The sequence below is a fragment of the Paenibacillus sp. 102 genome (genome assembly GCF_039549175.1).
Taxonomy (GTDB): domain Bacteria; phylum Bacillota; class Bacilli; order Bacillales; family Bacillaceae_G; genus Bacillus_A.
Window position 1 is genome coordinate 1 of the sequence record NZ_JBCGHT010000026.1, and the last position, 49,145, is coordinate 49,145.

A 49,145-nucleotide genomic window follows, 5' to 3' on the forward strand; every position below is an offset into this window, starting at 1 on the left:
TCAATAGTTTGGTGATGATGGCAGAGAGGTCACACCCGTTCCCATACCGAACACGGAAGTTAAGCTCTCTAGCGCCGATGGTAGTTGGGACCTTGTCCCTGTGAGAGTAGGACGTCGCCAAGCAATTAAAGCACGAGTCAATTGACTCGTGCTTTTTTATTTTTAGGTGAAAAAGTATTGTGAAGGAAAGTTTAATTTCAGTCTATGGATGACAAACACATTGCCCAAATGTGATTCATATTATATAACAAAACAATGTATATTTTTCGGAAAAGTGTCAAGGAATAGGAGTAAGTATATATTAATTCAAAATAGAAGGGGGGAATATCCTACATCGTTTTATTTACAGGAAAATGATGAGGATAAAGATATGGAAACAAAACATGAGGTTTGCATTGTATGTGAGAATAGGAAAGATGATGGGATACATGTACACACAAGTTTTATATGCGATGCTTGTGAACGAGACATGGTAGAAACTGAAACAAATGACCCTAAATATATACACTATTTAAAACAACTGCGAAAAATTCAAATATCATATTCTTAAATAGGCACATATGCCTATTATTTTTTTTGCTCTTATATATCTGTATAATAGGTATAGAATGAAAAGTAAGGAAGAGATGAATATGAATCAAAATCGAATACCGTTATATGAGGCGTTAATTCAGTTTAAAGATAAAAAGCCTCTATCTTTACACGTTCCAGGACATAAAAATGGTTTGAATTTTCCGGAGCAGGCACAATCCGGCTTTAGTGATGTACTTTCTATCGATGTAACAGAATTAACAGGATTAGATGATTTACATAGTCCGTTTGAATGTATAGATGAAGCACAGCAATTACTGGCCGATGTATATGGTGTGAAAAAGAGTTGTTTTTTAATTAATGGTTCTACAGTCGGAAATTTGGCAATGATTTTATCATGTTGCAAGGAGGATGATATTGTTCTTGTACAAAGAAATTGCCACAAATCTATTATCAATGGCTTGAAGTTAGCTGGAGTGAATCCAGTATTTTTAGAGCCTTGGATTGATGAATTGTATGGCGTGCCAGTGGGCGTTCAACATGAGGTCATTAAAAGAGCTATTGAACGATATCCAGAAGCCAGGGCATTGATTTTAACACATCCTAACTATTACGGTATGGGGATTGATTTAAAAGAAAGTATTATGTGTGCACACGCACATAAAATTCCTGTTTTAGTAGATGAGGCACATGGGGCCCATTTTTGTATAGGAGAGCCATTTCCTAAGTCAGCATTAGAATACGGTGCTGATATAGTTGTACACTCAGCGCATAAGACATTGCCTGCTATGACTATGGGTTCTTATTTACATATCAATAGTAATTTAGTGAATGCTGAGAAAGTTTCTTTCTATTTAAATATGTTACAATCTAGCAGCCCATCTTATCCAATTATGGCTTCATTAGATGTAGCGCGTTTTGCATTAGCGAATATGAAGAAGAAGGGCTGCCATGAAATTGTGGAGTTTGCGAGAGGATTTAGGGAAGAATTGCAGCGTATTCCACAAATCGCTGTTTTACAGTATCCTTTGCAGGATGAGCTCAAAGTTACGGTACAAACGCGCTGTGAGCTTTCTGGATACGAATTACAATCGATATTTGAAAAGATAGGTATATACGCAGAAATGGCAGATCCATTTAATGTTTTATTCATTTTACCATTGCAAGTAAATAAGCAGTATATAAAAGTAATAGAAGTAATACGTTCAGCATTACGTAATTATACGGTAACAGACAAGAAACCATCTATTCGGTATACTTACAAGGGGAACTCTTCTTCATTACCGTGTACTTATAAGCAATTAGAAAAGTATAAGAAAAAAGTTGTACCTTTAAAAGAAGCTGCTGGGATGATTGCAGCGGATATGGTTATTCCATATCCACCAGGCATTCCCTTACTTATGTACGGAGAGGAAATTACTACAGAACATATCGAACAAATTTCTTATTTAGAAGAAACGGGTGCTCGTTTTCAAGGAAATATAGAATATATGAATGTGTATGATATAGAAAGAAAGTAGGTTTTAGGATGAAGGGATTATTTGTAACAATTGAAGGGCCAGAGGGTTCAGGTAAATCGACATTAATTAAAAAGTTATTACCGTACTTTGAAAAGAAAGAACAAAAAGTAATAGCAACAAGAGAACCAGGTGGTATCGCAATTTCAGAAGAGATCCGAGAAATCTTACATAAACAAGAGTATACGATGATGGAGGCGCGTACAGAGGCATTGTTATATGCTGCAGCACGTAGACAGCATTTGGTAGAAAAAGTTATGCCAGCTTTGGAGAGAAACTACCTTGTATTATGTGATCGTTTTATTGATAGCTCACTTGCTTATCAAGGTTATGCAAGAGGTCTAGGTATTGATAAAATATTTGAAATTAATCGATTTGCAACAGAAGACTGTATGCCTAGTTTGACAATTTATCTAGATATTGAACCCGAGGTGGGCTTAGCACGCATTGAAAAGGATGCTAATCGTGAAGTGAATCGTTTAGATATGGAAAGTATGAAATTTCATGAGCGCGTTCGTGAGGGGTACTTACAGCTTGTAGATCGCTTTTCAAATCGCATAGTTGTTGTGAATGCAGATCAACCAATAGAAAAGATTATGGAAGAAGTTATTCAGCTTATAGAAGATAAATTGTTATAATAAAAGGAAAGTATAAAACAAGTGAGGTATGCATTATGACGAGGACGTGGGAGCAGCTTTCTGCTATACAACCCATTGGTGTAAAGATGTTGATGAATAGTATTGCAAAAGGGCGTATATCCCACGCTTATTTGTTAGAAGGCGCAAAAGGAACTGGAAAATATGAAACGGCAATTCAAATGGCAAAAAGTTTTCTTTGTTTACAAAGAAAAGGTGTAGAACCGTGTCATATATGTACGAACTGCCGGCGGATTGATTCAGGCAATCATCCGAATTTACACGTTGTAAAACCAGATGGGTTATCTATAAAAAAACAACAAATTCATGACTTGCAGGAAGAGTTTTCTAAAACGGGTTTAGAGGCAAATAAAAAGGTGTATATTATTGAGCATGCAGATCGAATGACGGCAAATGCTGCTAATACCTTATTGAAATTTTTAGAAGAACCAAGTAGTGATACAACGGCTATTTTACTTACTGAACAAAGTCATAAAATTTTAAATACGATTTTATCTCGTTGTCAGGTTGTAACATTTAGACCCCTCGCTGCAGAAGCCTTAATTGAGAGGTTACAAGCGGATGGAGTTGCAGTTTCTTTATCCACTCTCGCCGCACAACTTACCAATAGTTTTGAGGAAGCGTTATTGCTATGCAATGATGAATGGTTTGCACAAGCACGAACTTTAGTGATAAAATTATGTGAAGCGCTCGAAAAAGATACAACCTCTCTTTTTTTTGTACAAGAAAAGTGGGGAAAACACTTTGGAGAGAAGGAACAATTACAACAAGGTTTAGATATGCTACTCCTTATTTATAAGGATTTATTATATGTTCAACTAGGAGAGGAAAATCGTCTTGTCTTTCAAGATCAAAAGGAGATGTTTCATTCTTTCTCCTACGCTCAGAAGCGCATTGTATCAGCTCTTTTTAATATATTAGAAGCAAAAAATAGAATCAACGCTAATGTAAATGCGCAGCTTGTGTTCGAACAGTTAGTGTTGCGGTTGCAGGAGGGATGACCGTTTTGTATGATGTAGTAGGTGTTCGCTTTAAGAAGGCCGGAAAAGTGTATTACTTTGACCCGAATCAATTCGATATCTCAGAAAATGAATTTGTGATCGTGGAAACTGTACGAGGTATTGAATATGGGAAAGTAGTTATTACAAAAAAGCAAGTTGATGAAAACGATGTTGTACTACCGCTAAAGAAAGTTATTCGCATTGCGAATGAAAATGATCGGACAATTGTTGAAGAGAACAAACATGCTGCAAAAGAAGCATATCAAGTTTGTCAACAAAAGGTAGGGGAACACAAGCTTGATATGAAACTTGTAGATGTAGAATATACGTTTGATCGTAATAAGATCATTTTTTATTTTACAGCGGACGGTCGTATTGACTTCCGTGAGCTTGTAAAAGACTTAGCTGCAATTTTCCGGACAAGAATTGAGCTAAGACAAATTGGTGTTCGCGATGAAGCAAAAATGCTTGGTGGTATTGGCCCATGTGGTCGCATGCTTTGTTGTTCTACATTTTTAGGTGATTTTGAACCTGTATCCATTAAAATGGCGAAGGATCAAAATTTATCATTAAATCCTGCAAAAATTTCTGGCTTATGTGGCCGATTAATGTGTTGCTTAAAATATGAGAATGACGAATATGAAGCGGCAAAAGAGCAACTTCCTGATTTAGATCAACGTATACAAACACCGCATGGTCTTGGACGCGTCATCGGATTAAATATTTTAGAAAGATTAATTCAAGTGGAACTAGTAGACAAGGAACGGATAGTAGAATATACGTTAGATGAATTAATTAATGAAGGGGTCGTTTCGAGTCAAACCACAGATTAATGAGGTGGGTGCTTGTGGAGAAAAAGGATATTTTTGCAGCGGTTTCCAGTATGGAAGAGCAAATTGGCCATTTATATAAGCAGTTGGGAGAATTAAAGCAACATCTTGCAGAGTTACTTGAAGAAAACCAACATATTAAAATGGAAAATGAAAATTTGCGACGTCGTTTTGAAGAAATACAGGATAAGGAAAAGAAAAAAACTCAAAAACGAAAAGAAATGAAACCCAAAACGGATATTGGTGAAGGGTATGATAACTTAGCCCGTCTATATCAAGAAGGTTTCCATATCTGTAATTTACATTATGGAAGTGTACGTAAAGAAGGAGATTGTTTATTCTGTCTGTCATTTTTAAATAAAAAATGAAATTACCTTTCCAATATACTTGGAAAGGTAATTTTTTATACATGAGAATAAAGATAAGATGGAATAGTTTTTGCTTTTACGTAAATAGGGTAGGTTAAGTATAAGAAAGGGAATAGTATATGCACTTATATGAAGATGAACGTTTAGATTATTTACTAGCGGAAGAAATGAAAATTATTCAAAGTCCATCTGTGTTTAATTTCTCTTTAGATGCAGTGTTACTTGCAAATTTCGCGTGGGTTCCGATTCAAAAGGGGAATTTACTTGATTTATGTACAGGAAATGCTGTTATTCCGCTTTTATTAAGTACAAGAACAAAAGGTACGATTACAGGTGTAGAAATTCAAGAGCGTTTACATGATATGGGAATTAGAAGCGTTCAGTATAACAATCTGGAAGAAAGAATTCATTTAATACATGGAGATTTAAAAGATATGCCGGAAAGGCTGGGGCGTCATCAATATGATGTTGTAACATGTAACCCTCCCTACTTCCAAACACCAACAGCATCTGAGAAAAATATGAATGAACATTTAGCCATAGCTCGTCATGAAATTATGTGTACATTAGAAGATGTCGTATATGCTAGTAGTCAGCTTGTAAAGCAAGGTGGTAAGGTGGCGTTTGTTCATCGTCCGGGTCGATTACTGGATATTGTAACATTGATGAGAAAGTATAAGATTGAACCAAAGCGTGTGCAGTTTGTATATCCAAAGGCAGGGAAAGAAGCAAATACGCTACTAATAGAAGGAATTAAAGATGGAAATGCAGATTTGAAAATTTTACCGCCTCTTTTTGTATATGAGGAAGATAATGAGTATACAAAGGAGCTTCGTTCGATCTTATATGGAGAAAAATAAACATTATTTTTACGTAGTGGAATGCTCAGATAAGAGTTATTATGCAGGGTATACAAATAATTTAGAGAAACGAATTCAAACTCATAATAACGGGAAGGGAGCGCGTTACACTCGTGCTAGGCTTCCTGTCGTTTTAAAATATGTAGAGGTTCATGAAGAGAAAACGACAGCTATGCAAGCTGAATATCACTTTAAACAGTTAAAGCGAAAAGAAAAAGAAGCATATATGCAAAAAGGAGAACGTTATGTGGCAACAAAAAAGCTTTCAAGCAAATGAAAAGGGAGTCTTATATTTAGTTCCAACACCGATTGGTAATTTAGAAGATATGACGTTTCGCTCAATTCGGATATTGAAAGAGGCTGATATTATTGCAGCTGAAGATACGCGGCAGACGAAAAAGCTTTGTAACTATTTTGAAATTGAAACACCAGTTATGAGTTATCATGAGCATAATAAGGAAGTAAGTGGACAAAAAATTTTAGATAAGCTAGAAGATGGAAAAACAGTAGCGCTTGTAAGTGATGCTGGTATGCCTTGTATTTCTGATCCAGGCTACGACATTGTTGTAGAAGCCGTAGAGAATCAATATCATGTTATCCCACTTCCAGGGGCAAATGCTGCGCTTACGGCGTTGATTGCATCAGGGTTAGAAACGAGACATTTCTACTTTTATGGATTTTTGCAAAGAAATAAAAAAGAACGTAAGGCAGAATTAGAAAAACTTCGTTATGTTCCAACTACAATGATGTTCTATGAAGCGCCGCATCGGTTAGATGATACATTAATTTCTATGAGAGAAGTATTTGGAAATAGAGAGATTGTATTGTGCCGAGAGTTAACGAAAAAATTTGAGGAATTTATTCGTGGCTCGATAGAAGAAGCCATCGAATGGACAAAACAAAATGAAGTTCGTGGTGAATTTTGTATATTGGTATCTGGGTCAAAAGAGGAAGCTGCTCCAGAGGAACAATGGTGGGAATCTATATCAGTATACGACCATATTGAACATTATATAAACGAGCAAGGAATGTCTTCAAAGGATGCAATTAAAAAAGTTGCAAAAGAACGAGATTTGTCGAAACGAGACGTCTATCAAATATATCATGTCGATAAAAAATAAGCTTCTCATAATTGAGAAGCTTATTTTGCTGCTTGAATATATTGTTGAAGTTCGTTTAAGACTTGTTCAGCGCCTTCTTTGCTTAAAATAATTTTACCTTCAGCTAAAGAAAGGTTACCATCAGATACTTCACCAGTTACTTGGCAAGTCATGTTTGGCTTATATTTTTTTAGGATGATTTTTTCGTCATCAACGTAAATTTCAAGAGCATCCTTTTCAGCAATTCCTAATGTACGACGTAATTCAATCGGAATTACAACACGGCCTAATTCATCAACTTTACGAACGATACCAGTAGATTTCATATTCGTTATCCTCCTCATATTCTGTAAGTTTGCGAGTCTATATATTAATTCGTCATTTTTCGACAAAATACCCTATGAACATATGATACCAATCATTTACATTTCCGTCAATTCTTAAATTTTATATTTTATGAAAGAATTATAGATTTTTCTACTTCTTATATATAATAGAAAATGAAAGAATTACGCAAGTATTTTACTGTATTTTTAAATTTTATCAATAATTCAAATAAATAACTGTATATTTTTTTGAATATGAGTAATAGATGATAAAGATAATCGAGCATTAATTCGTTTTTATGCGTCAGTTTTTGATATACTATTTATAAATACATATGAGGTCATTTGGGAGGTTCAAAACAATGACAGAGGAAAATAAAACCTTTTATATTACTACTCCAATTTATTATCCAAGCGGAAAGCTTCATATTGGGCATGCTTATACAACGGTAGCAGGAGATGCAATGGCACGCTACAAGCGCATGCAAGGATATGATGTTCATTATTTAACAGGTACTGATGAGCATGGACAAAAGATTCAAAAGAAAGCAGAAGAACTACAAGTTACACCACAAGCATATGTTGATAACATTGTAGCAGGAATTAAAGAATTGTGGGAGAAAATGGACATTTCTTATGATGACTTTATTCGTACAACCGAAGATCGTCATAAGGAAGTTGTCGAAAAGATTTTTAAACAGCTTGTGGATCAAGGTGATATTTATCTTGATGAATATGAAGGATGGTACTCTGTACAGGATGAAACATTCTACACAGAACATCAACTTGTTGATCCGATTATGGAAGGCGACAAAGTAATCGGCGGAAAAAGTCCAGATAGTGGTCATGCTGTAGAACTTGTTCGCGAAGAATCTTATTTCTTTAGAATGGGTAAATATGTAGATCGACTACTCCAATTTTACGAAGAGAATCCACACTTTATCCAACCTGAATCCCGTAAAAATGAAATGATTAATAACTTCATTAAACCAGGTTTAGAAGATTTAGCAGTTTCTCGTACTTCTTTTGATTGGGGAATTCGTGTACCAGGTAATCCAAAACATGTTGTTTACGTATGGGTAGACGCATTATCTAATTACATTACAGCACTAGGATATGGAACAGATAATGAAGAGAAATATAAAAAGTATTGGCCAGCAGATGTTCATTTAGTAGGAAAAGAAATTGTTCGTTTCCATACAATTTATTGGCCAATTATTTTAATGGCACTAGATTTACCACTGCCGAAAAAGGTATTTGCTCATGGTTGGATTTTAATGAAAGATGGAAAAATGAGTAAATCAAAAGGTAATGTAGTTGACCCCGTTACGTTGATTGATCGCTATGGATTAGATGCATTGCGTTACTATTTACTTCGTGAAGTTCCATTTGGATCAGACGGTGTATTTACGCCAGAAGGTTTTGTTGAGCGAATTAACTTTGACCTTGCAAACGACTTAGGAAACTTATTAAATCGTACAGTAGCGATGATTGATAAGTATTTTAATGGAGAAATTCCTGCTTTTAAAGAAAATGTAACAGAGTTTGATGAAATATTAGTAGCGTTTGCACAAGATACATTGAAAAAAGTAGAAGAAGCAATGGAAAATATGGAGTTTTCAGTAGCATTAAGCTCCATTTGGCAATTGGTTAGCCGTACGAATAAATATATTGACGAAACAAAACCTTGGGTATTGGCAAAAGACGAGAATGATCGTAATAAACTTGCTTCTGTAATGGCACACCTTGCAGAAATGCTTCGCCAAACGGGTATTATGCTTATGCCATTCTTGACAGCAACACCAAGTAAAATCTTTGCGCAACTTGGCCTTACAGATGAAGCGTATCAATCTTGGAATAGTCTTTCTGCGATTGGTTGTATTCCAGCTGATACAAAAGTAGTCAAAGGACAGCCAATTTTCCCGCGCTTAGAGGTAGAAGTAGAGGTTGAATATATTAAAGAACAAATGAAAGGTTCTGCTCCTAAAGTGGAAGAGAAAAAGGAAGAGGAACCGAAAGCAGAAGAAATTACAATTGATGATTTCTTCAAAGTTGAATTGCGTGTGGCGGAAGTAATAGAAGCAGAACCTGTAAAAAAAGCAGATAAATTGTTAAAAATTCAACTTGATTTAGGTACAGAAAAGCGACAAGTTGTTTCTGGAATTGCTAAATTTTACACACCAGAAGAATTAAAAGGTAAAAAAGTTATTTGTGTAACGAATTTAAAACCAGTTAAATTACGTGGTGAATTATCACAAGGCATGATTTTAGCAGGTGAAGAAAACGGAGTACTTTCGTTAGCAACAATTGATCAAAATTTACCAAATGGTACAAAAATCAAGTAGTCTTGACAAAATAAGAGATGTTTCACGTGTAACATTCGTGAAGCATCTTTTTTCTTGTCAGGAATTTTTTTAAAAGTTCCCTTTTTGTATTAAGATTGTACTATTGTTGTCGTTACGTTGTTAGGGAAGATTAACTATGATAGGGTTTATTTCAAATAAAAGGAGATATTTATTATGTTGTTTGATACACATTCACATTTAAATGCAGAGCAATTTGAGGAAGATTTACAGGAAGTTATTGTAAGGATGAAAGAAGTTGGAGTTTCGTATACAGTTGTTGTTGGTTTTGATGAAGTAACAATAAAAAAAGCAATTGATCTTGCAGAAACATATGACTTTATTTATGCAGCGGTTGGTTGGCATCCTGTTGATGCAATTGATATGACAGAAGAGCATTTAGTTTGGTTAGAAGAATTAGCAACACATCCAAAAGTTGTTGCTCTTGGTGAAATGGGATTAGATTATCATTGGGACAAATCTCCGAAAGAAATACAGAAAGAAGTATTTCGTAAACAAATTCAGTTGGCAAAGAAAGTGAAGTTGCCTATTATTATACATAATCGGGATGCAACGCAAGATATCGTGGATATTCTAGAAGAAGAAAATGCAGCTGAGGTAGGAGGAATTATGCATTGCTTTAGTGGCAGTGTAGAAGTGGCCAAGCAATGTGTTGATATGAATTTCTTAATTTCATTGGGTGGGCCAGTAACCTTCAAAAATGCAAAGAAACCGAAAGAAGTTGCAATGGAAATTCCAATGGAAAAGTTATTGATAGAAACGGATTGTCCATACTTAACGCCACATCCGTTTCGTGGTAAACGAAATGAGCCAAGCTATGTGAAACTTGTGGCAGAAGAAATTGCTAACTTAAAAGGTATTTCATATGAAGAAGTCGCAAAGGTAACTACAGAAAATGCAAAAGTTTTATTTGGTATTGAATAAAAAAGGATAGGGTTCCATTCTTTTCTTTTATCTTATCTTTTTTGTATTGTCACCTTGGAATGAAAAGGATAAAAGAAGGAAAATGCAATTTAGTTAATTGGCCGATACATTTATGGGGAAGAAAACAAGTAAAGATTAAAGTGTTACAATAAGAAGAGTAGGCAGAGGATTTTTTCTCCTCTGCTTTTTAAATTGTATTAATGGGAAAATAATAATGGAAAAGTATTCGTTTTTTTGTTTTACTAAGTAGAGACGAAATGAGTGTGGAGGCAGTCATGAAAATTAAAGAGATTATCGTTGTAGAAGGTAAAGATGATACAGTTGCAATTAAGCGTGCTGTTGATGCAGATACAATTGAGACGAACGGTTCAGCAATCGGTGATCATGTCATTGAGCAAGTAAAATTGGCACAGCAAAAACGAGGCGTTATTATTTTGACAGACCCTGATTATCCAGGAGAGCGTATTCGGAAAATTATTTCGGAGAAGGTTCCGGGTTGTAAGCATGCTTTCTTACCGAAAGAAGAGGCGCTTGCAAAAAGAAAAAAAGGAGTCGGGATTGAACATGCTTCCAATGAGTCCATTCGCCGTGCTTTAGAAAATATTCACGAAGAAATGGAAGCTTATACGAGCGAAATTAGTTGGAGTGACTTAGTAGATGCTGGTTTAGTGGGTGGAGAGCAGGCAAAAAGTCGTAGAGAAAAAATGGGTAAACTATTAAAGATTGGTTATACAAATGCAAAGCAGTTACATAAACGTTTACAAATGTTTCAAGTTTCAAAAGAAGCATTTGCGGAAGCATATAAACAAGTATTACAGGAGGAAAAGAAATGAAGGATATCGCAACACCAAATCGTACGAAAGACATTGTTGAAAAGTACGGATTTTCATTCAAAAAGAGTTTGGGACAAAATTTTTTAATTGATACAAATGTATTAAATCGTATTGTCGATTATGCAGAAATCGGATCAGAGAGCGGAGCCATTGAAATTGGTCCTGGTATTGGAGCGTTAACAGAGCAATTAGCAAAACGTGCTAAAAAGGTAGTAGCCTTTGAAATTGATCAACGATTATTGCCAATTTTAGATGAGACGTTAGCTCCTTATGGTAATGTAACTGTTATTAATAAGGATATTTTAAAGGCAGATGTGCATGAGGTATTTGAAGAGCAATTTGAAGAAGGACAAGACGTAATGGTGGTAGCTAATTTACCGTATTATGTTACAACACCAATTTTATTTAAGTTGCTTGAAGAAAAGCTACCAGTTCGTGGATTTGTTGTTATGATGCAAAAGGAAGTAGGCGATCGTTTAGCAGCGAAACCAGGCACGAAAGATTATGGTTCTTTATCTATTGCAATCCAATATTATACGGAAGTAGAAACAGTGATGACTGTTCCTCGTACTGTATTTGTACCACAACCAAATGTAGATTCTGCGGTTATTCGTCTTTTAAAACGTCCAAAACCAATTGTAGAAGTGAAAGATGAGAAGTTTTTCTTTGAGGTAGTACGAGCAAGCTTTGCACAACGTCGTAAAACATTGATGAATAACTTATCAAATAATCTAAACGGTTTCCCGAAAGATAAAGAGTTATTAGAGCGTATTTTAACAGAAGTAGGCATTGATCCAAAACGACGAGGCGAAACGTTATCAATTGAAGAATTCGCAGCGCTGAGCAATGCGTTAATCTCTCATAAATAATAAAAGGACAGCTTGAATCGAGCTGTCCTTTTTGTCACCCTTTTCACTCTAAATTCATACGTTAAAAACAGAACATGGTTAGTGAGATGGCCTAATGAGTTTGGAGGTAGGATGATGGCTGTACATGTGGGAGATTTAGTGGAACGACAATCTTATAATCGAGATATTCTTTTTCGTATTACCGAAATAAAAGGTGAAATTGCAATATTGTTTGGAGAAGAAGTTAGGCTTATAGCAGATGCACCGCTTGAAGATTTAATTGTCATTGATCAGCGTGAGTATAAAAAAAGAGCAAAGCGTGAAAAGGAAACGATGGAGCAAACATATCGTCTGTTTCATCAGGACTACGTCTTGATGAAGCAACGTCACGAACACAATTCTACAGGTGGATATACGAGTGAAGTTAATTATTTTCAAATGCCAGGTAGGGTTTTGCATATAGATGGAGACCCATTATATTTACGGAAATGTTTAGATTTATATACAAAGATAGGTGTTCCAGTTCAAGGGATACATTGTAAAGAAACAGAAATGCATGAAAAGGTAGTTGATTTAATCGATCATTTTCGTCCAGATATTTTAGTAATTACAGGACATGATGCATATACAAAATCAAAAGGAGTTATGGGAGATTTAGCGGCTTACCGTCATTCTCGGCATTTTGTACAGGCTGTTCGGGAAGTAAGGAAAAAATACCCTTCTTTAGATCAACTTGTAATTTTCGCTGGGGCATGTCAGTCTCATTTTGAAGCTTTAATTCGAGCTGGTGCTAATTTTGCTAGCTCACCATCTCGTATTAATATTCATGCATTGGATCCAGTATATGTAGTGGGAAAGATTAGTTTTACTTCATTTATGGAACGCGTAAACGTATGGGATGTTGTTCGAAATACCATTACTGGGCAAAAAGGTCTCGGTGGTATTGAGACAAGAGGACTTTTACGAACAGGGTTGCCTTTTCAGTATTATGAAGAGTAAGCAAGGTATATATGTACTTTGCTTTTTTTTATGGATGAATATGTACCTTAAACAAGGATTTGTAAGTGTTTGGATAAAAAAAGATAAGAACGTACAGACTATACAATGATACTTTTACAATATAGTAATTCTTCTATCTATTCGAGCGCATTAGGTTCTTGCGAAGATATTGTCCGTTATGTATAGGAAATGATTGGGATAGATATACCATGTATTTATGTATTCACTCTAAATTACAGTGAGGTGTAGCAAAGTATATGTCAAAACGTTTAGATGAAATTAAAAGTGAATTAGATCATCATCTTGGGAAGCGCCTTATGTTAAAGGCGAATAGTGGAAGAAGAAAAACAGTGGAACAATCAGGTGTACTAGCAGAAACTTACCGTTCTGTTTTTGTGGTACAGTTAGATCAACAAGAGGATACATTGCAGCGTGTGTCCTATAGCTATGCAGATGTTTTAACAGAGACGGTGGAATTAACGTTTTATGATGACCCTCATAACGAGGTTATTTTAGGATAATTACCTATCTTGTTACATATATTCCCATAAATAAAGAAGGGCATTTTTTTGTAAACTAATTATACCGTAGCAAAATAAGGAGGGAACCTGCATTGAGTAGACGAAGAGGAGTCATGTCAAATCAGTTTAAAGAAGAGCTTGCAAAAGAGCTTGGATTTTATGATGTTGTTCAGAAAGAAGGATGGGGCGGAATTCGTGCGAAAGATGCTGGGAATATGGTGAAACGGGCCATTGAGATTGCAGAGCAGCAATTAATGAAACAAAACCAGTAGTTGTAAGATAACTTCTATGCTACGGTAGCCGAGGAGAAATTCCTCGGCTTTTTGCACGCTAAAAGGTATCATCATTTTGCATAAGTAGTTTCATTCTGAATGCTTTTCGTTATAATTAGGGAAGTTTCATCGTCTTACTATAAATTTATGGTAAAATAAACGATAAAAGATTGAGTACATAGAGTGGGTGAATAGATTGAAGCTACTAGTGAAAGCACCAGCAAAGATTAATCTGTCGTTAGATGTACTAGGGAAAAGAAAAGACGGTTATCATGAAGTGAAAATGATTATGACAACAATCGACTTAGCAGATCGTTTAGAGCTAACGGAGTTATCAGAAGACCGTATCGAAATTGTATCCCATAATCGGTATGTCCCAGACGACCAACGTAATTTGGCTTATCAAGCAGCGAAATTATTAAAAGAGAGATTTCAAGTGAAGAAAGGCGTATCTATTTCTATTGAAAAAACAATTCCAGTGGCAGCAGGATTAGCGGGTGGCAGCAGCGATGCAGCTGCTACATTACGAGGACTTAATAAGTTATGGAATTTAGGTTTGAAAATAGATGAACTAGCGGAACTTGGAGCAGAAATTGGATCTGATGTATCCTTTTGTGTATATGGTGGAACAGCGATTGCCACAGGAAGAGGGGAAAAGATTGAACATATAAAGACACCTCCTTCTTGTTGGGTTATTTTAGCTAAGCCTCACATCGGTGTATCTACTGCTGACGTATACGGAAACTTACAATTAAATCGCGTTACACATCCAGAGGTAGAACAGATGGTTGAATACATTAATAGTGGCGACTATAAAGGGATTTGTGGTGCTGTTGGAAATGTACTAGAGGATGTGACATTTAAGATGCACCCTGAAGTTGCGCGTATTAAGGCACAGATGAAGCGCTTTGGTGCAGATGCAGTTTTAATGAGTGGTAGTGGACCAACGGTATTTGGATTAGTACATCATGATTCACGTATGCATCGTATTTATAATGGTTTAAAAGGATTTTGTGAACAAGTATATGCAGTACGTCTATTAGGAGAGCGAGAAACCCTTGAATAAAGACGTATAATACGTTATGATTTGTTTAGAATATTCGTGATTTGGGGTGAGAGTGTGAAAATTAGACGGAGTACAAGACTAGTCGATATGACTTACTATTTATTGCAAAATCCTCGTCAGTTAGTTTCTCTCACTTTTTTTGCTGAACGGTATCAATCAGCTAAGTCTTCTATTAGTGAAGATTTAGTTATTATTAAACAAACGTTTGAACAACAAGGGGTCGGCACATTGCAAACGATACCAGGTGCAGCAGGAGGAGTGAAATATATTCCATATATAAGTGAAGAAGAAGCAAATCAGATTATTAATGAGCTTTGTAGCTTATTTGAGAATCCAGATCGTATCCTTCCAGGTGGATACTTATATATGACGGATCTTTTAAGTAATCCGCGTTATATCAATGGGGCAGGTCGCCTTTTTGCTTCTGTATTTGCAAGGCAGTCAATTGATGCGGTTATGACGGTAGCAACAAAAGGGATTCCACTTGCATATGCGGTAGCAAATTATTTAGATGTACCTGTGGTAATTGCAAGAAAAGATAATAAGGTAACAGAAGGACCGACAGTTAGCATTAACTATGTATCGGGTTCATCTAAGCGCATTCAAACAATGACTTTAGCAAAACGTAGTCTTCCAGAAGGAGCTAATGTTTTAATTGTTGATGACTTTATGAAAGCCGGAGGAACAATTCAAGGCATGATTAGTATGCTAGAAGAGTTTAATGCTAATGTTGTTGGAATCGGCGTGTTAGTAGAATCAACAGATATTGAAGAAAGACTTATTAATAACTTTGTTTCTTTAATCCGTTTATCAGAAGTAGATATTAAAGAGAAAACAATTCAAGTGGAAAAAGGGAATTATTCACTTGTACCATTTGACGAAGGGCTTGTAGAAGCTGAATAAAAAGGTAAAGCATAAGCTTTATCTTTTTTTGTAAATGAAAGTGTTAGTAGGCGGTAAGCCTTTTCTTATATATAAATGCAAATTGAAAAAACGACATAAACCCTATTTTTTTTAGGTTGGAGAGAGAATCCGATCATGCATAGAAGGGGTCAAATCCTCTTCCTATCCCATACCAAATAAAAAAGGAGAAAACGAGTTCAGGTAACTTTGTGTTCTTCGAGGCAGCGACTTATATGTTGGAAATTCAAAGTGGATTTAAACGGCTAAAGTCTTACCGCCTACTAGCAAGGTACCTTCTATTTGTTTTAGCATAGGTGAACTAAGTTTGTAGGGATAAATTATTTTTGAGAGTAACAATAAAATAATAAAAGGGTGAGAAAATATGAAAGTAGTTCAAACAAATCAAGCACCACAAGCAATTGGTCCATATTCACAAGGGATTATCGTAAATAATATGTTTTATAGCTCAGGACAAATTCCATTAACAGCAGGTGGAGAGCTTGTAACAGGTGATGTAAAAGTGCAGACAGAACAAGTATTTCAAAATTTACAGGCTGTATTAGAAGAAGCGGGAGCGTCATTTGATACAGTTGTAAAAACAACTGTATTTTTAAAAGATATGGATGATTTTAATGATGTAAACGAAGTGTATGGGACATATTTTTCCACACATAAACCAGCTCGTTCTTGTGTACAAGTTGCAAAATTACCGAAAGATGTTTCCGTCGAAATTGAAGTAATTGCCCTTATAAAATAAATAATTGTAAGCGGTAACGTCCAATAATTCTTATATTCCATTAAAATAAAAATTTTTATCTTAAAAATTTTTAAAAAATTAGAGGGAAAATAGAAAATATGTGGAATTTATACAAACATATCGCTTATTTAGAAAAGGGTGGTGAACACAAGATGGAAGTGACTGACGTAAGATTACGCCGCGTAAACACAGAAGGCCGTATGAGAGCGATTGCCTCTATTACTCTAGACCATGAATTTGTTGTTCATGATATTCGTGTAATTGATGGCAATAATGGATTATTTGTAGCAATGCCAAGTAAACGTACTCCAGATGGGGAGTTCCGTGATATTGCACATCCGATTAATTCTAATACACGCTCTAAAATTCAAGATGCGGTTTTAACTGAGTATCACCGTTTAGGCGAGTTAGAAGAAGTTGAGTTTGAAGAAGCAGGAGCTTCGTAAAATTCGAATAAAAAGAGCTTGAATAAAAAGAGCTCTATAATTTTGTAACAAACTCCTGTAAACACTTACAGGAGTTTGTTTTTTATTTGTAAATTCATTTTGGTTTCCTGACACCTAAGTTCCGGCTATGAAAATAAAAGAAGATCTCTAATCGCTTACTCCGTTTGTTTTCACATGACACGGGATCCCCAAAGGCCCTAACCGCTACTATGCAGGGGCGGATGCTCTTTCCCACCCAAAAAGAAAGGTTTTATATTTATTTTGAATAAAACCTTCCGCTAATTAAAGCTTCACTTTATTGTCCACGTTATATGTAAACTTCTAATTTCTTCAAAATCATTCGAAATAGTATATCTTATTTCCTAAAAAAAGATACTAAAGAGTAAAACATCTTCTAAGAAGTATGGTAAAATTTAATAGTTATGCTGTGTTTCTTGAAATATATAGTGATTTAGGATAATATCTTTAATGGATAAATAGGTTGCGATGGAGGGTCTATATGTCAAACAGATTTGCAGTGATTCTAGCTGCAGGTAAAGGCACACGTATGAAGTCCAAGCTATACAAAGTGCTTCATCCTGTATGCGGAAAACCAATGGTACAGCATGTAGTCGATCAAGTATCTCAATTAGGATTGCAGAAACTTGTAACGGTAGTTGGACATGGTGCTGAAAAAGTACAAGAACAACTAGGGAACGTAAGTGAATTTGCATTACAAGCAGAACAACTTGGTACAGCACATGCTGTTGATCAAGCTGCTGATGTACTTGCAAATGAAGAAGGAACAACTTTAGTTATTTGTGGTGATACACCACTTATAACAGCAGAAACAATGGAAGCATTGTTAAAGCATCATGAAGAAGCAGGGGCGAAGGCGACAGTGCTAACGGCATACATAGAAGAACCTGCTGGATATGGCCGCATTGTTCGTAATGAAAATGGTCATGTTGAAAAAATCGTTGAGCATAAAGATGCAAATGAAGTAGAGCTATCTATTAAAGAAATTAATACAGGTACGTATTGTTTTGATAATAAAGCACTATTTGCTTCACTTTCTAAAGTTTCAAATGATAACGTACAAGGTGAATACTACCTTCCAGATGTTATTGAAATTTTGAAAAATGAAGGTCATATTGTATCAGCTTATCAAACGGAGCATTTCGATGAAACGTTAGGTGTTAACGACAGAGTCGCTCTATCGCAAGCGGAAATTATTATGAAGAATCGTATCAATCATAAGAACATGTTGAATGGTGTTACAATTATTGATCCAAGTAACACATACATTTCTGCGGATGCAATTATTGGTAGTGATACAGTTCTTCATCCAGGAACGATTATTGAGGGTAAAACTGTAATTGGTTCTGATTGTGAAATTGGTCCACATACAGTGGTGCGCGATAGTGAAATTGGAGATCAGACAACAATTCGTCAATCTACTGTACATGATAGTAAAATTGGTACGGAAGTTTCAGTCGGCCCATTTGCACATATTCGCCCAGATTCAGTCATCGGTAATGAAGTACGCGTTGGAAACTTCGTGGAAATTAAAAAGACTGTTTTTGGTAATAGAAGTAAAGCTTCACACTTAAGTTATATCGGGGATACACAAGTTGGAGAAGACGTGAATCTTGGTTGTGGTTCAATTACGGTGAACTACGATGGAAAGAATAAATTCAAAACAGTTATTGGAGATGGCGTATTTATTGGTTGTAATTCAAACCTTGTTGCTCCTGTAACAGTTGAAGATGGTGCTTATGTTGCGGCAGGCTCTACAATTACAGAGAATGTTCCATCAAAAGCATTATCAATTGCACGTGCACGTCAAGTTAACAAAGAAGACTATGTTGATCAATTGCTGAATAAGAAAAAATCATAATGTGGAGGGTTAATCTAGATGTCGACTCAATATCTAAATTCTAATTTGAAAGTATTCTCTTTAAACTCTAATAAGGAACTTGCTGAGCAAATTGCAAAGCACATTGGAGTAGGCTTAGGAAAATGTTCTGTTGACCGTTTTAGTGATGGAGAAGTTCAAATTAACATTGAAGAAAGTATTCGTGGTTGCGATGTATTCATTATTCAATCTACAAGCTTCCCAGTAAACGAACATATCATGGAATTACTTATTATGATTGATGCATTAAAACGTGCATCTGCAAAAACAATCAATATTGTTATTCCTTATTATGGTTATGCGCGTCAAGACCGTAAAGCGCGCTCTCGTGAGCCAATTACATCGAAACTTGTAGCAAACTTGCTTGAAACAGCAGGTGCAACTCGTGTAATCACTCTAGATTTACATGCTCCACAAATTCAAGGATTCTTTGATATCCCAATCGACCACTTAATGGGTGTACCGATTCTTTCTGATTACTTTGAGACAAAAGGTCTTAAAGATATCGTAATCGTATCTCCTGACCACGGTGGTGTAACACGTGCAAGAAAAATGGCGGACCGCCTAAAAGCGCCGATCGCTATTATTGATAAACGTCGTCCACGTCCGAATGTGTCGGAAGTTATGAATATCATTGGTAACATTGAAGGTAAGACAGCAATTTTAATTGATGACATCATTGATACAGCTGGTACAATTACATTAGCAGCAAACGCTCTTGTTGAGAACGGTGCTTCTGAAGTATATGCTTGCTGTACACACCCAGTTTTATCTGGTCCAGCAATTGAGCGTATCCAAAACTCAAATATTAAAGAGTTAGTTGTAACAAACTCTATTGTATTACCGGAAGAGAAGAAAATTGATAAAGTACACGAGCTTTCTGTTGCTCCATTGATCGGAGAAGCAATCATTCGTGTTTATGAAGAAGAATCAGTGAGTGTATTATTCAATTAATTGGATAGAATGAGACGTAACCAAATTTGGTTACGTCTTTTCGTATCGTAAAAAGAAAGTAGTGGTACAAGAATGAAATTAATAGTAGGACTTGGGAACCCGGGTAGAGAATATGAATTAACAAGGCATAATATCGGATTTATGGGAATTGATGAGCTTGCGAAACGATGGGGCATTTCTTTAAATGAACAAAAGTTTAAAGGTATGTATGGTTCAGGTTTTGTTAATGGTGAAAAAGTAATTTTATTAAAGCCGCTTACGTATATGAATTTATCTGGAGAAAGCATTCGTCCACTTATGGATTACTATAAAATTGATGTAGAAGATTTTGTTGTCATGTATGACGATTTAGATATTCCAGTGGGTAAATTGCGTCTTCGTATGAAAGGTAGTGCTGGCGGGCATAATGGTGTGAAGTCAACAATTTCTCATTTGGGTACGCAGGAGTTCCAGCGCATTCGTATGGGAATCGATCGCCCGAAAAATGGCATGAAGGTAGTGGATTATGTATTAGGTCGATTTACAACAGAAGAAATAACTGATGTAAATCAATCTATTGCAAAGGCTGCGGATGCATGTGAAGAATGGCTAAAGAAACCATTTCTTCAAATTATGAATACTTTTAATAGTTAATGTCTTAAATTGGAATATTTTATGTTATTTCTATCCATACTAATAGTAATTGTACATTTAGGAGGATAGTATGGACGGACATTATTACTGCAGACATTGTGGGTGTAACATAGGTTCCATTACCGTAGAAAAGGTGTATAGCAAAGTTTTATTTCAACTAACAGAGCAAGAACGGTTGGATATGATTCATTTTCATGAAAATGGAAATATATATATAAAAACGATTTGTGAATCGTGCCAAGAAACGCTCTCATCTCATCCTGAGTACTATGAGTATGAAAAGTTTTTGCAATAAAATGTTGTCGCTTTGGCGTGTCCAAAGCATTTTTCTGTTTTCTTTTTCCAAAATATTTGCATAAAAATATATTAACTTGCTCTTTATGTTGAGAGGGGTTTTGAAAATGATAGGGTTATTAGAGCAATTTTATAAAAATAAAGAAATACAATCCATTATTAATGGACTAGAAGAAGGGTTGAAAGAACAGCTTGTATCAGGTATGGCAACTTCTTCTCGGTCTTTATTAATGGCTGCTTTATATAAAAAAACGAAGCAGTCGCAGCTTATTGTTACACACAACTTATTTCAAGCGCAGAAAGTATATGAGGATTTAGTTTCATTACTTGGTGAACAGGATGTATGGTTATATCCAGTTAATGAATTAATTGCGTCGGAAATAGGGGTTGCAAGCCCAGAACTGAAAGCGCAGCGTATTGAGGTATTAAATCGTTTGGCGATGGGCGAGCAAGGCATCATTGTTGTTCCAGTTGCTGGTTTACGTAGATTTTTACCAATAAAGGAGTTATGGAAGCAAAAGCAAATCGAAATTAGTCTAGGGCAAGAGATTGATTTAGATGCGTTGCTTCATACGTTGCATCAGATTGGGTATGAACGTAAGTCAATGGTAGAAGCACCTGGAGAATTTAGTTTACGCGGGGGTATACTGGATATTTATCCGTTAACTGAAGAATTACCGTTTCGTATAGAGTTCTTTGATACGGAAGTAGATTCTATCCGCTCGTTTGATGTAGAAGAACAACGCTCTCAAGATAAAAGAGAAAGCGTGAAATTCGGTCCTGCGACAGAATTTTTATTTTCAAAAGATGAACTAAAATTAGGGGTGGAGCGTCTTGAGGAAGGTTTAATGAAGACGATGCAGAAGCTCTCTGATGATAGAATCAAGACAGCAGTACTTGAAACAGTTAGTCACGAGATAGAAATATTGAAAAACGGACAGACTATAGAGCAAATGTTTAAATATTTATCTATTTTTTACAAAGAACATGCTAGTCTAATAGACTATTTACCTGAGAACGGTGTCGTTATCTTAGATGAAATTTCGCGTATTCAAGAAACGGCATCACATCTTGAGACAGAAGAAGCAGAATGGTATACATCGCTTCTCGGTGAAGGGGCAATTATTCAAGATTTGGTGTTCTCACACCAATTTGAAGAATTTCTACACCATAAAAAGAAAAGTTTTGTATATTTAACATTATTTTTACGTCATATTGCACATACACACCCGCAAAATATTGTTAATGTAACGTGTAAAACAATGCAAGACTTTCATGGACAAATGCAGTTGTTAAAAACAGAAATTGATAGATGGACTGAAGGGAATTTCACGACAGTTGTATTAGGGACGGATGAAGAACGTGCAAAAAAATTACAATATATTTTAAGTGATTATGATATTGAAGCAGACATTATAGAGTCTACGGATATATTGCTTCCTGGTCGCCTTCAAATTGCTGTAGGTGATTTACATGCAGGGTTTGAAATGCCGATGCAAAAGCTTGTTGTGATTACAGAAAAAGAGCTGTTTCATAAAAAAGTAAAAAAATCACAACGTAAGCAAAAACTATCAAATGCGGAGCGGATTAAAAGTTATTCAGAGCTAAAAGTTGGAGATTACGTTGTTCATGTAAATCATGGTATCGGTAAATTTTTAGGAATTGAAACACTAGAAATTAATGGTGTCCATAAAGATTATTTGAACATTAAATATCAAGGCAATGATAAGTTATACGTGCCAATCGAACAAATTGATCAAGTACAAAAATATGTAGGATCAGAAGGTAAGGATCCGAAAGTTTATAAACTAGGCGGAAACGATTGGAAAAAGGTCAAAACGAAGGTAGAAAAATCTGTACAAGATATCGCGGATGACTTAATTAAATTGTATGCAGAGCGTGAGGCTTCAAAAGGATATGCGTATACGCCGGATACTGCGGAGCAGCAGGAATTTGAATCATCTTTCCCGTATCAGGAGACAGATGATCAGCTGCGTTCTATTGAAGAAATCAAGAAAGATATGGAACGTGGGCGTCCGATGGATCGACTTCTATGTGGTGATGTTGGATATGGTAAAACGGAAGTTGCGATTCGTGCAGCATTTAAAGCAATTATGGATGAAAAGCAAGTTGCAATTTTAGTACCGACAACGATTCTTGCACAACAACACTATGAAACGATTCGAGAGCGTTTTCAAGATTATCCAATTAATATTGGATTGTTAAGTAGATTCCGTACTAGAAAACAACAAAATGAAACAATTAAAGGTTTAAAAGATGGGACAGTTGATATTGTTATTGGAACACATCGCATTTTATCTAAAGATGTGACCTATAAAGATTTAGGCTTACTAATTATCGATGAAGAACAAAGATTTGGTGTTACGCATAAAGAAAAGATTAAACAATTGAAAGCGAATGTTGATGTATTAACATTAACGGCAACGCCAATTCCGCGTACGCTCCATATGTCTATGCTTGGTGTACGAGATTTATCTGTTATTGAGACGCCACCAGAAAATCGTTTCCCGGTACAAACATATGTGGTTGAATATAATCCAGGGTTAATTCGAGAGGCGATAGAACGGGAACTTGCAAGAGGCGGTCAAATTTATTTCTTATATAACCGTGTTGAAGATATTGAAAGAAAAGCAGATGAAATTTCTATGTTAGTCCCAGAGGCACGTGTGACTTATGCACATGGAAAAATGAACGAGAGTGAACTAGAGTCTGTCATGCTATCATTTTTAGATGGGCAGCATGATGTTCTTGTAAGTACAACCATTATTGAAACAGGTGTTGATATTCCTAATGTAAATACATTAATTGTATTTGATGCCGATCGTATGGGATTATCACAGCTTTATCAGCTTCGTGGGCGCGTTGGTCGTTCGAACCGTGTTGCTTATGCATACTTTTCGTATAAGCGTGATAAAGTGTTATCTGAGGTCGCTGAGAAGCGTTTACAAGCAATTAAGGAATTTACAGAACTTGGATCAGGATTTAAAATTGCAATGCGAGATTTATCCATTCGTGGTGCTGGTAATTTGTTAGGGGCTGAGCAGCATGGATTCATCGATTCTGTCGGATTTGATTTATATTCTCAAATGTTAAAAGATGCGATTGAACAGCGTAAAGGAACACAAGGAATTGAAAATACGATTGATGTTGAAATTGATTTAGAAGTGGATGCTTACTTGCCAGACGCTTATATTTCAGATAGTAAACAAAAAATTATGATGTACAAACAATTTAGAGGTGTCTCTGCGATTGAAGATATTGAGGAATTACAAGAAGAAATGATTGATCGTTTTGGAGACTACCCGCAAGAAGTTGGATATTTATTACAAATTGCAAGTATTAAAGTGTTAGCAACGAAAGAACAGATTGAGTTAATTAAACAAACAAAATTTGAAGTGACGTTTTTATTCTCAGAGCAATCAAGCCAAAATATTGATGGTGGAAAATTATTTATGCTTGGTAATAGTTTTGGTCGTATGATTGGTCTTGGTATGGAAGGTTCTCGTTTGAAAATTGTTATGAAAACGAATGGATTAGAGGCATCAAAATGGTTAACAATCGCCGAAAATTTATTAAAAGGTTTGTCTGACGTGAAAAAAGAAGTAATAAATGCCTAAAACAAAATAAAAAATGCAATTCGACGTGTATAGAAGAACTAATGTGTAAAATACTATGTCTAACAGTTGGTGATTTTTACATGAACAGGTAAATTCACCACTTTCATCATCAGTAGAAAGTGAGGCAGCATTAGAATGAAAGCAACTGGAATCGTACGTCGAATTGATGATTTAGGTAGGGTAGTAATTCCGAAAGAAATTCGTAGAACCCTTCGTATCCGAGAAGGAGATCCGCTAGAAATTTTCGTGGATCGCGATGGAGAAGTGATTTTGAAAAAATATTCTCCAATTAGTGAATTAGGTGATTTTGCAAAAGAATATGCAGAAGCTTTATACGATAGTTTAGGACATAACGTACTCGTATGTGATCGCGATTCCATTATCGCCGTAGCGGGGGTATCTAAAAAAGAATACTTAAATAAAAGTGTTGGCGATTTAATCGAAAAAACGATGGAAGATCGAAAATCTGTTGTTATGACAGATGAAAGTGAAATTTCGATTATCGATGGTGTAACTGAAAAGGTTAGCTCTTATACAGTTGGCCCAATCGTTGCAAATGGAGATCCGATTGGAGCTGTTATCATCTTTTCAAAAGAAGAAATTATAAGCGAGGCAGAGCATAAGGCAGTAAATACTGCTGCAAGTTTTTTAGCAAAACAAATGGAACAGTAATTTTTCTTAATCATAATATTTCTTTATAAAAGGTTTTTTCGAAAAGTAGGATTGTATTTCATTAAAAGGTAGCGTCTTGCTACCTTTTTTATTGTATAAATCTAAAAGGAATCCTGTTTTTTCTTTGTGATATAATACGAGGGATGAGAATAGGAAAAGGAGTTTTCTCGTATGGAAGCGAAGAAGTATCAAGCTTTTTGGCGCGGGGCTATTATATTAACGATTGCAAGTTTTGTTACGAAAGTATTAAGCGCTTTTTACCGTATTCCATATCAAAATATAGCGGGGGATGTTGGTTTTTATATTTATCAACAAATTTATCCGTTTTATGGATTTTGTTTAATTTTAGCTACTTATGGTTTTCCTATCATTATTTCTAAGATGGTAGCAGAGCGTTTAGAACAAGGGAAACAGGAAGAGGCAGAGGGAATTGTTTGTGTTTCTTTTTGGTTTTTATTAGGAATCGGTTGTATAGGTTTCTTTACATTATTTTTTGGGGCTCACACGATTGCGTCAGTCATGGGCGATGCAAATTTAGATGAACTGCTAAGAGTTATTTCATTTTCATTCTTGTTAATGCCCTTTTTATCTGTTGCACGAGGGTACTTTCAAGGGTTTAACAATATGATACCGACAGCTATATCGCAAGTGATTGAACAAACGATTCGTGTGTCAATTATTGTGTTCTTATCGTTGTTCCTCATCGCGCATGAATTTGATTTATATACAGTTGGAGCAGGAGCAATGTTGGGATCGATTGCCGGCGGGTTTATTGGTATACTCGTACTTTTATTTTATATGCGGCATAATTTTCGTTCTATTTTCTTACAAGGATGGAAGAGGATACACAATAAAAAGAAAATCATTCGAATCCTTTTTTGGCAAGGAATGGCTATTTGTGTTAGTAATTTAGTGTTAATTTTTATACAAATGGTAGATTCAGTTTCGTTTTACACATTGCTTATTCAGACAGGAGAACCAGCGGAAATTGCAAAAGTATTAAAGGGTGTTTATGACAGAAGTATCCCGCTTATGCAGCTTGGTACAGTTGTGACGACTTCATTTTCACTTTCGCTTATTCCGATTATTACTTCAGCAAAAGAACGAGGAGACCATTTGTTTATTCAGCAAAAGGTGCAGTTAGCGATGAAGATAACTTTTGTGATTGGAGTTGCAGCTGCATTAGGATTAGCGTGTATTATTAAGCCAACAAATATTATGTTGTTTGAAAATAGTGAAGGCTCAGGTGTATTAGCTATTTTAGCTGTTTCTATTTTATTTAGTTCCTTATCCATTACAACAGCTTCTATTCTGCAAGGGCTTGGTCAAACTGTAAAGCCGGCATTGTTTGTTATATTTGGAGGGTGTCTAAAATTATTGCTCAATTATATGTTAATGCCGCAATTTGGTGTAACTGGGGCGGCAGTCGCAACGTTAATTTCGCTCATGGTTATCGCTTTGTTAAATAGTGCTTTCCTTATTCAAATTGTAGAAGAACCACTCATTCATAAACAAGGCATATTTGGAGTAACGATCAGCGGATTAGGAATGGTCGTTATATTAATGTTATTTATGCGTATTTATGAAGGTTTTGGACTAGCGAGTGATGAAGGATATAGAGGGTTAGCTTCAATTGAAGCGTTACTAGGCGTAGCGATTGGCGGATTGGTATATCTGTTTTTAATTACGAAATTAAGTGTTTTTACAAAAAAAGAATTAGGAACTGTTATGAAGCAAGAGAAGGTACAAGCTTCATTGAAGAAGAGTGGATAGAGGTGAATGGTTGTGAGTAGAGTAATCACGATTTTAGGACTAGGTGCTGGTGAATTAGATCAGCTGACCATGGGTGTGTACCGAAAGATAAAAGAAGCAGACCATATGTATGTACGTACGAAAGAACACCCTGTTATTGAAGAGTTAGAAAAAGAAGGAGTAAAGTATACAGCTTTTGATGATGTGTATGAGGCGCATGATACATTCGAGATTGTATACGAAACAATTGCAAATACGTTAATAGAACAAGCACAAGGTACAGATATTATATATGCTGTACCAGGCCACCCGCTTGTTGCAGAACGAACGGTTCAATTGCTTTTACAAAAAGGAAAAGAAAAGCAAGTTAAGGTGCAAATTGAAGGTGGACAAAGCTTTTTGGATCCGATGTTTGCTAGTTTAAAAATAGATCCAATTGAAGGGTTTCAACTTATTGATGCAACTTCATTTGAACGTGGTCAATTAGAATTACGCCAACATTTAATTTTTTGCCAAGTATATGATGCGTTCGTAGCATCTGAGGTAAAGTTGACATTAATGGAAATGTTACCTGATGAGTATGAAGTATACATTGTAACAGCCGCAGGAACATCGTTTGAGCAAGTGAAGAAAGTCCCGCTCTATATGTTAGATCATGAAACAGAGTTGAATAACTTAACGAGCGTGTACATACCGCCTGTTGCGGAGCGTGCTTCTTTATATCAACAATTTGATGTACTAAGGGAAATCATTGCTGAGCTTCGTGGACCAAATGGTTGTCCATGGGATAAAAAACAAACACATCAATCCTTAAAGAAATATTTAATCGAGGAAGCATATGAAGTGCTAGAAGCGATTGATGAAGAAGACGATGATCACTTGATTGAAGAGCTTGGTGATGTACTCTTGCAAGTTATGCTTCACGCTCAAATTGGAGAAGATGAGGGTTGGTTCTCCGTTGATGATATTATCCGAACGCTATCTGAAAAAATGGTACGTCGTCATCCGCATGTATTTGGAGATATAGATGTGAAGAATGCGGAAGAAGTTGTTTCAAACTGGGAAGAAATTAAAAAACAAGAAAAAGGGTATGTAAGGGAATCTGTTTTAACAGGAATCCCAAAAAGTTTACCACAATTAATGCGTGCGTATGAAATTCAGAAAAAAGCAGGAACAGTTGGCTTTGATTGGGATGATGTACGGCCGATGATGGAGAAAGTTTTTGAAGAATTGAAAGAGTTCGAGCAAGAAGTTGTGAAGATGGATAAAGAAAAAATGTTAGGTGAATTTGGAGATTTACTATTCGCTTTTGTTAATATTGCTCGCTACCATAAATTGAATCCAGAAGAGGCACTTCATACAACAAATGAAAAATTCATGAGCCGTTTTATATACATGGAAGCAAAAGTAGCTGAAATGAATAAGGAAATGCAGGAATTAACGTTAGAGCAAATGGACGCTTTATGGGAAGAAGCAAAACAGATAGAGAATCGATAAGGGGGAAATGAGATGCGCTTAGATAAATTTTTGAAAGTATCACGTTTAATTAAAAGAAGAACGTTAGCAAAAGAAGTAGCCGATCAAGGAAGAATTGCGATTAATGGACAAGCTGCAAAGGCAAGTTCTGATGTGAAGGTAGCTGATGAACTAACAATTCGTTTTGGACAAAAAGTAGTAACTGTAAAAGTAAATGAATTAAAAGAAACAACAAAAAAAGAAGATGCAGCTAACATGTATACAGTAGTTCGTGAAGAGAAAGTGAAAGCAGAAGAAGGCTTGTTCTAAAATATTTCCTCTCCTCATACATTATTTACTAGATAGTATAAAGCTATGGGGGGATTGACGTGAATAAGGGTTACTCAACTATGCCTTCTAACCAACAGAATGTTTCTGTAGAACATGACATTGTTATGCGTGGTAGACGTGTAATAGATATTACTGGCGTAAAACAAGTAGAGAGTTTTGATAGTGAAGAGTTTTTATTAGAAACTGTAATGGGTTTTTTAACGATTCGCGGTCAAAACTTACAGATGAAAAATTTAGATGTAGAAAAAGGTATTGTATCCATTAAAGGGAAAATCCATGAAATTTTGTACATTGATGAGAATCAAGGGGAGAAAGCTAAAGGGTTCTTTAGTAAGTTATTTAAATGAGTTTAACAATTCAACTGTATACAATGCTTTCCATGATTGGAATGGGTGCTTGGATTGGAGCAGCATTAGATACATACCAACGCTTCCTGCAGCGATCGCAGCGTAATCGTTGGCTTGTATTTATATATGATATACTGTTTTGGATTGTCCAAGCACTGTTTGTCTTTTACGTATTGTTGTCTGTAAATGAGGCTGAATTACGTATATATGTTTTTGTAGCTTTGCTTTGTGGTTTTGCTGCATATCAGAGCTTATTGAAAGCAGTGTACATGCGAGTGTTAAATTTTCTCATTTATATTTTTGTGCAAACGATACAATTTTTTATTAAAATTGTACAGCTACTTATGATAAAACCTGTTATTATTATAGCGCAGCTTATTATTGCTTTTATATTATTTTTATTTCGTATACTATTTTCAATTGGGAACGTGTTGTGGAAATGTTCCAGATGGATATTACTTTTTGTATGGAAAGTTTTTTTCTGGCCTGTTCGATTTCTTACTTTGCTCATATGGAAACTTCTCCCTAACCGTGTTAAACTTTTTATAAAGAGATATGTAAAGTTACTACAACATACAAAGAAATTGAAGAATTATATCTTTCAAATTTGGGAGCGTATAAAAAAGAAGTTAGGGGGACCTCGGAAATGAGGGAACTGAGGCAAAGATTGATCGAAGAGCAGAATCCAAATTATTCCAAAGAACATATAATACAAACGAATGAAAACAGGAGGCGATTATATCGCCGCTTAGCAGTTTTTTTTGTTTTTGCTTTTACAATTATTGCGAGTATTAGTGTAACGTTTTATCAGCAAAATAGTTCTGTTAAAGCAAAAGAAGTAAAGGTTGAAGAGATGCAAAAAGAATTGGATTCATTAACAAAAAAAGAAAAAAAACTAAAAGATGATGTTCAAAAGTTGAATGATGAAGAGTATGTTTTAAAGATTGCTAGGAGGGATTATTTCTTCTCTGGAAAAGGGGAGATAATTTTTCCTGTTTCTAAGTAGGTCGTGTCTTATTGACACTATATTTTAGGATTATATATAATAAAGTAAAATTTGACTTTTTAATCACTAAGGAGGAGCATTTTTTTTATGTCAATCGAGGTAGGCAGCAAGTTACAAGGTAAAGTAACAGGTATTACAAATTTTGGGGCTTTTGTGGAGCTGCCAGAAGGCTTAACGGGTCTTGTTCATATTAGTGAAGTTGCTGATAATTATGTGAAGGATATTAATGATCACTTAAAAGTAGGCGACCAAGTAGAGGTAAAAGTTATTAATGTTGAAAAAGATGGGAAAATTGGTCTATCTATTAAAAAAGCGAAAGAACGTGTAAGAACAGAAGGCGATCGTCCACGCGGTGAATATCAACGTGGTGGGGATCAACAACGTTCTGGACGTCCACAACGCAATCGTTCTTTTAACAAAGATAACCGTGGTGGTCGTGATAATGGCGGCAATCAAAAAGAAACGTTTGAGCAAAAGATGGCACGCTTTTTAAAAGACAGTGAAGATCGTTTAACTTCTTTAAAGCGTAATACAGAATCTAAACGTGGTGGCCGTGGCGCTCGTCGCGGATAAAACGAACGTTTTATTCTTAACATATAGAGAGGTGCCCGGAGTAAGTCACTCGGGGTGCTTTTTTATGTAAATGAATATATTTAAAAAAGAATAAAAAACTTTTTGAAACGTGTTGACTTTAAAGTGGATTTGATATAAGATACTAATTGTCCGTTAAATAAGACGACATGGCGGTGTAGCTCAGCTGGCTAGAGCGTACGGTTCATACCCGTGAGGTCGGGGGTTCGATCCCCTCCGCCGCTATATTTATTTTAACGGCCCGTTGGTCAAGTGGTTAAGACACCGCCCTTTCACGGCGGTAACACGGGTTCGAATCCCGTACGGGTCATCTGAAAAAGATCATGCATATTGCATGATCTTTTTTTGTTAAGAAATTGTAAATGAGTACAAAGCTTCTACAAAAACATCCTATATTTTTAGAATTTTCTATTATTTTAAAGTGCTTATGTTTAACAACTTGTATATATATGGGTTTATTTTGAATAAAAAGTCGAACGATTATGTGGGCGTGGACTGTTGTTTTGACAAAAATCCCAATAATCATCTTTTATAATGACAGTAATTAAACTATGCAGGTGGTGTTAAAAATATGCCAAAAGCAGGAAGGAATACTGTTAACACAAGTACACTGGCTATGAATGATGGACAACTCAGATCAATAACATGGACAAGCAAGTTGAAAGTGAAGTTAGAGCAAGTTTTCTTTAGATGGGGATTTGTTATTGCTGTAATCGGTTTTCTTTTAGGACGAGCATATATATTAACGAACATTTTACCGTTTGCACTACCGTTTTTTGCTGCTGTTTATGTAATGAAACGTGATAAGATGGCACTCGCATTTCTTGCCCTTATGGGTGGTGCGCTTTCCGTTTCACTAGACAATTTACTCTTTGCCTTTGCATCTATTTTTACTTTCTTCATTTATAATATCTTCTTTAGTCGATTTACACGTAAAATTGTCGGACTTGTACCATTTCAAGTATTTATCTCCGCATTAACCGCACATCTCGCTGTTGTTTACTTCGCGCAGCAAACCGTCACTATGTATGATTTACTCGTAAGTACTATTGAAGCAGGTCTTAGTTTTGTTTTAACAATGATTTTTCTGCAAAGTGTACCGTTATTGACAGAAAGAAAGGGAAAACAACAAGCGTTAGAAACGGAAGAAATTGTTTGTTTAATTATATTACTTGCATCTGTGTTAACGGGTACAACAGATTGGTTTATTTACGACGCTTCAGTTCAACATATTTTCACGAGATATTTAGTATTGTTATTTGCTTTTGTTGCAGGTGCAGCTACCGGTTCAACGGTAGGGGTTGTTACAGGATTGATATTGAGTTTAGCGAATGTAGGTAGTTTATCTCAACTTAGTCTATTGGCTTTTTCGGGGTTGCTTGGTGGTTTATTAAAAGAAGGAAAACGTTTGGGTGTTAGTTTAGGGTTGTTAATTGGTACAAGTCTAATTACATTATACGTTGATAAACAAGTAAACATTATAACAACTTTAATAGAGTCTGGAGTGGCAATAGGATTCTTTTTACTAACACCAAAGATAATTATCGATCGGCTTGCTAAATTTATGCCAGGAACACAAGAACATTCTCAGGATCAACAACAATATTTGCGAAGAATGCGTGATGTGACAGCTAATAAAATTAATCAATTTGCAAATGTATTCTCTGCATTATCTAATAGCTTTTCGGTATATGGATATGTGGAGGAAGAGGATGAGGAAACAGAAGCTGATTTATTTTTAAGTACAATTACAGCAAAGACGTGTCAATCATGCTTTAAAAAGGATCAATGTTGGGTAGTGAATTTTGATAAAACATATGATTATATGAAACAAATTATGAATGAAACAGAAGAAGGGACTCTTCAGCATAACCGTAAGTTAGTTCGTGAATGGGAAAAGCACTGCGTAAGAGGAAAAAAGGTAACAGATTTAATGGCGGGAGAATTAAGTCATTTCTATGAGGGACAAAAGTTGCGAAAACAAATGAAAGAGAATCGTAGAATTGTTGCAGAACAATTATTAGGTGTTTCAAAAGTAATGGAAGATTTTGCGAAAGAAATTCAGCGTGAACGGGAAAATCATCAGGTACAGGAAGAACAAATTTTACAAGCGTTTCGTGACTTTGGTGTCGAGGTGGAACATGTTGATATCTATTGTTTAGATAGAGGGAATATTGATATTGAAATGATGATTCCAGCAGCATCTAATCAACATGGTGAATGTGACAAATTAGTTGCGCCAATGCTTTCGGATATTTTAAAAGAGAATATTATTGTTAAACATGAAGAGCCTTCTGCTTATCCAAATGGCCATAGCATGATATCTTTTGGGTCAGCGAAAACATTTTCTCTTGATACAGGGCTTGCTACAGCGGCAAAAGGAGGCGGATTTGTATCAGGAGATTCGTATGCGATGATGGATTTAAGTGTTGGGAAATATGCCCTTGCCATTAGTGACGGAATGGGAAATGGACAAAGAGCACATATGGAAAGTAAGGAAACGGTAAAATTATTACAAAAAATATTGCAATCCGGTATTGATGAAGAAATTGCTATTAAGTCTATTAATTCAATTCTTTCGCTCAGAACGACAGAAGAAATGTTTACGACACTTGATTTAGCTATGGTAGATTTACGTGATGCAAGCGCTAAGTTTTTAAAAATTGGTTCAACCCCAAGTTTTGTAAAACGCGGAAATAACGTTTTACAAATAGAAGCAAGCAACTTGCCGATGGGAATCATTGAGGATGTTGAGATGGATGTTGTTGGTGAACAATTAAAAACAGAGGATATTCTAATTATGATGAGTGATGGGATTTTTGAAGGGGCGCAACATGTGGAAAATCATGAATTGTGGATGAAACGTAAAATTAAAGAACTACAAACAGATGATCCACAAGAAATTGCTGATATCATTATGGAAGAGGTTATTCGTTCTAGTGATGGATATATCAATGACGATATGACGATTGTCGTTGCAAAGGTAAAGAAGAATATGCCAAAGTGGGCTACGATTCCAATTATGGGTAAACAAGCACAATAAAGGAGCAGAAGTTTTCTTGGTTATGAGGCCTAGGTTGATACCTAGGCCTTTTTCTTATAGGAGATAGAAGAAAGTGGTTTCATTCTTCCTATGAAGATAGGAGAGGGATGTAAGATAAAAATGTGAATTTTGCACATCTTTTTTTTGCACAAAGTTTGTAAAAGTTGTACCATTATAAGCAAGGTAAAGTATGCTATTGTTTGGTTTTAACGAAAGGTGATTGCGAAGTTGAAAGATACATTTGTTGAAAAAGTAGATGAGTTTGCAAAGCAGCACGATGTATTAGAGGAACATTCGACAATTGTTGTAGGAGTTTCTGGAGGCCCGGATTCTTTAGCCCTTCTATATTATTTATTAGAGAAAAGGGAAGAGAAGAAATTGAAGATTGTAGTCGCGCATGTGGATCACATGTTTAGGGGAGATGAATCCTACGAAGACTTACAATTTGTGGAAAATACTTGCCGAAAGATCGAGGTTATTTGCGAAACGATAAGAATTAATGTATCGCAATATCAACAGCAATATGGAATGAATGCACAGGTGGCTGCTAGGGAATGCCGATATGCATTTTTGGAAAGAATAATGAAGAAATATGATGCGAAGTATGTAGCTCTTGGGCATCATGGAGATGATCAGGTAGAGACAATTTTAATGCGTCTCGTCCGAGGGAGTACTCCGAAGGGTTATGCTGGAATTGCTGTGAAACGACCTTTCCATAGTGGATATGTAATTAGACCTTTATTAGCGGTAACAAAGAAAGAAATCAATGCTTATTGTGATAGGATAGAAATTACGCCACGTATGGATCCAAGCAATGAAAAGGAAGCATATACGAGAAACCGATTACGTAAGTATGTTCTACCTTGTTTAAAAGAGGAAAATCCTCATGTGCATGAGCAATTTCAAAAATTTAGTGTATTTATGCAAGAGGATGAGGCATATTTGCAGGAATTAGCTTTTGAAAAGATGAATAAAGTAATTACAAAAAAAAGCGATAAACACATCGTCTTATCAATTCCTGCATTTGAATCCATGTCTATGCCTTTACAAAGGCGAGGGATTCAACTAATATTAAACTATCTTTATGAATACAAGATTCCGTCTTCACTTTCTTCCATACATATTGACAAAGTTATTGCGTTTTTTAAACGGACACATCCTTCAGGATCGCTTGATTTTCCTAGTGGCCTAAAAATTGTTCGTACATATGAAGAATGTAGTTTCCGATTTGAGCAAGAAATTGTCTTTCCTTTTTCACAAGTCTTATCAGTACCAGGTGCCATTACATTAGTAAATGGGGATGAACTTGTAGCAGAAGTAAATGAGGAATTACCAAGCGACATGAATGAAACAATATTTGTTGCTAAGTATAATGATATATCATATCCTCTTCTTATCCGCTCTAGAGAAAATGGAGATCGCATGTCAATAAAAGGTATGAGTGGTACAAAAAAGATAAAAACTATTTTTATTGAGGCAAAAGTACCGAGGGAAAAAAGAGAAGAGTGGCCAATTGTTTGTGATGCAAGTGGGAATGTTATTTGGATTCCATTGTTGAAACAATCTGCATTTGCTATTTCGAATGAAGCAGCAGATAAGGATAAATATATTATTATTCACTACAAAAGCAAGGAGTCTTCCAGGAGGATAATGAAATGATGAATCAAGATATCGAAAAAGTATTAATTTCCGAAGAACAAATACAGGAAAAGGTGCATGAGCTAGGTGCAATTATTGCAGAGGATTACAAAAATACAGTACCTCTTGCAATTGGTGTGTTAAAGGGTGCAATGCCATTTATGGCAGATTTATTAAAAAGAACAGATACATATCTTGAAATGGATTTTATGGCTGTTTCTAGCTACGGTCATTCTACAGTTTCAACAGGTGAAGTGAAAATTTTAAAAGACCTTGATACTTCTGTAGAAGGTCGCGATATTTTAATCGTTGAAGATATTATTGATAGTGGTCTTACATTAAGCTATTTAGTGGATCTATTCAAATATCGTAAGGCGAAATCTGTAAGGATCGTTACGCTGCTAGATAAACCAACAGGCCGTAAAGTCGATCTAAAAGCAGATTACGTTGGGTTTACTGTTCCTCATGAATTTGTTGTAGGATATGGATTAGATTATAAGGAGCAATATCGTAATCTTCCTTATGTTGGAGTATTAAAACCAAGTGTTTACTCAAATTAATTAAATACAGGCGTTATAATTGGATAGGAAAGTTTTTCTATGTTACGATTTACTATAGTGTTTATGCCGTGAGAGGAGGTTAGGAATGAATCGTATCTTCCGTAATACCATCTTTTATTTACTGATATTCTTAGTAGTAATTGGAATCGTGAGCTATTTTAATGGTTCAACACAAAAAACGACATCAGTTAGCTACGATAAATTCATTACTAAACTTGAAAAAGGTGAAGTGCGCAATGTGCAGCTTCAACCGAAAAATGGTGTGTTTGAGGTGAAAGGACAATTTAGCAATTCTAGTCAAGAAGAGCAATTTGTTACTTATGCACCAAATACTGAAGAATTACAAAAGAAAATTAATGACAAAGCGCAAGGTGCTGAAGTGAAGTATCAACCAGCAGAGGAAACAAGTGCTTGGGTGACATTCTTTACTTCTATCATTCCGTTTGTGATTATCTTCATTTTATTCTTCTTCTTATTAAACCAAGCTCAGGGCGGTGGTAGCCGTGTTATGAACTTCGGGAAAAGTAAGGCGAAGTTATACAATGATGAAAAGAAAAAAGTACGCTTCAGAGATGTAGCTGGAGCAGACGAAGAGAAACAAGAACTTGTTGAGGTAGTAGAATTCTTAAAAGATCCTCGTAAGTTTGCTGAGGTTGGTGCCCGTATTCCTAAGGGTGTTCTATTAGTGGGGCCTCCAGGTACAGGTAAAACATTACTTGCACGTGCTGTTGCAGGTGAAGCTGGCGTTCCTTTCTTCTCTATTAGTGGTTCTGATTTCGTAGAGATGTTCGTCGGTGTCGGTGCTTCCCGTGTACGTGATTTATTTGAAAACGCGAAGAAAAACGCTCCTTGTATCATTTTTATCGATGAAATTGATGCGGTAGGTCGTCAGCGTGGAGCAGGTCTTGGCGGTGGTCACGATGAGCGTGAACAAACGTTAAACCAACTTCTTGTTGAAATGGATGGATTCGGTGCAAACGAAGGTATTATTATCATCGCTGCAACAAACCGTCCTGATATTCTTGATCCAGCGTTATTACGTCCAGGACGTTTTGACCGTCAAATTACAGTGGATCGTCCAGATGTAAATGGACGTGAGGCAGTACTGAAAGTGCATGCTCGTAATAAACCACTTGATGACGATATTAACTTAAGAGCAATTGCAACTCGTACACCAGGATTTTCTGGTGCAGATCTTGAAAACTTATTAAATGAAGCTGCATTAGTAGCTGCACGTCAAGATAAAAAGAAAATTGACATGTCTGATATCGATGAAGCAACGGATCGAGTTATTGCAGGTCCTGCTAAGAAAAGTCGTGTTATTTCTGAAAAAGAACGTAATATTGTTGCTTTCCATGAAGCGGGTCACACTGTAATTGGTGTTGTGCTTGATGAGGCGGATATCGTTCATAAAGTGACAATTGTCCCTCGTGGTCAAGCTGGTGGATATGCGGTAATGCTTCCAAAAGAAGATCGTTACTTCATGACAAAACCAGAATTACTTGATAAAATCACTGGTTTACTTGGTGGACGAGTGGCTGAGGAAATTGTATTTGGTGAAGTAAGTACAGGAGCTCACAACGACTTCCAACGTGCGACTGGCATTGCAAGACGTATGGTAACGGAATTTGGTATGAGCGATAAGCTTGGGCCGATGCAGTTTGGCAGCTCACAAGGTGGTCAGGTGTTCTTGGGAAGAGATTTCCATTCAGAACAAAACTACAGTGACGCAATTGCACATGAAATCGATGTAGAAATGCAAACGATTATGAAAGAATGTTATGCTCGTGCAAAACAAATTCTTACTGAAAAACGTGATAAGCTTGATATTATTGCGAAAACGTTACTTGAAGTGGAAACATTAGATGCAGAGCAAATCAATCATTTATATGATTATGGAGTTTTACCTGAGCGTAAAAAGTCTTCTGAAGATGTGAAAGTGAATATCACTATGAAAAAAGATGACGAAAACGTAGAAGATAAATAAGAAATGAAGGAGTGACAATAGTCACTCCTTTTTCTATGCCCAGGGAAATTGTGTGCTTGTATATAAATGCAGATTGAAAACCAACATAAAACTCTTTCTTTTAGGTGGGAAAGAGGATCCGCCCATGTATAGAAGCGGTCAGTGCCTTTTTTAGCCCCATGCCATGTGAAAACAGAAGGAGAAAATGAGTGAAAGTCTCTTTCTGTTCTTCATAGCCACAATTTATATATTAGAAAATCAAATTGGATTTATATATAAATTTGAATCTTCTTTGCATTAAAAATTGAAATAGTGAACGATCTTTTTGTAAAATGGTGAAGATGGAAAAACTGATTATATAGGTATGTATGATATGATGGCATTATCAGTTTTGTACATACTGCACAAATATAGATTAAATAAGATAAGTGGTGAGAATATGATTTTTGTATTGGATGTAGGGAATACAAATGCAGTGCTTGGTGTATTTGAAGATGGGAAACTTCGTCAGCATTGGCGTATGGAAACAGATCGTCATAAGACAGAAGATGAATACGGGATGTTGGTGAAACAGTTACTTGAGCATGAGGGACTTTCTTTTCAAGATGTGAAAGGAATTATTGTTTCCTCAGTTGTACCACCAATTATGTTTGCTTTAGAGCGTATGTGTGAGAAGTATTTCAAAATTAAACCGCTTGTAGTAGGGCCAGGAATAAAAACGGGGTTAAATATTAAATATGAAAATCCACGTGAGGTTGGAGCGGATCGTATTGTAAATGCCGTAGCCGGTATCCAATTATACGGAAGCCCGCTCATTATTGTCGATTTTGGTACAGCGACTACATATTGTTATATTAACGAAAATAAGCATTATATGGGCGGTGTCATTACACCGGGCATTATGATTTCAGCAGAGGCATTATATAGTAGGGCGGCTAAACTTCCTCGTATTGAAATTACGAAACCGAGTAGCGTTGTTGGAAAAAATACGATAAGTGCAATGCAATCTGGAATTCTTTACGGATACGTTGGACAAGTGGAAGGTATTGTGAAGCGTATGAAAGAAGAAGCTAAACAAGAACCGAAAGTTATTGCAACTGGTGGATTAGCGAAGTTAATTGCAGAAGAATCTAATGTAATTGACATTGTAGATCCGTTTTTAACCTTAAAAGGCTTGCATATGTTATATGAACGTAATGCAAATTTACAACATGAGAAGGGTGAATAAATAAGTATGAAAGATTATTTAGTAAAAGCATTAGCGTTTGATGGAGAAGTTCGTGCGTATAGTGTACGTACAACAAATATGGTAAGTGAGGCGCAAAGACGCCATGATACATGGAGAACTGCTTCAGCGGCACTTGGGCGTTCATTGACAGCAGGAGTAATTATGGGAGCTATGTTAAAGGGGGATCAAAAGCTTACGATTAAGGTCGAGGGGAATGGTCCGATTGGTCCGATTTTAGTAGATGCTCATGCGAATGGGGATGTACGTGGATATGTAACAAATCCACATGTTGATTTTGAAGGGACAGAGCAAGGTAAATTACGTGTGTATCAAGCGGTAGGTACAGAAGGTTTCTTAACGGTAATTAAAGATATCGGCATGAGGGAACCATTTATCGGACAATCTCCAATTGTTTCAGGTGAATTAGGGGAAGATTTCACATACTATTTTGCAGTTTCTGAGCAAACGCCTTCTTCTGTTGGTGTTGGTGTCCTTGTAAATGGGGATGATAGCATATTGGCAGCTGGTGGATTTATTCTGCAAATTATGCCAGGAGCACAGGAAGAGACGATTGCATTTATTGAAGAGCGTCTGCAAAAAATCCCACCTGTTTCAAAATTAATTGAACAAGGTCTTTCACCAGAAGAGTTACTGTATGAAGTATTAGGAGAAGATAAAGTAAAAGTACTAGAAACAATGGATGTTCAATTTAACTGTACATGTTCTCGTGAGCGTATTGAGACAGTATTGATTAGTCTTGGTAAGGAAGAATTACAACAAGTTCGTGAAGAAGAAGATGAAACAGAAGTGCATTGTCATTTCTGTAATGAAAGATATAAGTTCTCTAAAGAAGATATTACAAATATAATTAATAGCCTATAAAACAGAAATGATTTCTACCAATTGTCAATCATCCAAATAGATTGACAAGTAAGAAAATTTCTGTCAAAATTGAAATGTATATAAAACCAATAAAAATACTCGGTGTTAGGAGTGACAGGAATGCGAGTGGCACAATCAGTTTCAGAATTAATCGGGAAAACGCCGATCGTTAAGTTGAACCGCATCGTAGAACAAGACAGCGCAGACATTTACTTGAAATTAGAATTTATGAATCCTGGAAGTAGCGTAAAAGATCGTATTGCACTATCCATGATCGAAGCTGCTGAACAAAAGGGATTATTAAAAGAGGGCGATACAATTATTGAACCAACGAGTGGTAACACGGGAATTGGTTTGGCAATGGTAGCAGCTGCAAAAGGATATAAGGCAATTTTAGTAATGCCAGAAACAATGAGTGTTGAACGCCGTAATTTATTGCGTGCTTATGGCGCTGAATTAGTATTGACTCCAGGCCCAGAAGGAATGGGCGGTGCAATTCGCAAAGCGACTGAATTAGCAAAAGAGAATGGTTACTTTATACCTCAACAATTTCAAAACCAGGCTAACCCAGAAATCCACCGTTTAACAACAGGACCAGAAATCGTTGAACAAATGGGCGATCAATTAGATGCGTTTATCGCAGGTATTGGTACTGGTGGAACAATCACGGGTGCTGGTGAGGTATTAAAAGAAAAATATAAAGACATTAAGATTTATGCGGTAGAGCCTGCAGATTCTCCAGTTTTATCGGGCGGGAAACCAGGTCCGCATAAGATTCAAGGTATCGGAGCAGGATTTGTTCCAGAAACATTGGACGTAGAAGTATATGATGAAGTGATTCAAGTTAAAACGGAGCAAGCGTTCGAATATGCGAGAAGAGCAGCTCGTGAAGAAGGGATTTTAGTTGGTATTTCTTCAGGTGCTGTCATTTATGCTGCGACAGAAGTGGCTAAAAAACTTGGTAAAGGGAAAAAGGTACTTGTGGTTATCCCAAGTAATGGGGAGCGTTATTTAAGTACACCGCTTTATCAATTTGAATCATAATTAGTGTGGTTAAGAAAAAGCATTCCTTTTCGGGAATGCTTTTTCTTTTTTCGTTTGAAAATAGGAAAAGAGTGAATGACTAGAAAACTTCATGTAAAATAAGTAGTAGTAAAGTTAAATTATTTTCACTAGCTCCCAAGGACGATTATTTTATATTAACCATCTATGATTTGAGATGATAGTTCTAAGGAGTGGGATAAAAGAAGACGGGGTGTTGATATGCAGCAAAGAAAATCTTTAGCGCTTTCTATTTCATATCAGTTAGATTTTTTTAAGCAGTATAAGTTTCTTTCTCAGAATAAGAATCAACATATTTTGTTAGAAAGTGGACGAGGAGGTCGCTATAGTATCGTGGGGCTTGATCCTGTAGCGGTGATTCAGGGAAAGAATGAAACGTTACATATAAGTGAAAGCGGTAAGGAAACAATAGAACAAGGTAATCCTTTAGATTTAATGCAAAAGTATATGGAACGATGGAAAACGGATCATAATCCAGACTATCCACCGTTTCAAGGAGGTGCAATCGGATATTTTAGTTACGACTGTATCCGTTATATTGAGAAACTTTCTTCCTTTGCAGTGGATGACGTGGATATACCTGATATATTCTTTTTATTATTCGATGACGTGTTTGTGTATGATCAACAAGAGAAAGTGTTGTGGATTATTACACATTATATAGATGAACGTGAAGAAGCAGAAGGTCGTTTGAATGAATGGAAGAGCCTTTGGATGAAGGAAGCTCCTGAAGTTAAGGTGCCATTTGCATGTCCTGAAAATAGAGATGAAGCAGTAGCTTTTACAGAAGAAGGATTTATGAAAGCTGTTCAGCGTATTCAAGAATACATTGGGGCTGGAGATGTGTTTCAAGTAAATCTGTCTACAAGACAAGAGAAAACATTGCAAACACATCCACTAGAGATTTATACGAGTCTTCGTGAAATTAATCCATCACCATATATGGGGTACTTAGAACTTGGGGATTTTCAAATTGTTAGCGGTTCGCCGGAATTGTTAATTAAAAAACAAGGGAATGAAGTGAGCACTCGTCCGATTGCCGGCACACGTTCTCGCGGGAAAAATGAACAAGAAGATGAAATCTTGGCAAAAGAGTTAATTGAAAATGAAAAAGAACGTGCAGAACATGTCATGCTTGTAGATTTAGAGCGTAATGACTTAGGGCGAGTTTGTAAGTATGGAACTGTAGAAGTAGATGAATTTATGGTAATTGAAAAATACTCGCATGTTATGCATATCGTTTCAAATGTTCGTGGTGAGGTTGAACCGGATAAGGATGCTTTCGATTTAGTAAGAGCTGTGTTTCCTGGTGGAACGATTACGGGTGCGCCAAAAATCCGTACGATGGAAATTATCGAAGAATTAGAACCTGTTCGCCGCGGAATTTATACAGGTTCAATTGGATGGATTGGTTACTCAGGAGATATGGAATTAAATATTGTGATTCGTACGCTTCTTGCAAAGGATGGTCAAGCTTATGTGCAGGCTGGGGCAGGAATTGTAATTGATTCAAATCCAAAAAATGAGTATAAAGAATCGTTGAAAAAAGCAATCGCCCTATGGCGTGCGAAAGAAAGCAGCGAAGAAACGGTTAGGTGAGAGAAATGATATTGATGATTGATAATTATGATTCTTTTACATTTAATTTAGTGCAATTTCTTGGAGAGCTTGGACAAGAGCTTGTTGTTAAACGTAATGATGAAATTACAATTTCAGATATTGAACAAATGAAACCAGATTTTTTAATGATTTCACCAGGACCTTGTAGTCCGAATGAAGCTGGTATAAGTATGGATGTTATTAAATATTTCGCAGGAAAGATTCCTATTTTTGGTGTGTGCTTAGGTCATCAATCAATTGCGCAGGTGTTTGGAGGAGATGTTGTTCGTGCAGAGCGTTTAATGCATGGAAAAACTTCTCCGATGTATCATGATGGGAAAACAATTTTTTCAGAAATCCCAAATCCATTTACAGCGACACGTTACCACTCTCTCATTGTAAAAAAAGAAACATTGCCAGAATGTTTAGAAGTGACATCTTGGACAGAAGAGGGAGAAATTATGGCGCTTCGTCATAAAACATTGCCAATTGAAGGGGTACAATTCCATCCGGAGTCTATTATGACTTCTCATGGGAAAGAGTTACTACAGAATTTTATTCGTAGTTATAGTCCGAGTGTATCGTCATGTTAATTTATGTGAACGGTGCATATGTGGAAGCGAGTGAGGCGAAAATCTCTCCTTATGACCATGGGTATTTATATGGACTGGGGGTTTTTGAGACATTTCGTATTTATAACAGTCATCCATTTCTATTAGATGATCACTATGAACGTTTAATGGGTGCGCTTTCTACTTTGCAAATTGAATGGGCGATGACGAAAGATGATGTGCTGCGTATTTTACAGGAGTTACTTGTAAGGAATGGGTTAGATCATGCGTATGTTCGTTTTAATGTCTCGGCTGGTATAGATGAAATAGGTTTACAAACAGGGGTTTATGAAGAACCCTCTGTCATCGTATTTATAAAGCCTTGGGCAGTTCCGAGTGTAGTGGTGGAAAAGGAAGGCGTTATTTTGAAGCAAACACGAAATACGCCAGAAGGAGCATTTCGTTTAAAGTCCCATCACTATTTAAATAACATTTTAGGAAAACGTGAAATTGGAAATGTAGAGGGCAAAGAAGGGATTTTCTTTACTGAAGCAGGTCACGTTGCGGAGGGGATTGTTTCGAATCTCTTTTTTGTAAAGGAAGGTGTTTTATATACACCATCGCTGGAAACTGGGATTTTAAATGGGATCACTCGCGCTTTTATTATAAGAATTGCTGAAGTATTAGATGTACATGTGGAAGAAGGTTTCTTTACGCAAAAGGAACTGCTTTCTGCTGATGAGGTGTTTGTAACAAATTCTATTCAAGAAATTGTTCCGCTTAATCAGATTGGCGAAAGTGATTTCCCTGGTAAAGAAGGAAAGATTACAAAGTCTCTAATACGTGTATATGAAATGCATAGAGAAAATCTTTGGAGCCGAAATGAATTGAGAAGAGGAGATGTGTAGTGTGAAGTGGAATTATGATTTGCGCTGCGGCGAATATACATTGGATTTAAATAAAAAGACATTAATCATGGGTATTTTAAATGTTACACCGGACTCATTCTCAGATGGTGGAAACTTCGATGAGGTGAACGCAGCTGTAAGTCATGCGAAAGAAATGATGAGTGATGGTGCTGATATTATTGATATCGGCGGAGAATCAACTCGTCCTGGTTTCGCAAAAGTTTCGGTGGAAGAAGAGTTAGGGCGTGTAATTCCGATGATTCAAGCGGTATCGAAAGAAGTGAAAGTGCCTATTTCTATCGATACGTATAAATCTGAAGTAGCTAAGCAAGCGATTGAAGCGGGTGCCCATGTTATTAATGATATATGGGGAGCGAAGGCTGAACCGAAAATTGCAGAAGTTGCAGCGCATTATAATGTGCCGATTATTTTAATGCATAATCGTGAGAATACAAATTACCGCAACCTTATGGCGGATATGATCGCGGATTTATATGAGAGTGTTAAAATTGCAAAAGGTGCAGGCGTACCGGATGAAAATATCATTTTAGATCCAGGTATCGGTTTTGCGAAGACGCCAGAACAAAACTTAGAAGCAATGCGTAATTTAGAGCAGTTACATGTGTTAGGGTATCCAGTTCTTCTTGCGACTTCGAGAAAATCATTTATCGGTCATGTTTTAGATTTACCGGTAGAGGAACGTGTAGAAGGAACAGGAGCGTCAATTTGCCTTGGAATTGAAAAAGGTTGTGAAATGATTCGTGTTCATGATGTAAAGGAAATGGCACGTATGGCAAAGATGATGGATGCAATGATTGGCAAGGGGGTAAAGTGAGTGGATAAAATTTATATCCATGACATGGAGTTTTATGGCTATCATGGTGTATTTCCGGAAGAGAATAAATTGGGGCAAAGATTTAAAGTGGATTTAACAGTGGAGCTGGATTTAAAACAAGCGGGCGAAAGTGATAACTTAGAGCATTCAGTAAACTATGGGGAGCTTTTTGAGCTTTGTAGACAAGTGGTAGAGGATCAAACATACAAGCTTGTAGAAAGTATTGCGGAAAATATAGCGGCGAATATATTGAATCAATATGCAAGTATTTTGCAATGTACAGTAAAAGTTGTTAAACCGGATCCGCCGATTCCAGGGCATTACCGTGCTGTGGCAGTAGAAATTACGAGAGAACGACCATGAAAAATGTTGTATACGTTGCGTTAGGATCGAATATTGGTGATCGTTATGCTTATTTATTACAAGCAATTGAGCTGTTAAATAAAAATCACCACATTCGAGTAGAGGATGTCTCTTCTGTATATGAAACAGATCCGGTTGGATATACAGATCAAAATCGTTTTTTAAATCTAGTTATAAAAATTTCTACCAATTTACTGCCGCAAGAATTGTTGAAAGTAACGCAAAAGGTTGAGATTGATTTAGGAAGAAAAAGGGAAATCAGGTGGGGGCCGCGAACTGTTGACCTTGACATTTTGCTCTATAATCAAGAAAATATTGAAGCAGAGAATCTTGTTGTTCCGCATCCGCGGATGTTCGAAAGAGCTTTTGTTATCGTTCCGTTGTTAGAGATTAATCAAGATATAAAACAAAACATTTCACGTTCACAAGTAGATGAAATGAAAAGGCGAGAGGGAGTAACGGTATGGAAGCAGAAAAATGGGGAAGACGCATTCGTGCTTTTCGGAAGTTAAAAGGTTATACGCAAGAAAGTTTTGCGAAGGAATTAGGGGTATCTGTATCCGTTTTAGGAGAAGTTGAGAGAGGGAATAGAAATCCTTCTCAAGATTTTGTAATAGAAGTTGCTAAGACATTAAACATTTCAATAGATGAATTAATGCCAAAGTGAGGATGAAGGGATGAGATAGTCGAGTGTTAAAGATTGCAAACATTGAGATGAAGAATCCGGTTGTGCTAGCACCGATGGCTGGAGTGTGTAACTCTGCATTCCGTTTAACAGTAAAGGAATTTGGTGCAGGTTTAGTATGTGCAGAAATGGTAAGTGATAAGGCAATTTTATTAAACAACCAAAGAACGTTAGATATGCTATATATCGATGAGAGAGAGAAGCCGCTAAGTTTACAAATTTTTGGTGGTGAGAAAGAAACGCTTGTTGGTGCCGCGAAATATGTAGATAAAAACACAACAGCAGATATTATTGATATCAATATGGGTTGTCCTGTTCCTAAAATTACGAAGTGTGATGCAGGTGCAAAGTGGTTATTAGATCCAGATAAAGTATATGAAATGGTATCGGCAGTTGTAGATGCTGTTGAAAAGCCGGTTACAGTTAAAATGCGTATTGGTTGGGATGAAGATCACATCTTCGCAATTGAAAATGCTAGAGCTGTTGAACGTGCAGGCGGTCAAGCGGTAGCGGTTCATGGACGTACACGTGTCCAAATGTATGAAGGGAAAGCGGATTGGGATATTATTAAACAAGTAAAACGATCTGTAAATATTCCTGTTATTGGAAATGGTGATGTGGAAACACCTCAAGATGCGAAGCGTATGCTTGATGAAGTTGGTGTTGATGGTGTTATGATTGGCCGAGCGGCTCTTGGTAATCCGTGGATGATTTATCGTACAGTAAAGTATTTAGAAACAGGAGAATTGATGCCGGAGCCAACAGTACGTGAGAAAATAGACGTATGTATGCTGCACTTAGATCGCCTTATTGATTTAAAGAATGAAGATATTGCAGTAAGGGAAATGAGAAAGCATGCAGCTTGGTATCTAAAAGGTGTCAGTGGTAATGCGAGAGTGCGTAATGGGATTAATGTTTGTAATACGCGTCAAGATCTTGCATCCTTATTAGGGGCATTTGTAGAAGAAGTAGAAGCAAAACAAAAAACAATTCATGTTGGTTAAGGAAATGTAGGGGGAGAGTGATTGACATTCTCTTTGCCAATTCCTATAATTACGTGAAAGAAAGAAGAACTGCCAGTTACTTGCTGGCAGTTTTTCTAGTTGAGTAGAAAATGATATACTGTATATATTATAAAATTTAATAGAGCTGGAGTGATATCAATACCATGGATAACATGAACCACGAAGAACTAAATGATCAATTGATTGTTCGTCGCGAGAAGTTACATAATTTACGTGAACAAGGGATCGATCCATTTGGTAAACGTTTTGAACGTACAAATTCAACGAAAGAATTATTAAGCTTGTATGGAGAGTTCTCTAAAGAAGAATTAGAAGAGAAAGAAATCTCTGTTTCTATTGCTGGGCGTATTATGACAAAGCGCGGTAAAGGGAAAGCGGGTTTTGCACATATTCAAGATTTACACGGACAAGTTCAAATCTATGTTCGTAAAGATGCTGTTGGAGATGAACAGTATGAGTTATTTAAGACAGCTGACCTAGGTGATTTAGTAGGGATTGAAGGGAAAGTTTTCAAAACGAACGTAGGCGAGCTTTCTGTGAAAGCAACAGGCTTTACGTTATTAACGAAAGCTCTTCGTCCACTTCCGGATAAATACCATGGATTGAAAGATGTTGAACAACGTTATCGTCAACGTTACCTAGATTTAATTACGAGTATGGAGAGTCGCGAAACATTTGTTACTCGTAGTAAAATCATTCGTGAAATGAGAAGATACCTAGATGACAACGGTTATCTTGAAGTTGAAACACCAATGATGCATGCAATTGCGGGTGGGGCTTCTGCTCGTCCGTTCATTACACATCATAATGCGTTGGATATGGAACTATACATGCGTATTGCGATTGAATTACATTTAAAGCGCCTTATTGTAGGTGGTTTAGAGAAAGTATACGAAATTGGCCGTGTATTCCGTAATGAAGGTGTATCAACACGTCATAACCCTGAATTTACAATGATTGAATTATATGAAGCGTATGCTGACTATAAAGATATTATGAAACTAACAGAAAATATGATTGCTCATATTGCAAAACAAGTGTTAGGTACAACGACAATCCAGTATGGTGAACAAGAAATTAATTTAGAACCAGAATGGACGCGTCTTCATATGGTAGATGCGATTAAACAATACTCTGGGGCGGATTTCTGGAATCCAATGAGCGTGGAAGAAGCGCGTACATTAGCGAAGGAACATGGTGTAGAAATTAAAGATACAATGGAAGTTGGCCACATTATTAACGAATTCTTCGAACAAAAAGTAGAAGAAGAATTAATTCAGCCTACATTTATTTACGGACATCCAGTGGAAATTTCTCCTCTTGCGAAAAAGAATGATGAAGATCCACGCTTTACAGATCGTTTCGAGCTATTCATTGTTGCTCGTGAGCATGCGAATGCATTTACAGAATTAAATGATCCGATCGATCAAAAAGAACGCTTTGAAGCGCAATTAAAAGAGCGCGAGCAAGGTAATGATGAAGCGCATATGATGGATGATGATTATATTGAAGCGCTTGAGTATGGTATGCCGCCTACAGGTGGACTTGGAATTGGTATTGACCGTCTTGTTATGTTATTAACAAACGCGCCATCTATTCGTGATGTACTGTTATTCCCGGCTATGCGCCATAAGCAAGGCTAAAAAAGCTTTGGAGATTTCTCCAAAGCTTTTTTGTTTTCTAATATAGTGAAATGAAAATGATTTATTTATTCTATAGAAGAAAGGTGTTTTTATATAGGTAATCGTTACTGCTTTTATACTTTTTACTAAGTTGAAAAATTTTATTAAAAAAACTATTGCATTTTAATAAATGAACTGGTATATTTATATTCGTTGTCACGAAAGACAACAAAGGAAATGAACGAAAACAACTTTTAAAATAAAAAAGTTGTTGACGAAAATATAACAAAATGTTATATTGATAAAGTCGCTTCGGCGGAAACAAGTTCTTTGAAAACTGAACGAAACAAACAACGTGAAACGTCAATTTTTATTTTATGATGCTAGACAAACTAACTTTATTGGAGAGTTTGATCCTGGCTCAGGATGAACGCTGGCGGCGTGCCTAATACATGCAAGTCGAGCGA

Annotated in this window: 50 protein-coding genes, 2 tRNA genes and 2 rRNA genes; 53 read left to right on the plus strand and 1 reads right to left on the minus strand. The window is 36.3% G+C overall.

The genetic code is table 11. The features are described 5' to 3' along the window. Nucleotides 1-7: 7 nt before the first annotated feature. The 10 genes from rrf (at nt 8) to rsmI (ending at nt 6,884) form a co-directional block, all read left to right on the plus strand. Nucleotides 8-123, plus strand: a 5S ribosomal RNA gene (gene rrf, locus AAIE21_RS26820). Nucleotides 124-370: 247 nt separating this feature from the next. Then, nucleotides 371-550: a sigma factor G inhibitor Gin gene (locus AAIE21_RS26825; protein WP_343269509.1), complete on the plus strand. Its 180-nt coding sequence runs from the start codon at nt 371-373 to the stop codon at nt 548-550. An 82-nt stretch (nt 551-632) separates the two neighbouring features. Next, on the plus strand, nt 633-2,051 hold the full coding sequence (locus AAIE21_RS26830; RefSeq protein WP_343269510.1) for an aminotransferase class I/II-fold pyridoxal phosphate-dependent enzyme: 1,419 nt from the start codon (nt 633-635) through the stop codon (nt 2,049-2,051). Between the two features lie 8 nt (nt 2,052-2,059). Further along, nucleotides 2,060-2,686: a dTMP kinase gene (gene tmk, locus AAIE21_RS26835; RefSeq protein ID WP_343269511.1), complete on the plus strand. Its 627-nt coding sequence runs from the start codon at nt 2,060-2,062 to the stop codon at nt 2,684-2,686. Nucleotides 2,687-2,721: 35 nt separating this feature from the next. Next, on the plus strand, nt 2,722-3,705 hold the full coding sequence (gene holB / locus AAIE21_RS26840) for a DNA polymerase III subunit delta' (protein ID WP_343269512.1): 984 nt from the start codon (nt 2,722-2,724) through the stop codon (nt 3,703-3,705). Between the two features lie 5 nt (nt 3,706-3,710). Continuing rightward, nucleotides 3,711-4,538 (plus strand): PSP1 domain-containing protein, encoded by an 828-nt coding sequence (locus AAIE21_RS26845; protein WP_003194202.1) that lies wholly within the window; start codon nt 3,711-3,713, stop codon nt 4,536-4,538. 14 nt (nt 4,539-4,552) lie between these two features. After that, the gene (gene yabA / locus AAIE21_RS26850) at nt 4,553-4,903 is read left to right on the plus strand and encodes a DNA replication initiation control protein YabA (RefSeq protein WP_343269513.1); all 351 of its coding nucleotides are present in this window, start codon (nt 4,553-4,555) and stop codon (nt 4,901-4,903) included. 119 nt (nt 4,904-5,022) lie between these two features. Then, on the plus strand, nt 5,023-5,763 hold the full coding sequence (locus AAIE21_RS26855; RefSeq protein ID WP_343269514.1) for a tRNA1(Val) (adenine(37)-N6)-methyltransferase: 741 nt from the start codon (nt 5,023-5,025) through the stop codon (nt 5,761-5,763). Next, nucleotides 5,750-6,040, plus strand: a complete 291-nt coding sequence (locus AAIE21_RS26860) for a GIY-YIG nuclease family protein (RefSeq protein ID WP_343269548.1) — start codon at nt 5,750-5,752, stop codon at nt 6,038-6,040. The genes AAIE21_RS26855 and AAIE21_RS26860 overlap by 14 nt, the downstream gene beginning before the upstream one ends. Continuing rightward, complete coding sequence (gene rsmI / locus AAIE21_RS26865; RefSeq protein ID WP_343269515.1) at nt 6,009-6,884, plus strand: 16S rRNA (cytidine(1402)-2'-O)-methyltransferase; 876 nt, start codon at nt 6,009-6,011, stop codon at nt 6,882-6,884. Before AAIE21_RS26860 ends, rsmI begins: the two co-directional genes overlap by 32 nt. 20 nt (nt 6,885-6,904) lie before the next feature. On the opposite strand, the gene AAIE21_RS26870 is transcribed toward rsmI, so the two are convergent. Then, nucleotides 6,905-7,189 (minus strand): AbrB/MazE/SpoVT family DNA-binding domain-containing protein, encoded by a 285-nt coding sequence (locus tag AAIE21_RS26870; protein ID WP_026593102.1) that lies wholly within the window; start codon nt 7,187-7,189, stop codon nt 6,905-6,907. Nucleotides 7,190-7,551: 362 nt separating this feature from the next. Here AAIE21_RS26870 and metG point away from each other — a divergent pair, with 362 nt between their 5' ends. The 43 genes from metG to AAIE21_RS27085 all read left to right on the plus strand — a co-directional run. Then, nucleotides 7,552-9,534 carry a methionine--tRNA ligase gene (gene metG, locus AAIE21_RS26875; protein ID WP_481858720.1) on the plus strand — a complete coding sequence of 661 codons (1,983 nt, stop codon included), beginning with the start codon at nt 7,552-7,554 and terminating at the stop codon, nt 9,532-9,534. A gap of 174 nt (nt 9,535-9,708) precedes the next feature. Continuing rightward, nucleotides 9,709-10,476, plus strand: a complete 768-nt coding sequence (locus AAIE21_RS26880) for a TatD family hydrolase (protein ID WP_343269517.1) — start codon at nt 9,709-9,711, stop codon at nt 10,474-10,476. A gap of 275 nt (nt 10,477-10,751) precedes the next feature. Next, complete coding sequence (rnmV, locus tag AAIE21_RS26885) at nt 10,752-11,309, plus strand: ribonuclease M5 (RefSeq protein ID WP_343269518.1); 558 nt, start codon at nt 10,752-10,754, stop codon at nt 11,307-11,309. Continuing rightward, the gene (gene rsmA / locus AAIE21_RS26890; RefSeq protein ID WP_343269519.1) at nt 11,306-12,178 is read left to right on the plus strand and encodes a 16S rRNA (adenine(1518)-N(6)/adenine(1519)-N(6))-dimethyltransferase RsmA; all 873 of its coding nucleotides are present in this window, start codon (nt 11,306-11,308) and stop codon (nt 12,176-12,178) included. Before rnmV ends, rsmA begins: the two co-directional genes overlap by 4 nt. A gap of 114 nt (nt 12,179-12,292) precedes the next feature. Next, on the plus strand, nt 12,293-13,156 hold the full coding sequence (gene yabG, locus AAIE21_RS26895; RefSeq protein ID WP_343269520.1) for a sporulation peptidase YabG: 864 nt from the start codon (nt 12,293-12,295) through the stop codon (nt 13,154-13,156). 257 nt (nt 13,157-13,413) lie between these two features. Continuing rightward, complete coding sequence (gene veg, locus AAIE21_RS26900; protein ID WP_026593109.1) at nt 13,414-13,677, plus strand: biofilm formation stimulator Veg; 264 nt, start codon at nt 13,414-13,416, stop codon at nt 13,675-13,677. A gap of 113 nt (nt 13,678-13,790) precedes the next feature. After that, entirely contained in the window at nt 13,791-13,949 is a 159-nt protein-coding gene (locus AAIE21_RS26905; protein WP_000070632.1) for a small, acid-soluble spore protein, alpha/beta type, read from the plus strand. 196 nt (nt 13,950-14,145) lie between these two features. Then, nucleotides 14,146-15,015, plus strand: a complete 870-nt coding sequence (ispE, locus tag AAIE21_RS26910; RefSeq protein ID WP_343269521.1) for a 4-(cytidine 5'-diphospho)-2-C-methyl-D-erythritol kinase — start codon at nt 14,146-14,148, stop codon at nt 15,013-15,015. Nucleotides 15,016-15,069: 54 nt separating this feature from the next. Further along, on the plus strand, nt 15,070-15,918 hold the full coding sequence (gene purR / locus AAIE21_RS26915; protein ID WP_343269522.1) for a pur operon repressor: 849 nt from the start codon (nt 15,070-15,072) through the stop codon (nt 15,916-15,918). Nucleotides 15,919-16,300: 382 nt separating this feature from the next. Continuing rightward, a complete protein-coding gene (locus AAIE21_RS26920; protein WP_336454065.1) occupies nt 16,301-16,675 on the plus strand; it encodes a RidA family protein in 375 nt (124 codons plus the stop codon). Nucleotides 16,676-16,827: 152 nt separating this feature from the next. Then, nucleotides 16,828-17,121 carry a septation regulator SpoVG gene (gene spoVG / locus AAIE21_RS26925; protein ID WP_000454042.1) on the plus strand — a complete coding sequence of 98 codons (294 nt, stop codon included), beginning with the start codon at nt 16,828-16,830 and terminating at the stop codon, nt 17,119-17,121. A 499-nt stretch (nt 17,122-17,620) separates the two neighbouring features. Beyond that, nucleotides 17,621-19,000 (plus strand): bifunctional UDP-N-acetylglucosamine diphosphorylase/glucosamine-1-phosphate N-acetyltransferase GlmU, encoded by a 1,380-nt coding sequence (gene glmU / locus AAIE21_RS26930; protein WP_343269523.1) that lies wholly within the window; start codon nt 17,621-17,623, stop codon nt 18,998-19,000. A gap of 18 nt (nt 19,001-19,018) precedes the next feature. Continuing rightward, nucleotides 19,019-19,972, plus strand: a complete 954-nt coding sequence (locus AAIE21_RS26935) for a ribose-phosphate diphosphokinase (protein ID WP_000107420.1) — start codon at nt 19,019-19,021, stop codon at nt 19,970-19,972. A gap of 72 nt (nt 19,973-20,044) precedes the next feature. Further along, nucleotides 20,045-20,605 (plus strand): aminoacyl-tRNA hydrolase, encoded by a 561-nt coding sequence (gene pth / locus AAIE21_RS26940; RefSeq protein WP_343269524.1) that lies wholly within the window; start codon nt 20,045-20,047, stop codon nt 20,603-20,605. A gap of 70 nt (nt 20,606-20,675) precedes the next feature. Further along, nucleotides 20,676-20,900, plus strand: a complete 225-nt coding sequence (locus AAIE21_RS26945) for an anti-sigma-F factor Fin family protein (protein ID WP_033678183.1) — start codon at nt 20,676-20,678, stop codon at nt 20,898-20,900. A gap of 106 nt (nt 20,901-21,006) precedes the next feature. After that, the gene (gene mfd, locus AAIE21_RS26950) at nt 21,007-24,537 is read left to right on the plus strand and encodes a transcription-repair coupling factor (protein ID WP_343269525.1); all 3,531 of its coding nucleotides are present in this window, start codon (nt 21,007-21,009) and stop codon (nt 24,535-24,537) included. Between the two features lie 135 nt (nt 24,538-24,672). Continuing rightward, nucleotides 24,673-25,209: a stage V sporulation protein T gene (gene spoVT, locus AAIE21_RS26955; RefSeq protein WP_343269526.1), complete on the plus strand. Its 537-nt coding sequence runs from the start codon at nt 24,673-24,675 to the stop codon at nt 25,207-25,209. A 171-nt stretch (nt 25,210-25,380) separates the two neighbouring features. After that, nucleotides 25,381-26,982: a putative polysaccharide biosynthesis protein gene (locus AAIE21_RS26960; protein ID WP_343269527.1), complete on the plus strand. Its 1,602-nt coding sequence runs from the start codon at nt 25,381-25,383 to the stop codon at nt 26,980-26,982. A gap of 12 nt (nt 26,983-26,994) precedes the next feature. After that, nucleotides 26,995-28,458: a bifunctional methyltransferase/pyrophosphohydrolase YabN gene (gene yabN / locus AAIE21_RS26965; RefSeq protein WP_343269528.1), complete on the plus strand. Its 1,464-nt coding sequence runs from the start codon at nt 26,995-26,997 to the stop codon at nt 28,456-28,458. A 12-nt stretch (nt 28,459-28,470) separates the two neighbouring features. Further along, on the plus strand, nt 28,471-28,746 hold the full coding sequence (locus AAIE21_RS26970; RefSeq protein ID WP_343269529.1) for an RNA-binding S4 domain-containing protein: 276 nt from the start codon (nt 28,471-28,473) through the stop codon (nt 28,744-28,746). Between the two features lie 59 nt (nt 28,747-28,805). Next, nucleotides 28,806-29,114, plus strand: coding sequence for a sporulation protein YabP (gene yabP / locus AAIE21_RS26975; protein WP_343269530.1), 309 nt, complete (start codon nt 28,806-28,808; stop codon nt 29,112-29,114). Continuing rightward, entirely contained in the window at nt 29,111-29,764 is a 654-nt protein-coding gene (gene yabQ, locus AAIE21_RS26980; RefSeq protein ID WP_343269531.1) for a spore cortex biosynthesis protein YabQ, read from the plus strand. Before yabP ends, yabQ begins: the two co-directional genes overlap by 4 nt. After that, nucleotides 29,761-30,120: a cell division protein DivIC gene (divIC, locus tag AAIE21_RS26985; protein ID WP_343269532.1), complete on the plus strand. Its 360-nt coding sequence runs from the start codon at nt 29,761-29,763 to the stop codon at nt 30,118-30,120. The genes yabQ and divIC overlap by 4 nt, the downstream gene beginning before the upstream one ends. Before the next feature lie 87 nt (nt 30,121-30,207). Then, on the plus strand, nt 30,208-30,693 hold the full coding sequence (locus AAIE21_RS26990) for a S1 domain-containing RNA-binding protein (RefSeq protein ID WP_343269533.1): 486 nt from the start codon (nt 30,208-30,210) through the stop codon (nt 30,691-30,693). Between the two features lie 169 nt (nt 30,694-30,862). Next, nucleotides 30,863-30,936, plus strand: a tRNA-Met gene (locus AAIE21_RS26995). 13 nt (nt 30,937-30,949) lie between these two features. Further along, nucleotides 30,950-31,021, plus strand: a tRNA-Glu gene (locus AAIE21_RS27000). A 261-nt stretch (nt 31,022-31,282) separates the two neighbouring features. Continuing rightward, the gene (spoIIE, locus tag AAIE21_RS27005) at nt 31,283-33,754 is read left to right on the plus strand and encodes a stage II sporulation protein E (RefSeq protein ID WP_343269534.1); all 2,472 of its coding nucleotides are present in this window, start codon (nt 31,283-31,285) and stop codon (nt 33,752-33,754) included. 228 nt (nt 33,755-33,982) lie between these two features. Next, on the plus strand, nt 33,983-35,413 hold the full coding sequence (gene tilS, locus AAIE21_RS27010; RefSeq protein ID WP_343269535.1) for a tRNA lysidine(34) synthetase TilS: 1,431 nt from the start codon (nt 33,983-33,985) through the stop codon (nt 35,411-35,413). Then, nucleotides 35,410-35,952: a hypoxanthine phosphoribosyltransferase gene (hpt, locus tag AAIE21_RS27015; RefSeq protein WP_343269536.1), complete on the plus strand. Its 543-nt coding sequence runs from the start codon at nt 35,410-35,412 to the stop codon at nt 35,950-35,952. Before tilS ends, hpt begins: the two co-directional genes overlap by 4 nt. Nucleotides 35,953-36,037: 85 nt before the next feature. Next, nucleotides 36,038-37,939 (plus strand): ATP-dependent zinc metalloprotease FtsH, encoded by a 1,902-nt coding sequence (ftsH, locus tag AAIE21_RS27020; RefSeq protein WP_343269537.1) that lies wholly within the window; start codon nt 36,038-36,040, stop codon nt 37,937-37,939. Between the two features lie 418 nt (nt 37,940-38,357). Further along, complete coding sequence (locus AAIE21_RS27025) at nt 38,358-39,146, plus strand: type III pantothenate kinase (protein WP_017154404.1); 789 nt, start codon at nt 38,358-38,360, stop codon at nt 39,144-39,146. A 6-nt stretch (nt 39,147-39,152) separates the two neighbouring features. Next, the gene (gene hslO / locus AAIE21_RS27030; RefSeq protein ID WP_343269538.1) at nt 39,153-40,028 is read left to right on the plus strand and encodes a redox-regulated molecular chaperone HslO; all 876 of its coding nucleotides are present in this window, start codon (nt 39,153-39,155) and stop codon (nt 40,026-40,028) included. A gap of 120 nt (nt 40,029-40,148) precedes the next feature. Beyond that, nucleotides 40,149-41,072 carry a cysteine synthase A gene (gene cysK, locus AAIE21_RS27035; protein WP_343269539.1) on the plus strand — a complete coding sequence of 308 codons (924 nt, stop codon included), beginning with the start codon at nt 40,149-40,151 and terminating at the stop codon, nt 41,070-41,072. A gap of 219 nt (nt 41,073-41,291) precedes the next feature. Next, nucleotides 41,292-42,689: an anthranilate synthase component I gene (gene trpE, locus AAIE21_RS27040; RefSeq protein WP_343269540.1), complete on the plus strand. Its 1,398-nt coding sequence runs from the start codon at nt 41,292-41,294 to the stop codon at nt 42,687-42,689. 5 nt (nt 42,690-42,694) lie between these two features. Next, nucleotides 42,695-43,282, plus strand: coding sequence for an aminodeoxychorismate/anthranilate synthase component II (pabA, locus tag AAIE21_RS27045; RefSeq protein WP_097897732.1), 588 nt, complete (start codon nt 42,695-42,697; stop codon nt 43,280-43,282). After that, nucleotides 43,276-44,148, plus strand: coding sequence for an aminodeoxychorismate lyase (gene pabC / locus AAIE21_RS27050; protein WP_343269541.1), 873 nt, complete (start codon nt 43,276-43,278; stop codon nt 44,146-44,148). Before pabA ends, pabC begins: the two co-directional genes overlap by 7 nt. Further along, nucleotides 44,141-44,983, plus strand: a complete 843-nt coding sequence (folP, locus tag AAIE21_RS27055; RefSeq protein WP_343269542.1) for a dihydropteroate synthase — start codon at nt 44,141-44,143, stop codon at nt 44,981-44,983. The genes pabC and folP overlap by 8 nt, the downstream gene beginning before the upstream one ends. Then, nucleotides 44,984-45,346 carry a dihydroneopterin aldolase gene (folB, locus tag AAIE21_RS27060; RefSeq protein ID WP_343269543.1) on the plus strand — a complete coding sequence of 121 codons (363 nt, stop codon included), beginning with the start codon at nt 44,984-44,986 and terminating at the stop codon, nt 45,344-45,346. Next, nucleotides 45,343-45,858 (plus strand): 2-amino-4-hydroxy-6-hydroxymethyldihydropteridine diphosphokinase, encoded by a 516-nt coding sequence (folK, locus tag AAIE21_RS27065; protein WP_343269544.1) that lies wholly within the window; start codon nt 45,343-45,345, stop codon nt 45,856-45,858. The genes folB and folK overlap by 4 nt, the downstream gene beginning before the upstream one ends. Further along, nucleotides 45,810-46,013: a helix-turn-helix domain-containing protein gene (locus AAIE21_RS27070; RefSeq protein ID WP_343269545.1), complete on the plus strand. Its 204-nt coding sequence runs from the start codon at nt 45,810-45,812 to the stop codon at nt 46,011-46,013. The genes folK and AAIE21_RS27070 overlap by 49 nt, the downstream gene beginning before the upstream one ends. A gap of 23 nt (nt 46,014-46,036) precedes the next feature. Then, the gene (dusB, locus tag AAIE21_RS27075; protein WP_343269546.1) at nt 46,037-47,035 is read left to right on the plus strand and encodes a tRNA dihydrouridine synthase DusB; all 999 of its coding nucleotides are present in this window, start codon (nt 46,037-46,039) and stop codon (nt 47,033-47,035) included. Nucleotides 47,036-47,199: 164 nt separating this feature from the next. Continuing rightward, entirely contained in the window at nt 47,200-48,699 is a 1,500-nt protein-coding gene (lysS, locus tag AAIE21_RS27080) for a lysine--tRNA ligase (RefSeq protein ID WP_343269547.1), read from the plus strand. A gap of 377 nt (nt 48,700-49,076) precedes the next feature. Then, nucleotides 49,077-49,145, plus strand: a 16S ribosomal RNA gene (locus AAIE21_RS27085); the annotation flags it as partial.

Bases quoted from the DNA above. Each gene is read 5' to 3' on its own strand.
- AAIE21_RS26830 (WP_343269510.1), top strand. From the start codon at position 633: ATGAATCAAAATCGAATACCGTTATATGAGGCGTTAATTCAGTTTAAA.
- cysK (WP_343269539.1), top strand. From the start codon at position 40,149: ATGCGAGTGGCACAATCAGTTTCAGAATTAATCGGGAAAACGCCGATC.
- pth (WP_343269524.1), top strand. From the start codon at position 20,045: ATGAAATTAATAGTAGGACTTGGGAACCCGGGTAGAGAATATGAATTA.
- glmU (WP_343269523.1), top strand. From the start codon at position 17,621: ATGTCAAACAGATTTGCAGTGATTCTAGCTGCAGGTAAAGGCACACGT.
- rsmA (WP_343269519.1), top strand. From the start codon at position 11,306: ATGAAGGATATCGCAACACCAAATCGTACGAAAGACATTGTTGAAAAG.
- ftsH (WP_343269537.1), top strand. From the start codon at position 36,038: ATGAATCGTATCTTCCGTAATACCATCTTTTATTTACTGATATTCTTA.
- spoVG (WP_000454042.1), top strand. From the start codon at position 16,828: ATGGAAGTGACTGACGTAAGATTACGCCGCGTAAACACAGAAGGCCGT.
- veg (WP_026593109.1), top strand. From the start codon at position 13,414: ATGTCAAAACGTTTAGATGAAATTAAAAGTGAATTAGATCATCATCTT.
- folK (WP_343269544.1), top strand. From the start codon at position 45,343: ATGAAAAATGTTGTATACGTTGCGTTAGGATCGAATATTGGTGATCGT.
- folP (WP_343269542.1), top strand. From the start codon at position 44,141: ATGTGTAGTGTGAAGTGGAATTATGATTTGCGCTGCGGCGAATATACA.
- AAIE21_RS26825 (WP_343269509.1), top strand. From the start codon at position 371: ATGGAAACAAAACATGAGGTTTGCATTGTATGTGAGAATAGGAAAGAT.
- AAIE21_RS27025 (WP_017154404.1), top strand. From the start codon at position 38,358: ATGATTTTTGTATTGGATGTAGGGAATACAAATGCAGTGCTTGGTGTA.
- trpE (WP_343269540.1), top strand. From the start codon at position 41,292: ATGCAGCAAAGAAAATCTTTAGCGCTTTCTATTTCATATCAGTTAGAT.
- spoIIE (WP_343269534.1), top strand. From the start codon at position 31,283: ATGCCAAAAGCAGGAAGGAATACTGTTAACACAAGTACACTGGCTATG.
- AAIE21_RS26905 (WP_000070632.1), top strand. From the start codon at position 13,791: ATGTCAAATCAGTTTAAAGAAGAGCTTGCAAAAGAGCTTGGATTTTAT.
- AAIE21_RS27070 (WP_343269545.1), top strand. From the start codon at position 45,810: ATGGAAGCAGAAAAATGGGGAAGACGCATTCGTGCTTTTCGGAAGTTA.
- yabG (WP_343269520.1), top strand. From the start codon at position 12,293: ATGGCTGTACATGTGGGAGATTTAGTGGAACGACAATCTTATAATCGA.
- mfd (WP_343269525.1), top strand. From the start codon at position 21,007: ATGATAGGGTTATTAGAGCAATTTTATAAAAATAAAGAAATACAATCC.
- yabQ (WP_343269531.1), top strand. From the start codon at position 29,111: ATGAGTTTAACAATTCAACTGTATACAATGCTTTCCATGATTGGAATG.
- AAIE21_RS26870 (WP_026593102.1), bottom strand. From the start codon at position 7,189: ATGAAATCTACTGGTATCGTTCGTAAAGTTGATGAATTAGGCCGTGTT.
- rnmV (WP_343269518.1), top strand. From the start codon at position 10,752: ATGAAAATTAAAGAGATTATCGTTGTAGAAGGTAAAGATGATACAGTT.
- spoVT (WP_343269526.1), top strand. From the start codon at position 24,673: ATGAAAGCAACTGGAATCGTACGTCGAATTGATGATTTAGGTAGGGTA.
- AAIE21_RS26855 (WP_343269514.1), top strand. From the start codon at position 5,023: ATGCACTTATATGAAGATGAACGTTTAGATTATTTACTAGCGGAAGAA.
- divIC (WP_343269532.1), top strand. From the start codon at position 29,761: ATGAGGGAACTGAGGCAAAGATTGATCGAAGAGCAGAATCCAAATTAT.
- pabA (WP_097897732.1), top strand. From the start codon at position 42,695: ATGATATTGATGATTGATAATTATGATTCTTTTACATTTAATTTAGTG.
- metG (WP_481858720.1), top strand. From the start codon at position 7,552: ATGACAGAGGAAAATAAAACCTTTTATATTACTACTCCAATTTATTAT.
- AAIE21_RS26920 (WP_336454065.1), top strand. From the start codon at position 16,301: ATGAAAGTAGTTCAAACAAATCAAGCACCACAAGCAATTGGTCCATAT.
- AAIE21_RS26935 (WP_000107420.1), top strand. From the start codon at position 19,019: ATGTCGACTCAATATCTAAATTCTAATTTGAAAGTATTCTCTTTAAAC.
- tmk (WP_343269511.1), top strand. From the start codon at position 2,060: ATGAAGGGATTATTTGTAACAATTGAAGGGCCAGAGGGTTCAGGTAAA.
- AAIE21_RS26990 (WP_343269533.1), top strand. From the start codon at position 30,208: ATGTCAATCGAGGTAGGCAGCAAGTTACAAGGTAAAGTAACAGGTATT.
- hpt (WP_343269536.1), top strand. From the start codon at position 35,410: ATGATGAATCAAGATATCGAAAAAGTATTAATTTCCGAAGAACAAATA.
- hslO (WP_343269538.1), top strand. From the start codon at position 39,153: ATGAAAGATTATTTAGTAAAAGCATTAGCGTTTGATGGAGAAGTTCGT.
- rsmI (WP_343269515.1), top strand. From the start codon at position 6,009: ATGTGGCAACAAAAAAGCTTTCAAGCAAATGAAAAGGGAGTCTTATAT.
- AAIE21_RS26860 (WP_343269548.1), top strand. From the start codon at position 5,750: ATGGAGAAAAATAAACATTATTTTTACGTAGTGGAATGCTCAGATAAG.
- AAIE21_RS26945 (WP_033678183.1), top strand. From the start codon at position 20,676: ATGGACGGACATTATTACTGCAGACATTGTGGGTGTAACATAGGTTCC.
- lysS (WP_343269547.1), top strand. From the start codon at position 47,200: ATGGATAACATGAACCACGAAGAACTAAATGATCAATTGATTGTTCGT.
- AAIE21_RS26960 (WP_343269527.1), top strand. From the start codon at position 25,381: ATGGAAGCGAAGAAGTATCAAGCTTTTTGGCGCGGGGCTATTATATTA.
- holB (WP_343269512.1), top strand. From the start codon at position 2,722: ATGACGAGGACGTGGGAGCAGCTTTCTGCTATACAACCCATTGGTGTA.
- AAIE21_RS26970 (WP_343269529.1), top strand. From the start codon at position 28,471: ATGCGCTTAGATAAATTTTTGAAAGTATCACGTTTAATTAAAAGAAGA.
- pabC (WP_343269541.1), top strand. From the start codon at position 43,276: ATGTTAATTTATGTGAACGGTGCATATGTGGAAGCGAGTGAGGCGAAA.
- AAIE21_RS26880 (WP_343269517.1), top strand. From the start codon at position 9,709: ATGTTGTTTGATACACATTCACATTTAAATGCAGAGCAATTTGAGGAA.